Raw genomic sequence first — 56319 nt, forward strand, 5'->3', positions numbered from 1 at the left:
GGCGGAAGGTGCTGATCACCGGGGCTTCCGTCGCGGCCGGAGCCGGTGTCGCCGCGCTGACCGGCCAGCTCGTCGGGACCCGGAAGAACGCCGACGAGTCGCGTGCCGCCGTCGGCAGGCTCGTCGCGGCCCGGAACGCTCCGCCGATCCCGCCGGACGCGGACTTCGTGAAGTTCGGCACCCCGCCGTATCTCACTCCTTCGAAGGATTTCTATCGGATCGACACGGCACTCGTCGTGCCGCAGGTCCGCACCGAGGACTGGCGTCTGCGGATCCACGGGATGGTCGACCGCGAAGTCACCTATACGTATGACGACATCCGCTCTCGGCCGTTGATCGAACGTGACGTCACGCTGTGCTGCGTTTCCAACGAGGTCGGCGGCCCGTACATCTCCAACGCGCGCTGGATCGGTGTCGACCTCCGTGACCTGCTGAACGAGGCGGGGGTGAAGCCCGGCGCCGAGCAGATGTTCGCGACCAGCGTCGACGGCTGGACCTGCGGAACTCCTGTCGAAGCCGCCATGGACGCTCAGCGGGGCGCGATGCTCGCCATCGGCATGGACGGTGAACCGCTGCCGATCGAACACGGCTTCCCCGCGCGGATCGTGATCCCCGGGCTGTACGGCTACGTGTCCGCCACGAAATGGGTGACCGACCTGGAGATCACCACCTGGCAGGCGCGCGAGGCGTACTGGCTCGGCCGCGGCTGGGGCCGCGAAGGGCCGGTGAAGACGCAGTCGCGGATCGATGCCCCCGGTTCGGCGGTGAACGCGGGCAAGGTCGTCGTGTCCGGGATCGCGTGGGCGCAGCACACCGGCGTCGCGAAGGTCGAGATCCGGGTCGATCAGGGGCCGTGGCGGGAGACCGTGCTGTCGGCCGAGACATCGAAGGACACCTGGCGCATGTGGTGGACCGAGGTCGACATCGCCGCTGGTCCCCATCGAATCGCCGTCAGGGCGACGGATCAGTCGGGCTACACGCAGACGGAAACGCGCGCCGGAACCGTGCCGGACGGCGCCACCGGCTGGCACACGGTGTCGGTCAACGCGCGTTGACGCGCGTGGAGGCCCCCTTCCCTCGGCTGAGCCGCGTGAAGGGGGCTTCACGCGGAACCGCTGGTGTGGGGTGAGGAACTCCATGTCGGCGGCGGAGCTGTTCGGGCGAGTTTGGGCAGGTCGCGATGCTTTGTCAGGATGCCGGCGGGCCTTCAGTGTCCACAAGGGACACCGCCGGTCGGTTGAGTGTCCGATTGATGTCGCTATGTACGGTTCTGCGCGGGGTCGTGAGTGCTAATGAGGGTTAGAACGACCCAAATCACTCACGACCCACTCGCGAAACCGCACAAGTCTCCCAAATCGGGCACATTTGTCTGGAAAAGTGTCCCTTATGGACACTGGCTACTCCTGACGTCGCCGCTTAAGTGCCCGGCATCGCGGCTGAGCCGCGTGAAGGGGCTTCACGAGGAACCGCTGGTGTGGGGTGCGTCATCCTCCCTACCAGTGACTTTGTGCCTGCGTTCACAAGTGGCTACCGTAGAGCCATCGCCGCCGATGGGCGCCCGGCATCGAACCGGACTCAGTGCCTCGGGTCAAGAGCCGATTTCCTGGTTCGGGCGACTCATGTACTCGGCAGGACCAGAGGGAGCGGACAAGCGTGGTGTCGCAACGAGGCCGGCGCACCCGGGTGACACCGGACGCCGACAACGCGCCCACCGCGGAGATGCCCGCCGTCGAGGCCGCCGCCGAACCGGAAGCGGTCCGCGCGAAGTCGATCCCCGAGGCCGCGGTCGCCCGTCTCGCCGTCTACCTGCGAGTCCTCTCCGGACTGGCCGAGCAGGGCGCGACCACGATCTCCAGCGAGGAACTCTCGCAGGCAGCGGGCGTCAACTCCGCGAAACTGCGCAAGGACCTCTCCTACCTCGGTTCCTACGGCACCCGCGGTGTCGGCTACGAGGTCGGCGTCCTGGTCAGCCAGATCGAACGCATCCTCGGCCTGACCCGCAAGCACAAGGTCGCCGTGGTCGGCATCGGTAACCTCGGCCACGCGCTGGCCAACTACGGCGGGTTCCCCGGCCGCGGTTTCCCGGTCGAGGCGCTGTTCGACCTCGACCCGGACCTGGTCGGCGTGCCGGTCGGCGGCCTCCCGGTCTCGCATCTCGACGAGATCCCCAAAGTCTGCGCCGAACGGCAGATCTCCATCGGCGTCATCGCCACTCCGCCCACCGCCGCGCAGTCGGTCTGCGACCGTCTTGTCGCAGGTGGCGTGCAGTGCATCCTGAATTTCGCCCCGGTGGTGCTGCAGGTGCCGCCGCATATCGAGGTTCGCAAGGTCGATCTCGCCGTCGAGCTGCAGATCCTGTCGTTCCATGTCGCCCGCCGCGCGGATCTGGCCGCTCATGGCAACGGTGGAGGGGACGCCGGCCCCGCGACGGCCGAGAATGGCAGCGTGAACGGCCACGGCAACGGAATGGTGGTGCGCTGAAATGAGCGTGTTGGCGGTCGGGCTCTCGCACCGCAGTGCCGAGCTGAGCACCCTGGAGCGCGTCGCGGTCCCCGCGACCGACGTGACCAAGGTGCTCCACGAACTGCAGCAGGCCGAGCACGTCAGTGAGGCGATACTCGTCTCCACCTGCAACCGCATCGAGGTCTACGCCGTCGTCGAGACCTTCCACGGCGGGCTGAACGACGTTTCCGACGTCCTCGCCCGCCAGGCCGGGATGCAGCCCGCGGACCTCTACGACTCGCTGTACGTGCACTACGCGGGCGCGGCGATCGAGCATCTGTTCTCGGTCACTTCGGGCCTGGATTCGATGGTCGTCGGCGAGACGCAGATCCTCGGCCAGATCCGGTCCTCGTACGCCACCGCGCGTGACGCCGGCACCGTCGGCCGCACCCTGCACGAGCTGATCCAGACCACACTGCGCGTCGGCAAACGGGTCCACAGCGAGACCGGTCTCGACCAGCTGGGCGCCTCGGTCGTTTCCGAGGCGCTGGCCGCGGCCGGGGACATCGAGGGCAAGCACGCGCTGATCGTCGGCGCCGGTTCGATGGGCGCGCTGACCGCGTCCCACCTGCGCAAGTCCGGCATCGGCGAGATCACCATCGCCAACCGCACCGAGGCCAGGGCGGCCCGGCTCGCCGCCTCGAGCGTCGAGCAGGGTGTACCCGCGAAGGCCGTGCAGATGAGCGGAATCGCGGCCGCGGTCGCCGAGGCGGACGTCGTCGTCTGCTGCACCGGCGCGCAGGCCGCGGTCTTCACCGCCGAGCACGTCCCGGCCCGCGACGGCCGTCCGCTGGTGGTGTGCGACCTCGGTCTCCCGCGCGATGTCGAGCACGACGTCGCCGAACTGGCCGACGTCACCGTGGTCGACCTCGAGACCATCCAGCGCCGCATGCGTGAGGCAGGCACCCCGACCACCGAACGCCAGACCGCGAAGGCCACCGGCATCGTGCTCGACGAGGTGCGCGAGTACCTCGCCGGACAGCGCAGCGCCGAGGTCACCCCGACGGTGACCGCGCTGCGGCGCCGGGCGGCCGAGGTGGTCGACGCCGAACTGCTGCGGCTGGACAACCGCCTGCCGGACCTCGAAGCCGGGGTCCGCGAGGAGGTCGGCCGCACGGTCCGCCGGGTGGTCGACAAGCTGCTGCACGCGCCGACGGTGCGCGTGAAGCAGCTGGCCGCCGAGACGGCCGACACCGACTACGCCAACGCGCTGCGCGAGCTGTTCTGCCTCGACCCGCAGGCGCCCGCCGCCGTGGCGAGTCCCACCGCTACGAAAGACAGTGATCATCAGTGAGCAGAGTCATCCGGATCGGGACGCGCGGCAGCAAACTCGCCCTCGCGCAGACCGGCACCATCGCCGACGCCCTGCGCGCCACCGGGGCCGAGGTCGAGCTCGTCACCGTGACGACCCCCGGCGACAAGTCGTCCGCGCCGATCCCCACGATCGGGGTCGGCGTCTTCACTTCCGCGTTGCGCGAAGCGTTGCTGCGCGAGGAAGTCGACGTCATCGTGCACTCGTACAAGGATCTGCCGACGAAACCGGAACCGGGCATCGTGCTCGCCGCCGTGCCGCGCCGCGAGGACCCGCGTGACGCGCTGATCGCCCGTGACGGGCTGACTCTCGGCGAACTTCCGCCCGGTTCGACCGTCGGTACCGGCTCGCCGCGACGCACCGCGCAACTGCGCGCGCTCGGTCTCGGTTTGGAAATCGTGCCGATCCGAGGCAATATCGACACCCGCATGCGCAAGGTGACCGACGGAGAGCTCGACGCCGTCGTCCTGGCGCGTGCCGGACTGGCCAGGATCGGCCGGGCGGAGGAGATCACCGAGACCCTCGACCCGATCCAGATGCTGCCCGCCCCCGCGCAGGGTGCGCTGGCGGTGGAGTGCCGGGCCGGAGACGTGGACATCGAGCACCTGCTCGGATCCACAGTGGACGATGAAGGCACCCGTGCCGTGGCGACCGCCGAACGGGCGTTGCTCGCGGCGCTGGAAGCCGGGTGCAGCGCACCGGTCGGAGCGCTGGCGGAGATCGTCGAGGACCTGGACGCCGAAGGACGGGTCGTCGAGCGGATCTCGTTGCGGGGCACCGCCGCCGTCGAAGCCGACGGGGAAGCGGTCGACATGGTGCGCGCTTCGGCGCTCGCCGAAAAGCACGAAGCCGAACAGCTTGGCCGGACAGTGGCCGCCGAGCTGCTCGACCTGGGGGCCGGCGCGCTGTCCGGCCCCGCCCAGTGAGCTGAGAGTGACAGTTACGGCCGCGATCGATTGCGGCCGCCTAAGAGGAGAACGCACAGATGACCCCCGCGCGTAAGACCACCGGGCGTGTCGCCTTCGTGGGCTCGGGCCCCGGTGACGCCGGTCTGCTGACCGTCCGCGCTCAGGAGCTGCTCGCCAAGGCCGAGGTCGTGGTGACCGACCCGGACGTCCCTTCGGGCGTCCTGGCCTTCACCGCGGAGGGCGCCGAAGTGCGCCCCGCCGTCGGCGAGGCCACCGAGGTCGCCAAGGACCTGGTGAACGAGGCCAAGGCCGGACGACTGGTGCTCCGGCTGATCGCCGGTGACCCGCTGACCCAGCCCGCCGTGGTCGCCGAGGTGCAGGCCGTTTCCCGGACCAGCGCCGTCTTCGACATCATCCCCGGCGTCTCGCCCGGCGCCGCCGTCCCGGCGTACGCCGGTGTCGCGCTCGGTGGCACGCACACCGAGGTCGACGTCCGCGGTGACGTCGACTGGGCCGCGCTGGCCGCGACCCCCGGCCCGATCGTGCTGCACGCGACCTCGGCGCACCTCGCCGAAGCCGCGTCCGCGCTGACCGAGCACGGCCTGGCGGCGACCACGCCGGTCGCCGTCACGTCGAACGGCACCATCAACACCCAGCGCACCCTGGACACCACGCTGGCCACCGTCGCGAACGAGGCAGGCGAGCTCGTCGGCCCGCTGATCGTGACCATCGGCCAGGCCGTCGGCCAGCGCTCGAAGCTGTCGTGGTGGGAGTCGCGCGCGCTGTACGGCTGGAAGGTCCTGGTGCCGCGCACCAAGGAGCAGGCCGGTGAGATGGCGGAGCGGCTTCGCGGCCACGGCGCCACCTCGCACGAGGTCCCGACCATCTCGGTCGAGCCGCCGCGCAGCCCCGCGCAGATGGAGCGTTCGGTCAAGGGTCTCGTCGACGGCCGCTACCAGTGGATCGTCTTCACCTCGACCAACGCCGTCCGCGCGGTGTGGGAGAAGTTCGAGGAGTTCGGCCTCGACGCCCGCGCGTTCTCCGGCGTGAAGATCGCCTGCGTCGGCGAATCGACCGCCGCGAAGGTGCGTTCCTTCGGCATCATCCCGGAGCTGGTCCCGGAGGGCGAGCAGTCCTCGGAGGGCCTGCTGGCCGAGTTCCCGCCGTACGACGACGTCCTCGACCCGGTCGACCGCGTCCTGCTGCCGCGGGCGGACATCGCCACCGAGACCCTGTCGGCCGGCCTCCGCGACCGCGGTTGGGAGATCGACGACGTGACCGCGTACCGCACCGTGCGTGCCGCGCCGCCGCCGGCCGAGACCCGCGAGATGATCAAGACCGGCGGTTTCGACGCGGTCTGCTTCACCTCGTCCTCGACCGTGCGGAACCTCGTCGGCATCGCCGGCAAGCCGCACACCCGCACGCTGGTCGCGTGCATCGGCCCGAAGACCGCGGAAACCGCCGTGGAGTTCGGGCTGCGGGTCGACGTCCAGCCCGAGAAGGCCGACGTCCCGCACCTGGTGGACGCGCTCGCCGAGCACGCCGCCCGGCTCCGCGCCGAAGGTGCGCTGCCGCCGCCGCGTAAGGCGAAGCGGGCCCGCCGCTCCTGATTTCGTGACGAAAACCCCCTTCTCCGCCTGATGCGGGAAGGGGGTTTTCTTCGTTAGCGAAACCTTGGCGAGCGCCAAGCGGTGCGGCTTAGCCTCGGTGATCCGACAATCGCTGGGGAGTGACCATGAAATCTCTTGTTCACGCAGGTACCGCTTTCAGTGTGCTGGCGCTCGGTTTCGCCGGGTTCGCGGGCACCGCCTCCGCCGCGGCGGTCCCGTTCGAGGTCTGTACTCCGCTCGGGTGCGCGGTGCAGAGCGTGCGGGGCAGCATCGAGCACTTAGGCGGCCAGACCCGGGTGTCGGTCACCGTCGCCGACAGTTCGCCCACCTCGAAACTCACCGCACGATTCGCCGTGTCCCCGCAGTCCACGGTGACCCAGGCCATCGCCGACAACGAGGTGAAACGGCTCGTGCTCACTTTGCCGAGCACGTCCACCATGCTGACCGTGACCGCCTGCGGCGGCGGGGGCTGCAACACGAAGTCCATTCCGCTGTAGCGCCTCGTGGTTGCCAAGTCCGTGAAGGCCTCAGGCCTTCACGGACTTGCCACTCACGAGCTGGTCAGCTGAAGAACTTCACGACCTCCGTGTAGGCGAGGTAGGCGAACATCGCGAGACAGATCCCGAGAAGCCCGTTGGAAAGCCACCGCGAGCGTCCTTCCCGTGGCACTCGCGACGTGTTCAGCAGCACCAGCAAGGTCGCGGCCAGGAACGGCATGAACAGCGCGCCCAGCACGCCGTAGATCACCGTGAGCTGGAAAGGCTGATCGAGGAACAGCAACGCCATCGGCGGAAAAGTCAGCCACAGCACGTAACCCCGGTACGCCCGACTGCGTTCGCCGGCCTTCTTCTCATACGCCTCAACGGTTTCGGTCGTGTTCGCGGGCAGCCGCAGAATGCGCCACCAGTCCGCGAAAAGCAGGCTCACGCCGTGCCAGACCCCGATCACCGAGGTGAACGAAACCGCGAAAAAGCCGATGAGGAACGGGATCCGTGCCCAGTGCCCGTAATCCGCGGCGAGCGTGTCGCCGAGGAACAGCAGGCCCTTGTCACCCGAGATGATCTTCTGGCCCAGCAGCAGTTCCGCGCCCACGATGAGCATCGCGATCACGAAGATCCCGGTCATGAGGTAGCCGACGGCGTTGTCGGTCCGCATCATCGGCAGCCACTTCGACGAGCGCCAGCCCTTCGCGAGCGTCCAGTAACCGTAGGCCGCCATGGTGATCGTGCCGCCGACGCCGCCGACCAGACCGAGGACGTAGACGAGCGAGCCGTCGGGCAGCGTGGGGACGGCGCCCTCGAACAGGGCGGTGAAGTTCGGCATGACGAGGATCGCGGTCCCGACCACGGTCACGAACATCACGCCGGTGAGCACCGTCATCAGCTTCTCGATGATCGCGTAGCGCCCGAACCACACCAGCGCGAAGCCGAGCAGGCCGCAGATCATCGCCCAGTACCGCACCGAGAGCGCGGGGAAGAGCGCGTTCAACGGCAGCCCCGACGCCGACATCGCGGTCGCGCCGTAGACGAACCCCCAGATCACCGCGTAGATCCCGAAGTAGATCAGCGCCCAGATCCCCAGCGTCCGCCAGCCGGACAGGATCGTCCGGCCCGACGTCAGATGCCAGCGGCCGACGGCCTCGGCCAGCGCGAGTTTGAAGATCGTCCCGACGAGCACCGCCCACAGCAGCGTGTACCCGAAGCGCGATCCCGCCACCATCGTCGCGACGAGGTCGCCCGCGCCGACGCCGGTCGCCGCGGCCATGATCCCCGGTCCGACCTGGCGCAGCCGGGCGCGCCAGCCGACGGGCGGTTCTTCCAGTTGGTCGGTCACCGTTGAACTCGACATGACTGGGAAGGTAACCCACGTCACACGGGGTACGAATCGGGCAAAGGTGACTCTTTACCGTTTCTTAGGGAAGGTCCGCCCGGCTGGACCAATGAGCCGTTCACCGCGCCTGCGGACCGCTTCTCGAGCGGGCGGGAGTACCGTCTATGGGGTGTTTCCCGAACATCGTCCCCGCAGGCTCCGTACCACTCCGGCGATGCGCAGGCTGGTCGGTGAGACGACGCTGCGCCCACGCCAGCTGATCCTCCCGATGTTCGTGGCCGAGGGCATCGACACGCCCCGCCCGATCTCGAGCATGCCCGGGGTCGTCCAGCACACCCGCGACACGCTGCGCAAGGCCGCCGTCGACGCGGTCAACGCCGGCGTCGGCGGCCTGATGCTGTTCGGCATCCCGAAGACCCGTGACGCCGAAGGCTCCGGCGCGATCGACCCGGACGGCATCCTCAACGTCGCCCTGCGGGACCTGAGGGCGGAACTCGGTGACGCGACGGTCCTGATGGCCGACACCTGCCTCGACGAGTTCACCGACCACGGTCACTGCGGCGTCCTCGACGCCGACGGCGCGGTCGACAACGACGCGACGCTGCGCGTGTACGCGGAAATGGGCTTGGCGCAGGCGGAAGCGGGTGCGCATCTGCTCGGGCCGAGCGGGATGATGGACGGCCAGGTCGGCGTCATCCGCGCCGCCCTCGACCGGGCCGGACGCACCGACACCGGCATCCTCGCCTACTCGGCGAAGTTCGCGAGCGCGTTCTACGGACCCTTCCGCGAGGCCGTCGATTCGCAGCTGAAGGGCGACCGGAAGACCTACCAGCAGGACCCCGGCAACGTGCGCGAAGCGCTGCGCGAGATCGAGCTGGACATCGCCGAGGGCGCGGACATGATCATGGTCAAGCCCGCACTGTCCTATTTGGACGTCATCAGGGCGGCGGCCGAGGCGTCGCCGGTTCCCGTCGCGGCGTACAACATCTCGGGCGAGTACGCGATGGTCGAGGCCGCCGCGGCGAACGGCTGGCTCGACCGTGAGCGCACGATTCTCGAGGTGCTGACGTCGATCCGCCGTGCCGGCGCGGACATGATCCTCACCTACTGGGCCGCCGAAGCCGCCGCTTGGCTGGACTGACCTCGTAAGTGGCTCGTGAGATGCCCTTGATCGACGGAAGATCCGGGACACTCAACGTCCCCGATCTTCCGTTGATCAAGCTCGTGTCCCACCCGGCCACGCCGGCCACCCGCACAAGCTCCACACCAGTGGGTAAACACGCACTACTTGTCCACGGTGAACAGGTCCAGGCTGTACTTCGGGAACCGGCCGGACACCGCGTAAACCCGGTCCTCCGCCCAGTAGTAGCGGTAGTGCCCCGCCGTCGGGCCGAAGTCGTCCCGATCGTCGTTCTTGATCTTGACCTCCGCGTACGGCGTCACGGCGCCATCGCCGACGGCGACCTTCACCACCCGCTGCGGGCCCTTCCTGTCGACCGGCGCGACTTCGGTGAGCACCTGACCGTCCTCGACGGCCATCGGCGTCATCACGGTGCCCTCGGGGATCTTCGCCTCCCATTTCCGTTGCCCGGACTTGAGATCCACGGCGACGAGCGCGTTCACGGTGCTCGCCTGCGGGGTGGTGACGGTGTACATCGTGTCGTCGGTGAAGACCGCGCGGCCGCCGTTGTGTTCGGTGCCCGACGCGTCCACTCCGAAGCCCATGCCGTCGGCGCCCGCGAGGCCGTCGGGCTCGTGGGACGTCCCGCCGTCGATCGTCGAAGTGACCTTCAGCTGGTCGTCGAAGACCTGGTAAATGCCTTTGGTGCTGTCGGAGGAGTACACGACGAGCGGCTTCAGCGACAGAATCCCGATGCCGACCAGCATCTGGGTCGCTCTCGGCAGGCTCTCTTCGAGTTCGACGTTCCCCGTCGCCGGATCCACCGAAAGCATGCTGAGCCCGTAGTCGCCGATGAGGCAGGTCATCACGAGGATGATTTTGCCGTCCTTGGGCGCGAGGTCGGCCGCCGAGCACGGATCCTCGTTGTCCGCCTTGCGGATCAGCGTCTTCGCCCATTTCTGGGTGCCGGTCGCCAGATCGAGCCCGGCGATGCCCTCCTCCTGGCCGACGAAGACGACGTCGCCGACGACCTGCAGCACCGCGACCTCGGGAGGTGAGGTCCCCGCCAGTTTCTGGGGCACCTTCAGCGGCTGCTTCCAGCCGAGTTCGCCGTTCTTCAGGTCGAGCACCGTCGCGTTCTCACAGGTCTTCTCGTCCCCGAAGCCGAGCGCGATCTTCCCGTCGGCCGGCGCGGCGGAGGCGCCGCAGAACCGGTTTTGGCCGTCCGGGACTTCGGTGAGCCAGTTCTGCTTGCCGTTCGCCCTGGCGAAAGAGGCCACGTACTTGTCGCGAACGACGACGATCGCGTCGTCGACCATCCACGACGCGAGGCCGTCGCGATACTCGGGGACGTCCTTCTTGTAGGCCGACAGCCGCCACTTCTCCGTCTTCACGGCGGGCGGGGCCGAGGACGCCGGGGGAGCGGCGGCGGGAGTACCGCCGTCGTCGTCACCGGTGAGCGCGATCGGGACGACCACCGCCGCGGCGACCACCACGACGACCAGCGGGATCAGCCAGTACAGGAACTTCTTGCCCCGCTTGGGCGGCGGTGGCTGCTGCGGCCAGCCGCCCGGGTACGGCTGCTGCTGCGGATAGCCGTGGCCCTGCTGCGGCCAGGGTTGCCGGCCCGGCCACTGCCCGCCGGGATGGTTCGGTGTGGTCATCGCGAAATCCCCAGTGGTCGTGTCGATTCGCGCATAAGCTACCCGGGCGGAAACCCTCTGGCCTGCGGAACCACGTAGGCTGCCTCGCGTGAGCGACAGCACAGCCGACGAAACGGACGACGAGCGCCGCAAGCGGGGGAGGGCACCCGACCCGCTCCTTCCCGGGCAGAAGCCCCCGGCGATCACCGTGCCGACGCCGATCACCATCTCCTTCTGGCTCTGGATCGCCACAGGCGTCGTGCTGGTGGCCGGTCAGATCGCCTTGCTGGTGTTGAAGCAGGAATTGACCGACGGGATCATCAAGCAGATCACCGCCAACCCGGTCCCCGGCCAGCCGGTCGACCCCGCGCAGATCGCCTCCGGGGTGAACACCCTGCTGTGGATGCTGCTCGGCGGCGCGATCACCTTCGCCGTCCTGTTCGCGTTGTTCGCCTACAAGGCCCGCGAGGGAACGCGTTCGGCCAGGACGGTGCTGACCGTGGGCGCCGTCTTCCTGGTGCTGGTGGAGCTGTTCGTCCTGCGCGGCACGCTCAACGTGTTCCTGCTGGTGGCCACGCTGCTGACCGCGATCGCGCTGATCCTGATGTACCTGCCCAGCGTTTCCGACTTCTTCCCGAAGGTCGGGCGCAAGCTGCCATGACGCCCGAGCCGTCCCTCTACGGCGAACCCGGCGTCGGCTGGACGGCGTTGCTCTGGGCACCGCTGTTCGCCCTCGCCGGGTTGCTCGCCGAACTGGCGACCGGCGGACCGGTGCACTGGGCTGCCTGGATCCTGGTCGCGGCGGGACTGGTGCTGATCACCGTGCCGTGGGTGTACGCGCGCCGCCGCTACCTCTCGCTCGAAGTCACCGCCGACGGCTTTCGGCAGGGCAGGGAGACCCTGGCGGCGGCCCGGATCGCCGAGGTACTCGAAGACGAGGAAGCCCCCGTCGGGTCACGGGTCCTCGGCGGCGGCTGGACGATCCCCAAGAAGCACGGCGAGGTCCCGTTGAAGCTCGACGACGGCGTCTTCGTCCGCGCCTGGGCGAAGGATCCCGACGCCCTCCGCGAGGCTCTCGAGGGTTTGGTGCGTGCTCGCACCACAGAGTCATGAGAAGCTGCTCACTGTGATCGACCTTCCCCAGCCGACCGGGGCCGACTTGTGGCCGCCGGAGGACGACCGGCCAGCGGCCCGGCTGCACAAACCCCTGCGCGCTCTGGTGGGGGTCGCCGAACTGATTCTCGCCGCGCTCGCGGTCTGGGGCGTCTTCGCCTGCTGGAAGGCCGGTGTCGTCCCGGTGCGGATCACCTACGGCGAATCGACGACGCTCGAATCGCAACGGTATTTCGGCGGCCCGCTCGCCGGTGCCATCGGGCTGGGCGTGCTGGCCGCGATCCTGGTGGTCGACGCGATCCGCCAGTTCCTGCTCGCGATGAAGACGCGACACCGCGCGCCCAGGGAGCCCCAGAACTGAGAGCCCGGCTCAGTTGAGCCAGACGACCGCGGCGTTGACCGCGGTCGAGAACAGCAGCCACAGCAGATACGGCACGAGCAGCGACGCCGCGAGCTTCGACCGGCGCGCGAACTCCATCATCGTGATGGGTACGACGAAGTCCAGGACGACGACGTCGGCCAGGGCCAGGACGTGGGCGCCGCCCGCGAAGAACAGCGGCGTCCACAGCAGGGTCAGCAGCAGGCAGACGCCGTAGAGGGCGAAGCCGCGCGTTTCGCCATCGGTCCGCCAGTAGCACCAGCCCGCGAAGGCGACCACGAGGAGCAAGGCCGACCACATCGGGCCGTAGAGCCAGCCCGGCGGTGCCCACGACGGGCGGGTCAGCGCGTTGTTCAGCTCGGACCGGGTGGCCACGGCCAGCGCGGCCACCACCCCCACGATCGCCGACATGGCGATGAATCCGGCCAGTGCTTGCCAGCGCAGGCGACGGTGGTGGGTCGGCGGTGGCGGCACCGTGGACACGTGGATTCCTCCGCGAGGGTTTCGGCGGGAGTGGTCCCCACCCTAGTGGGGCCGGTCACCCCGCGCCCGTATCCGCGAGACTCGGCGGCGGCTGTCCTCGGGGATTTGCGAGACTGGGGAGGTGACTACCGGAGTCGATCAGTCCAAGGCATGGTTCGAACGAGCGAAGGCCGTGGTCCCGGGCGGGGTGAACTCCCCGGTGCGGGCCTTCAACTCCGTCGGCGGGACCCCGAGGTTCATGGTCCGCGGCGAGGGGCCGTATCTCTGGGACGCCGACGACAACCGCTACGTCGACCTGGTCTCTTCCTGGGGGCCGATGATCCTCGGGCACGCGCATCCGGCCGTCGTTTCCGCCGCGCGCGAAGCCGCCGTCCACGGACTGTCGTTCGGCACGCCGACCCTCGGTGAGGTCGAACTGGCCGAGGAGATCATCGCGCGGGTCGCGCCGGTCGAGCAGGTCCGCCTGGTCAACTCCGGCACCGAGGCGACGATGAGCGCGATCCGGCTGGCCAGGGGATTCACCGGCCGGGCGAAGATCATCAAGTTCGCGGGCTGCTACCACGGCCACGTCGACGCGCTCCTCGCCGAAGCGGGCTCGGGCGTCGCGACGCTGGGTCTCCCGACCTCACCCGGGGTCACCGGAGCGCAGGCGGCCGACACGATCGTCCTGCCCTACAACGACCTCGACGCGGTTCGTAAGTCCTTTATGGACAATCCGGACTCGATCGCCGCGATCATCACCGAAGCCGCCGCGGGCAACATGGGCGCCGTCGCCCCGGTCGAGGGCTTCAACGCCGGGCTCAAGGAGATCGCGCACGAGCACGGCGCGCTGCTGATCATGGACGAGGTGATGACCGGGTTCCGCGTCTCGAAGGCGGGCTGGTTCGGCCTCGAAGGCGTCGCCGGTGACCTGTACACCTTCGGCAAGGTGATGTCCGGCGGACTGCCCGCCGCGGCCTTCGGCGGCCGCGCCGACGTAATGGCGAAGCTGGCCCCGGGCGGGCCCGTGTACCAGGCCGGGACGCTCTCGGGGAACCCCGTGGCCGTCGCCGCCGGGCTCGCGACGCTGCGCGCGGCCGACGACGCCGTGTACGCGGCCCTCGACACCAACGCGAAGCGGCTCGGCGACCTGTTCGACCGGTCGCTGACCGAGGCCGGTGTCACGCACACCGTGCAGTACGCGGGCAACCTGGTCAGCGTGTTCTTCAGCGACAGCCCGGTGACGAACTACCCGGGCGCGCAGGCCTCGGAGACCTGGCGGTTCCCGGCGTTCTTCCACGCCCTGCTCGACAACGGCGTGTACGCGCCTCCGAGCGCTTACGAGGCGTGGTTCGTCAACGCCGCCATGGGTGACGCCGAGTTCGAGATCATCGAGTCCGCGCTGCGCGTGGCCGCTCGTGCCGCGGCCGAGGCGGTACAGGCGTGAGCGAGACGACGATCGTGCACCTGCTCCGCCACGGTGAGGTGCACAACCCGGACAAGATCCTCTACGGCCGCCTGCCCGGATTCAAACTCTCAGACCGTGGTCAGCGCCAGGCGCTGACGGTCGCCGAAGCCGTCGCGACGCACGACATCACCCACGTCGTCGCTTCGCCGCTTCAGCGCGCGCAGGAGACCGCCGCGCCGATCGCCGCCGCGCACCGGCTCGACGTCGACACCGACGAGCGGCTCATCGAGGCGGACAACCAGTTCGAGGGCGAGCGGGTCGCCGTCGGCGACGGCGCCCTGCGTCAGCCGAAGCATTGGCCGAAGCTGGTCAACCCGTTCCGGCCGTCCTGGGGTGAGCCGTACGTCGAGATCGCGCACCGCATGCTGGGCGCGATCCACCGCGCGCGGCGGGCGGCCGAGGGACACGAGGCGCTGTGCGTCTCGCACCAGCTGCCGATCTGGACCGTGCGGCGGTTCCTGGAGGCCAAGCGGCTCTGGCACGACCCGCGCAACCGGCAGTGCTCGCTCGCGTCGCTGACCAGCCTGGTCTTCGAGGGTGAAGAGCTCGTGCGGATCGTCTACAGCGAGCCCGCCGGCACGACCGATCCGAAGGTGACCGGGGCATGAAGCGGTTCCTGGCGGCCGTCGTCGGGCTGGCGCTCGTCGTCTCGGGCTGCACCACCGGCAAGGACGCCGTCGTCACCGGCGGCTCCTTCAACTTCGTTTCGCCCGGCGGGAAGGTCGACATCACCTACGACGTCGCCGACCGTCAGCAGTCGCCGACGCTGTCCGGCGACGACCTGATGAACGAGGGCAAGCAGCTCTCGATCGCCGACTTCCCCGGCAAGGTCGTCGTGCTGAACCTGTGGGGCCAGTGGTGCGGGCCGTGCCGCGTCGAGGCGCCCGAGATGCAGAAGGTCTACGACCAGACCAAGGCGTCCGGTGTCCAGGTCGTCGGCATCGACCTGCGGGACAACGACCGCGCGCCGGCGCAGGACTTCATGCGGGACCGGAAGCTGACGTACCCGTCGATCTACGACCCGTCCGGGCGGACGTTGCTGCAGCTGTCGGGCTATCCGCGCAACATCATCCCGTCGACGATCGTGCTGGACAAACAGCACCGCGTCGCGGCGGTCTTCCTGCGGGACCTGCTCGCGTCGGACCTGCTCCCCGTCGTTCAACGCTTGGTCGCCGAACCTGTCTGACGGTCTGGTTATCCTCCTCATCTCGGGCCGCGCGGCGGCTCTGAACTGGGGAGAAGGAAATGACGACTGCTTCAGACGTGCCCAGATCCGGGCAGCAGGACGCCGAGGCGATGATCGCCGAGGCCAAGAAGGCCTTCGGGGTGATGGTCGGCGCGCTCGTGGTGATCTGGGCAGTCCAGATCTTCAACGCGCTGGACGGCTACGGTGTTTTCGAGACCGGAGCACGGGCGCGGGACGTCAGCACGCTGCCCGCCATCCTCTGGGCACCGTTCGTCCACACCGGTTGGGACCACATCGAGGCCAATTCGGGCCCGCTGTTCATCTTCGGCTTCCTCGCCGCGTATCGCGGGGTGAAGAAGTTCCTGGGTGTCACGCTGCTGATCGCCATGACAAGTGGCCTCGGCGCCTGGTTCCTGACGCCGTCGGGCCTGATCGGCTTCGGCGCGAGCGGGCTGGTGATGGGCTTCTTCGGGTACGTGCTCGTGCGCGGGATCTTCGATCGGCACAAGCTCGACATCGTCATCGGCCTGGTGATGGCGCTGTGTTTCGCCTACCAGTTCGCCGGCCTGTTCCCGCAGGGTGAGCTGGTGAGCTGGCAGGCGCACCTCTTCGGCTTCCTCGGCGGCCTGATCGGTGGCTGGGTGTTCCGGGACCGCCGTCCCAAGCCCGAGGTCACCGCACCCGCGTTCCCGACCATCCCGCTGACCCCGCCCGACTCTCCCAAGTAGCCCGCATTTCGTCCTCTAAATGCGGTAGTTGCCCCACGCAAGGACCGCATTTAGAGGACGAAACGCGTCGAAGCGGGTAGGACCAACGTCCTGACCGGGTGCGACGTAGGTCCCGTTGGGGACGCCCCGGCGCTTTCACCTCGACCACACTGCCTACGCTCCTTTGCGTGAACGGTGTGACCGAGCTGGCCCTCTCCGGGCCGCTGCTGCTCGCGGCGGGTGTCGCGCTGCTGGCCGGGGCGATCTCCTTCGCGTCACCGTGCGTCGTCCCGCTGGTGCCGGGGTATCTCGCGTACCTGGCGGCGCTGGTCGGCGCGGACGCCCCCGCGGTCAGTGCCGATGAAGAGCGCAAGAAAGGCCGTTACGCCGTCGTCGGCGCGGCCGCGCTGTTCGTGCTCGGGTTCACCGTCGTCTTCGTGGTGACGCTGGGGACGCTGGTGTGGATCGCCGCCGTCGTCCAGATCAACATGGACCTCCTCCAGCGGCTCGGCGGCGTGCTGACGATCGCGATGGCGCTGGTCTTCCTCGGCTGGATCCCCGGGCTGCGCCGCGAGTTCCGTTCGCACCACGTGCCGCGCGGCGGTCTGTGGGGCGCGCCGGTGCTCGGCGCGGTGTTCGGCCTCGGCTGGACGCCGTGCATCGGGCCGACGCTGTCCGCGGTCATCTCCATGGCCAGCGCCACCGGCGGGGCGGCGGCGCGCGGGTACGTGCTGATCCTGGTCTACTGCCTCGGCCTCGGCCTGCCGTTCCTGCTCATCGCGTTCGGTGCCCGCTGGGCCGTCCGCGCCACCGACTGGCTGCGCCGCCACGGTCGTCAGGTGCAGGTCTTCGGCGGCGCCGTGCTGCTGATCGTCGGCGTCCTGCTGGTGACCGGACTGTGGGGCGACATGACCGGCTGGATGCGGAACACCCTCGTAACCGACCTCAGGCTGCCCTTGTGACCACCACCGAAGCACCGCCCAAGAAGGAATACCGCCAGACGCCGCTGAAGCGCGCCCTCGCCTTCCTTCGCAACACCTGGCGTGGTCTGACGTCGATGCGCACCGCGTTGGTGCTGCTGTTCCTCCTCGCGCTCGCCGCGATGCCCGGCGCGCTTCTGCCGCAGCGGAACCTCAACGCCGCCAAGACCGACGAGTACATCGCCGCGCACGGCTGGTGGGGCGAACTGCTCGACCGTACGCAGTTCTTCGAGGTCTACGGCAGCGTCTGGTTCTCGGCGATCTACATCCTGCTGATGGTCTCGCTCATCGGTTGTCTCGCGCCGCGCAGCCTCGAATACGCGAAGGCGATGCGCGCGAAGCCGGTGCTCACGCCGCGCAAGCTCTCGCGGATGCCGCATCACCTGTCCACCACGACCGACCGGCCCCCCGAGACGGTCATGAAGGACACTCACGCACTGCTCAAGGGCTGGCGCCGCGTAGAGCGCGAAGAGGCCGACGGCGGCCGAAGCATCTCCGCCGAACGCGGATACCTCCGCGAGACCGGCAACCTCGTCTTCCACTTCGGCATGCTCGGCCTGATCATCTTCTTCGCGCTCGGCAAGCTCTTCGGCTACGAAGGCCAGGTCATCGTCCAGGCCGACAACAGCCCGTGGTGCAACTCCGGCATCCTCGGCTACGACACCTTCAACGCCGGCTTGCGCGTCGACGGCACCGACCTCAACGCCTTCTGCATCCGGCTGAAGGACTTCGAAGCGCGCTACACCGAGGCCGGGCAGGCGAACTACTACCACTCCAACCTGGAGTACCAGTCCGGCGAAGACCTGAAGACCGGCGCTTGGAAGCCATACGGACTCGAGGTCAACTCGCCGCTGCGCACCGCCGGCGACCGCGTCTACCTGCTGAACTTCGGCTACTCCCCGAAGTTCACGGTGACCTTCCCGGACGGCACCGTGCGCTCCAACATCACGCCGTGGCGTCCCGCCGACGAGCCGACGAAGCTCTCCGAAGGCGCCACGAAGATCGACCAGCCCGGCATCACCGACGCGGTCGAACGCCGCACCCGGCAGCTCGCGATCACCGGCCTGCTCGCCCCGACCGCGTTCATGCACGGCAACGTGCTGACGTCGTCGCGGCCCGAGGCGAACAAACCGGCCGTCGCCGTCGACATCTATCGCGGCGACCTCGGCCTCGACGCCGGACGAGGGCAGTCGATCTTCCAGATCGACCAGTCGCTCGTCGAGGACGGCAGGCTCAAGAAGCTCACCCGGCAGAACCTGAACCAGGGCCAGGAAACCGTGCTGGACGACGGCACGAAGGTCCGCTTCGACGGTGTACAGGAATGGGTGGCGATCCAGGTCTCGCACGATCCCGTGCAGGGCTGGGTGCTGGTCTGCGCGATCGCGATGCTGCTCGGACTGGCGGGATCGTTGCTGGTCAAACGGCGTCGCGTGTGGGTCCGGGTGACACCGGCGCGCGAAGGTGAGACGGGTACCGTGATCGAGGTCGCCGGGCTGGCGCGCACCGATCAGGCGGGCTACGGCGAAGAGTTCCAGCGGATCAGCGACAAGCTGGTCCAGGGGCAGAGAGGCAACTAGAGGTCATGCCGATCAACGAGACGCTGTCCCAGTACAGCGACTACTCCTACACCACCGCGACGGCGATCTACGTCCTCGCGTTGATGTTCACCCTCGTCGAGCAGGGTTTCGGCGCGAAGGGCCGTCTGGCGGCGGAGCGCAGCAAGCAGCGCGTCCGCGAACTGGTCGGCGCCGGCGGTCCGTCGGTGACCTCCGTGACCCCCGCGGAGCCTCCGCGCGAGGTCGGCCGCCCCGAGCGCATCGGCCGCATGGGCGCCGCGCTGCTGGTGCTCGCCGCGCTGCTGCACCTGTCCGCGATCGTGCTGCGCGGGCTCGCCGTGCACCGCGCGCCGTGGGGCAACATGTACGAGTACGGCATGGCCACGACCTTCATCGCGGTCCTCACCTGGCTGGTCATCCTGCGGAAGTTCCCGGTCCGCCACCTCACCGGCTTCCTGCTGCTGCCGGTCGTGATCCTGATGTTCGTCAACGGCACCATGCTGTACACGACGGCGGCGCCGGTGCAGCCCGCCCTGCAGTCGTACTGGCTGATCATCCACGTTTCCGCGGCCATCATCGGTTCCGGCGTCTTCCTGGTGCCCGGCGTCGCGAGCGTGCTCTACCTCTTCCGCGCCGCCCACGACGAGAACCCGGCCAAGTTCGCGCGGTTCGGCCCCAAGCTGCCCACCGCGGACGTCCTCGACCGCATCGCCTACCGCACGACCATCTTCGCCTTCCCGGTCTTCACCTTCGGCGTGCTGTGCGGCGCCGTGTGGGCCGAGGCGGCGTGGGGCCGGTTCTGGGGCTGGGACCCGAAGGAGACCGTCGCGTTCGTCGCGTGGGTCGTCTACGCGGCGTACCTGCACTCCCGCGCCACCGCGGGCTGGCGCGGGAAGCGGGCGGCGATCATCAACATCGTCGGGTTCTCGGCGACGGTGTTCAACCTGTTCTTCGTGAACCTGGTCACGGTCGGTCTGCACTCCTACGCCGGGGGCTGACCGACGCCGCTGCACACGAGCCGACTACCGTCGATACTTGAGGTAGTGGGGGAAGACGTGCGCGGAGGAGGAATTCAGCGGTGACCGGACCCAGCGAAGAATCGGCTCCTGGCCACCCCGAACCCACCGAGAGCGTCCAGCCCTCGGAGCTGTTCTCCGAGGACAGGACGGACTCGGCGCCGCATCCGAACCCGAGCGGCTTCGAAGCCGAGCCGACGCAGGTCGTCCAGCCTCAGTACCCGCAGCAGGCCCAGCAGGCGCAGTACGCGCCGCAGCCCGCCCAGCAGCAGCCGCCGCTGCCGCAGCCCTCGCACGGGCAGTACCAGCAGCCGTACGACCAGAACCTGCCGCCGTTGCAGCCGCAGCCACCCCAGCAGCAGCCTCAACAAGCCCAGTACCCGCCTCAGCAGCAGTACGTGCCCCAGCAGCCGGTCCAGCAGCCCGCCGTGCCGGGGCTGCCGCAGCCGCAGGGGCGGCACGCGCTCCCGGACGAGCTCGCCACCGCGAGCCTGGTCAAGCCGCAGAAGCGCAAGCCGCAATCGGGCTGGCGCAAGGCCGTCTACGTCGGCACCGGCAAGCTCATCAACCCTGGGGAGAGCCCGGCCGACACCCGCAAGCGCGAGCTGATCGCGCAGATCAACCAGCCGCTGCGCGGGTGCTACAAGATCGCGATGCTGAGCCTCAAGGGCGGCGTCGGCAAGACCACCACGACCACCACGCTGGGCTCGACTTTCGCGTCGCTGCGCGGTGACCGCGTCGTCGCCGTCGACGCCAACCCGGACCGCGGGACGCTGTCGCAGAAGATCCCGATCGAGACCACCGCGACCGTGCGGCATCTGCTGCGGGACGCGGACAAGATCACCAGGTACAGCGACGTCCGCTCGTACACCTCGCAGGGCGGAAGCCGGCTGGAGATCCTCGCCAGCGAACAGGATCCGGCGGTTTCGGAGGCGTTCTCCGAGGACGACTACCGGCGCACGGTCAACCTGCTGGAGCACTTCTACAACATCGTGCTCACCGACTGCGGGACCGGTTTGATGCACTCGGCGATGAAGGGCGTCCTGGACGTCGCGGACGCGCTGGTGGTGGTCTCGTCAGGCTCCGTGGACGGCGCGCGCAGTGCTTCGGCGACGCTCGACTGGCTCGAGGCGCACGGCTACGGCGACCTGGTCAAACGGTCTGTCGCGGTGATCAACTCGGTGCGTCCGAAGGGTGGCTCCGTCGATCTCGACAAGCTCTCCGCGCACTTCGGCGCACGCGTCCGGTCGGTCTGCCGGATCCCGTTCGACCCGCACCTGGAAGAGGGCGCCGAGATCGAACTGGACCGGCTCGGCGCCGACACCCGGCTGGCGCTGCTGGAACTGGCCGCCACCGTCGCCGACGGTTTCGGGGGCCAGCAGTACCGCCAGGTCCAGCCTTAAGTCCTACTCTTTGTCCTCGTCTTTACTCTTGCGCTGTTGCTCACCGAGCTTGCGCAGGAAGTCCGGGTCGTCGTCCGGGGCCAGCGTCGGCCGCGACGAGGGCACCCCGACACGCTCGATCCCGAACGCGCGCCACAAGACAACGGCGACGGTGAGCGCTCCGATGGCCGCGAGCAGATAGATCATGCTCGGTCCCTTTCCGCGTGGAGGACGTTGCTCAGTCCCACGAGGCTAGCCTCTTTACCGCGCACGGGGGGACCTACGGATACCCCAATGTGACGAAGGGCCGTTTGGAGCCCTTCGTCACCGGAGTCCTTTATGCGTAAAACGCGAGGTCAGACCTTGCGGGCGGGTTCGCTGGCGTCGGTGGTCAGCTCGGCGAGGAGCTCGTTCACTTCGGCCTCACGGAACCGGCGGTGCCCGCCGGGAGTGCGGATCGAGCCGATCCGGCCCGCGGTCGCCCAGCGGGTCACGGTCTTGGGGTCGACCCGGAACAGGGCCGCCACTTCGCCGGGGGTGAGCAACCTTCCGCCCATCGTCGCGGTCATTTTCCGCCTCCTTCACGGTTCCAGTGCTAAACCGGAGGCGGGCCCAATGCCCGTCGTGCCGGGGTAGCCAACACGGCAATCGTTGCATCTCACCCGTCAGGTACTCGAACGGTTGTCCAATAGTAAAGAGCCCTTAAAGGGCAAAACCGACAAGCGAGACATGCACGCCGGGGCGCACCGGTCTTGTCACAGCGGTACGAAAAACCCGCCCTTGTCATGCGAATCGGCGCATGGCCCCTAGGGTGTAGCGGTGGACCAGGTGGATCGGAAGATCATCGCGGCATTGCGGGAGAACGGGCGGGCTACCTACGCCGACCTCGGCCGATCGGTCGGCCTCTCGGCCTCATCGGTGCACGAGCGGGTCGGCAAACTCGAAGCCGCCGGGGTGATCACCGGCTACCACGCCATGGTCGATCCCAGCACCGTCGGACTCGGGGTGACGGCGCTCGTCGGCATCCACCCCACCGACACGGCGACCGAAGACGACGTCGCGGCCGCGCTCGGGGCTTTGGACGAGGTCGAAAGCTGCTACGCCGTCGCAGGTGACGAGGCGTTCGTCGTCAAGGTGCGGGTGGCGACCGTCGACGACCTGGAGCGGACGCTGGGCAGGCTGCGGCGGATCCCCGGCGTCGGCCGGACGAACACCACCGTCGTGCTTTCCACCCGCTTCGAGGGACGGCCCAACAACGCGGGTCTGGAGGACGGCCGCGACGGCAACGCGTAGCCTGCGTTGATGTGAGCGACACTCCGGAAACCGCCGATCACCTCGCCCGTGACCTGACGCTGTACGTACTGGCCAGGTTCCTCCTGGTCGGGGTCATCGGTGGCGGGTTGCTGCTGGTCAACGTCCCGCTGCTGGTCGCGTTGCTGATCGGCCTGGTCGTCGGGCTGCCGCTGGGGCTGCTGCTGTTCCGCCCGCTGAACGCGCGCGTGACCGCCGGGCTCGCCCGCCGCAACGAAAAGCGCGCCCGCGCCCGTGCCGAACTGCGCTCCCAGCTGCGCGGCGACCGGGTGGACGGGACAGCGTGAGCCGGCTCCACAGCCGCAGCTGGGTCCGCGAAGCCGTCCGCATCATCGAGGCCGACGCGAACCGCAGCGCGGATACGCACCTGCACGTCTTCCCGCTGCCCGCGGAGTGGGGGATCGACCTTTACCTGAAGGACGAGTCCGTCCACCCGACCGGCTCGCTCAAGCACCGGCTCGCGCGTTCCCTGTTCCTGTATGGACTGGTGAACGGCCAGATCGGGCAGAACACCGTGCTCGTCGAGGCCTCCAGCGGCTCGACAGCGGTCTCGGAGGCGTACTTCGCCCGGATGCTCGGGCTGCGGTTCATCACCGTGGTGCCGCGGAGCACCTCGCCGGAGAAGATCGCGCTCATCGAGTTCTACGGCGGCGAGTGCCACTACGTCGACCGTGCGCCGGACATGTACCCGGAGGCCGAGCGGCTCGCTTCGGAGTGCAACGGCCACTACCTCGACCAGTTCACCTACGCCGAACGCGCGACGGACTGGCGCGGGAACAACAACATCGCCGAGTCGGTCTACGCGCAGATGCAGTCCGAGCGGCATCCCGTGCCGACGTGGATCGTGGTCGGCGCCGGAACCGGCGGCACGAGCGCGACCTTCGGCCGCTACGTGCGCTACAAGCGGCACACCACGAAGATCGCCGTCGTCGACCCGGAGAACTCGTCGTTCTACGGCGCCTGGGAGACCGGAGCGCTCGACTACGCGACCGGCATGCCTTCGCGGATCGAGGGAATCGGACGGCCGCGCGTCGAGCCGTCGTTCGTGCCCGGCGTGATCGACGAGATGCTGCAGGTACCGGACGCCGGTTCGCTGGCGGCCATCCGCCTGCTGCGCGAACAGACCGGCCACTGGGCGGGCGGCTCGACCGGCACGAACCTCTTCGGCGCGTTCACCCTGATCTCGCGGATGATCTCGGAAGGCCAGGCCGGCAGCGTCGTCACGCTCCTGTGCGACGGCGGCGAGCGATACGCCAACACGTACTACAACGACGAGTGGCTGGCGCAGAAGAACATCGACATCGCGCCTTATCTGGAGATGTACCAGGAGTTCCTGGTGAGCGGGAAGTTCGCTCCGGAGAGCTAAAGGTCTCGTGAGTGGTAATGACGGTTCTAACCGTCATTACCACTCACGAGGCCTGGCACCTACGGCGGGTGAGCCGGGTAGCGGCCGGTCCGTGAAGGACTCCTTGAGGGACCCTGAGTCCCCTGAAGTTCCCCTCACTCGTCCCGGAAAGCCATCACGAGCCTCAGCAGCACCTCAGTCACTACGGCTGCGCGTGAAGGCCCCCTTCACGCGGCTCAGCAAAGGAAACTCGACCTTCACACCTTCCCCAGTACGTGATGGTCCCCATCACTGCGCCTAGCGCAAGGAAGGGGGCCATCATGTACTTCACGCGAGCAAGCCCGCAGGCTGCAGTAGCGAGTGGGTCGGGTTGGTCGTGAGTGGCGATTCGGGTTATTGAGGGGTAAGGCAAACGTGTCGTGTCGCGGGCTGTGGTCGCTGCTGCCTACGCGTTTCCCTGGTGGTGAAGGCTTCCTTGCCTACGCTGACGGTAGTGAAGGAGCCCTTCACTACCGTCAGGCGTGATCCCTGGTGACAGTGGGACGGCTGTGACATCAACGTCCCGTCTTGAAGTCCGTGAAGGCCTCCTTGAGGGACCCAGAGTCCCTCAAGGAGGCCTTCACGGACTTACCACCCACCACGCCACCTTTGCCTTACCCCTCAATAACCCTCTTTATCACTCACGACCCCCTTCGAAACCGTACATATAGGCATCAATCGGACATGAAGTCGTCCAATGGTGTCCCCTGTGGACAGTCAAGGAGGCCCCACTGTCTCAGTGGGGAGTCCTTGATTGCGACCAGTCCGCGAAGGCCTCCTTCGACCTTCAGGGTAGGGAAGGGGATCTTCACGTCAGCGAGGCGATCACGCCATGTTTGCCTTACCCCTCAATAGAACCCGAATCGCCACTCACGACCACCGCGCCCTACCTCGCCACCGTCGCACACGCGTTTCCCAGTACCTGACCGTCATTACCACTCACGAGGCGTTCTACAGCGCGAGCGCGACCGCCGTCAGGATCGCCCAGCCCAGCATGGCGAACCCGGTGTCCCGCAGCGCCGGGATCAGCGCGCGGCCCTGTTCGCCGCCGCCGACGGCCTTGACCGACTTCAGCAGCAACGGCGCGGTCAGTAGGCCCAACAGCGCCCACGGCGTCACGAAGGCGAGCAGCACGCTGACGACGTACGGCACCGCGACCAGCACCAGGTAGAGCCGCCGGGTGCCCTTGTCGCCGAGCCGGGTGGCGAGCGTGCGCTTGCCGGACTCGATGTCGGTCGGGATGTCGCGGAGGTTGTTGGCGGTCAGCACGCCGGTCGAGAACGAACCGACGGCGACCGCGCAGCCGAACGCCGTCCAGCTGATCTGTCCGGCTTGGACGTACACCGTGCCCAGTACGCCGGCCAGCCCGAAGAAGACGAAGACGGCGATCTCGCCGAAACCGTAGTAGCCGTAAGGCTTCTTGCCGCCGGTGTAGAACCAGGCGCCGAGGATGCAGACCGCGCCCATCGCCAGCAGCCACCACAGCCCGCTGATCGCGACGAGCACGAGTCCGAGGACCCCGGCGAGCCCGAGTGCCACGAGAGCGGCCGCCAGGACCGCCTTCGGCTTCGCGGCACCGGAACCGACCAGCCGCAGCGGGCCGACGCGGTTCTCGTCGGTGCCGCGGATGCCGTCGGAGTAGTCGTTCGCGTAGTTGACGCCGACGATCAGGGCCAGCGAGACCAGGAGCGCGAGAACCGAACGGGGCCAGGAGAAGCCATCGAGCGCGACGGCCGCGCCGACCCCGGCGACCACCGGCGCCACCGCGTTGGGCAGCGTCCGGGGGCGCGCCCCTTCGATCCATTCACCAGCAGTCGCCATGCCGCCATTCTGGCCCTGGCCACTACCGGTCGGTACGTGGGGCTACTCGCATTTCGTCCTCTGCTTGCGGCATCGAGTCACCGCCAGCAGAGGACGAAACGCGCTACTTCACGTCGAGGACGTCTTCGAGCGTCCAGGTGAGCGTGCCGCTGTTCGGAACGGCGATTTCCGGTTCGTCCGCCAGCGCGGGTCCGGCCAAGGCGACCAGACCCATCGTGACGGCGGTGCAGGCCAATACTGTGCGTGTCCAGCGCGTCATGCTTAAGACGTAAACCCGCGGGTAATGACTCTGTCAACAAAGTCCCAGTAATCGGTGGGAAATTCACGACCTTAGTAGGAGATCCCGGACCGCCGCCCTATCGACCTTCCCCGGGCCTCGCAACGGTAGTTCTTCGGTGAATTCGACCCGCTTCGGCGCGGCCGCCGCACCGGCTTCTTCGCGGCACGCCGCGCGCAAGGAATCGACGTCGCAACCAGCGCCGACGACGAGCGCGACGACCGCTTCACCCCACTCGGGATCGGGTACGCCGACCACGCACGCGTCGCGGACTCCGGGCTGTGCGGTCAAAACCCGTTCCACGGCCGCGGCGGCCACCTTCACCCCGCCGGTGTTGATCATGTCGTCGATCCGGCCCAGGATCTCCAGCCGCCCATCGGGCCCGAGCCGTCCGCGGTCGGAGGTGCGGAAGCGGCCCCCGTCGAACGCTTCCGCGGTCAGGTCCGGCCGAAGCCGGTAACCGTGCGCGAGGACGTCCCCGGCGACGCAGACCCGCTCGTCGTCGAGTTCGATCCGGACGCCGTCGAGCGGCACGCCGTCGTACACGCAGCCGCTCGCCGTCTCGCTCATGCCGTACGCGGGCACGATCTTCACGCCCGCTTCGGCCGCGCGCTCCCGCAGGTCCGCGGTGGTCGCCGCGGCACCGATGACGATCGCGTCGAACGCGCGGGCCGCGGCCAGCCCCGGCCCGTCGTCGTCGAGCAGCCGCCCGAGCTGGGTCGGGACGAGCGCGGTGTAGCGCGGTCCGTCCAGCGCGAGGAGCGGCGCGGCGGCCTCGGCGAAGTCGCCGGGCCGGAAACCGGAGGCGTGCAGCACGGCGGGCGTCGTCCCGGCCAGCAGCGAGCGGACCAGCACCTGCAGCCCGCCGATGTACCGCGCCGGAGTGGCGAGCAGCCAGTGCCCCGGCCCGCCGAGCCGCGCGTGGGTCGCGTTCGCCGACGCGGCCAGCGCGGCGGCCGAGAGCAGGACGCCCTTGGGTTCGCCGGTGGACCCCGAGGTGGCGATGATCACCGCCGTCCCGGGCTCGGCCGGGCGCGTCGGCTCCATCGCGTCGCGCAGGGTCTCCGACGCGTAGGGGAGGACGGCGGGACCGCCGCCGAGCGCCTCGGCCAGTGCCGTGGTCAGCTCGGCGATCGACTCCGGACTCCCGTCCACTCCTACCGCACGCATCCCGCCAGCCTACGTCGCGCGTTTAGTCCTCTGAATGCGATCGTTGCGCACGCAACTACCGCATTCAGAGGACTAAACGCGGCGGGCGTCAGTAGTAGTACGGGAAGGCCGACCAGTCGGGGGACCGCTTCTCCAGGAACGCGTCGCGCCCTTCGACGGCTTCGTCCTGCATGTAGGCCAGCCGGGTGGTTTCTCCGGCGAAGAGCTGCTGGCCGACCAGGCCGTCGTCGGTGAGGTTGAACGCGTACTTCAGCATCCGCTGCGCCGTCGGCGACTTGCCGTTGATCGTCCAGGCCCAGTCCAGCGCCTCGGTCTCGAGGTCGGCGTGCGGGACGGCGGCGTTGACCGCGCCCATCGCCTGCATCTGCTCGGCCGTGTACTCGCGACCGAGGAAGAAGATCTCCCGCGCGAACTTCTGCCCGACCTGCTTGGCGAGGTACGCCGAGCCGTAGCCGCCGTCGAACGAGCCGACGTCGGCGTCGGTCTGCTTGAACCGCGCGTGCTCGGCCGAGGCGAGCGTGAGGTCGCACACCACGTGCAGCGAGTGCCCGCCACCGGCGGCCCAGCCCGGGACCACCGCGATGACCACCTTCGGCATGAACCTGATCAGCCGCTGGACCTCGAGAATGTGCAGCCGTCCGGCCCGCGCCGGATCGATCGTGTCAGAGGTCTCCCCATCCGCGTACTGATACCCGGAGCGTCCGCGAATACGCTGGTCACCACCGGAGCAGAACGCCCAGCCACCGTCCTTCGGCGACGGGCCGTTGCCGGTGAGCAGGACGCACCCGACGTCCGAGCTCATCCGCGCGTGGTCGAGCGCGCGGTACAGCTCGTCGACGGTGTGCGGGCGGAAGGCGTTGCGGACCTCGGGACGGTCGAACGCGACACGCACGACGCGTTTGCCTGAACGGCTCTCGGAGGAGCGGTGATAGGTGATGTCGGTGAAGTCGAAGCCTTCGACCTCGGTCCACAAGGCGGGGTCGAACAGCTCGGAAACCTGGGCGTCATCCACGTTTGGGAGAATAGGACGTGTGGCCGTGAGTCGTAGAGTCAAACCCGAGGTCTGCCGGTGAATCCATCCACCGCGCAGGCCAGGGTCATCGTCGACGAGCTCGTCCGCAACACCGTCTCGCACGTCGTCCTCTGCCCTGGCTCACGCAACGCCCCGCTGTCGATCGCGCTTTACGACGCGGCGGCGGCCGGGCGCCTCCAGCTGCACGTCCGCATCGACGAACGCGGCGCCGCCTTCCTCGCCCTCGGTATCGCCGCGCGCACCGGCCGCCCCGTCGCCGTGCTGTGCACCTCGGGCACCGCGGCCGCGAACTTCCACCCCGCCGTGCTGGAGGCCGATCGCGCCGGTGTCCCGCTGATCGTGCTGACCGCCGACCGCCCGCCCGAACTGCGGGCCGCCGGTGCGAGCCAGGTCATCGACCAGCACCAGCTCTACGGCAACGCCATCCGCTACTTCGACGAGCTGGCCGTCGCCGAACGCCGCGCCGGGCAGAACTCGTACTGGCGCAGCCAGATCTGCCGCGCCTGGAACGCCGCCTACGGCGAATGGCGCTGCGGGCCGGTGCACCTCAACATCCCGTTCCGTGAGCCGCTCGTGCCGGATGTCGACGATGACGGCGAGTGGTTCGAGTCACTCGAAGGGCGTCCCGACGGCGCCCGGTGGACCGAACTTCCCGACTTCGGCGCGCTTCCCTCCTTCGTGGTCCCCTCGGCCCGCACCGGCCTGGTCATCGCTTGCGACACCGGCGTGCAGGCCGCCAGCGAATGGGCCGAACTGCACGGCTGGCCGGTCGTCTCCGAGACCGGCGGAATCGGGCTGGCTGGTGCGACGGCGATCTCGTCCGGCGCCTGGCTGCTCGGTGTCGAGGAGTTCATCTCGCGGCACAAGCCGGAGCAGGTGCTGTGCATCGGCCGTCCGACGGTGTTCCGGCAGGTCCAGCGGGTCCTGTCCGATCCCGACGTCGAGGTGCTGCTGGTCCGGCCCGATTCGGACTGGCCCGCGCCCGCGCACAACGTCCGGCAGGTCGGCCAGTGGTTCGACGAGCCGACCAAACCCGCCGACCCGGAGTGGCTCGCCAGCTGGCAGCGCGCGGACAAGGCGGCGTCGACGGCGGTGGCCGAAGCACTGGCCGCCGAACCTTGGCCGAGCGGGCTGCGCCTGGCCACCGAACTGGTCGACGCGGTCCCGGAGGGCTCGCTGCTGGTCGTCGGCTCGTCCAACCCGACCCGTGACGTCGCGCTCGCCGGACGGCTGCGGCCCGACGTCCTCGTACACCGCAACCGCGGCGTCGCCGGGATCGACGGCATGGTGTCGACCGCCATCGGCGCCGCGACCGTCCACAGGGGACACTCGTACGCGCTGCTCGGGGACCTGACCTTCCTGCACGACGCGAGCGGCCTGCTGACCGGGCCCGCGGAGCAGCGCCCCGACCTGACGATCGTGGTGCTCAACGACGACGGTGGCGGCATCTTCTCGCTGCTGGAGCAGGGCGCGCCGGAGCACAACGCGAGCTTCGAACGCGTCTTCGGTACGCCGCACGGCGCCGATCTGGGCGCGCTGTGCGCGGGTTACCGCGTGCCGCACGTCGTCGCGGAGACGCTCACCGAGTTCCGCGCCGCGCTGAAGCCCGCGCCCGGGCTGCGCGTCGTGGAGGTCCGCGTGGACCGAACGCGCCATCGCGAGCTGCACGCGCGCCTCCGTACGGCGGTGTCCTCCGCCGTGCGCGCTGTCTAGCTGTTTCCAGAGGCTGGGAACCCCTCCTTCGGCCGTGTCTCCACGACGATCGGCTGACTACGTTCGAGCGCGCTGACAAATCCTGGGAGGGAATCGCAATGCGCTTGAAGACTCGCGCCGGCTTCGCCGGACTGACCGCGGGCGTCGTCACGGTGCTGCTCGTGGGCACCGCGTCCGCCGCACCCGCGCCCGGTTCGATCGGCGTCGGCGACCCGTACTACCCGCACGCCGGCAACGGCGGCTACGACGTCGCGCACTACGACCTCCGGCTGAGCTACCAGCCGTCCACCGACCTGCTGGCCGGGGCCACGACGATCCTGCTGACCGCGACACAGGACCTCTCGCGGTTCAACCTCGACTTCGGCCTGAAGGTGTCGAGTGTCCGCGTGAACAACAGGCCCGCGCAGTTCGCGACGTCGACCGACGGCACCGGTGAGCTGAGCGTTACCCCGGCGACCCCGCTGAAGAAGGGCCAGACGGCGACCGTCGTCGTGGCCTACGCGGATACGCCGTCGAAGGTGAAGATCGACGGCTTCACCGCCTGGAAGAAGACCCCGGACGGCGCCCTGGCCGTCGACGAACCGCAGAGCGCGGCCTGGTGGTTCCCGTCCAATGACCACCCGACCGACTTGGCCACCTACGACGTCTCGGTCGAGGTCCCAAACGACGTCGCGGCGCTTTCGAACGGCACGCTCGTGCGCAAGACCGCGCAGCGACCGGGCTGGACCCGCTGGAACTGGCGCAGCACCAAACCGCAGGCGACGTATCTCACGTCGCTGGAGGTCGGCAAGTTCGAGGTGAACCAGCAGACCACGCCGAACGGCCAGCCCTTCATCACCGCCTACGGCGCCGACCTCGGCGAATCGCTCGGTGCGGCCAAGGCGAGCATCGAGCGGACACCGGAGATCACCGAGTTCCTCGCCTCGAAGTTCGGCCCATACCCGTTCGAGGCGCAGGGCGGCGTCGCCACCACCGGCATCACCTTCGCGCTGGAGAACCAGACACGGCCGGTGTACGGCGCGCGGGCGTTCCGCTCCGGCTCGAACACCTCGGTCGTCGCGCACGAGCAGGCGCACCAGTGGTTCGGCGACAGCGTCACGCTCGGCAAGTGGAGCGACATCTGGCTCAACGAGGGCTTCGCCTCCTACGCGGAGTTCCTGTGGTCGGAGGAGACCGGCGAGGGCACGGCCGACGAACTCGCCCAGTACATCTACGACTCGGCGCCTGCCGATGACCCGTTCTGGCAGGTCCTGCCCGCCGACCCGGGCGTGGAGAACCAGTTCGACGCGGCCGTCTACGACCGTGGCGCGCTGGCGGTGCACGCGTTGCGCAAGGCTGTGGGCGACGACACCTTCTTCCGGATCCTGCAGACCTGGCAGCAGGTGAAGAAGAGCAAGTCGGCGGTGATCCCGGAGTTCATCGCGCTGGCGGAGAAGATCTCGGGCAAGCCGCTGTACGACCTGTTCCAGACCTGGCTCTACACCAAGGGCAAGCCCGCGGCGGGACCGAACGGTGTGCCTGCCCTCCGGGCCGCTGTGGCGCCGGTCGCACCGAAGTCCTACCCGCGGATCAGGGCGACGCACGAATTCCTCGCCGAGCGACACGCCCACTGACGGGTAGCGCTACGCTCGCGGCGTGACGGCCAAAACGGAGCGGGTGAGGCGCATCGGGTGGTACGCCGCCCTCGGTGTCGCCTCACTCGTCACCGTGCTCTGCTGCTCGCTGCTGTTCGCCGCCATCCGCAACGACAACGCGATCGAAGCGCAACTCGGCCAGGCGACCGCGCAGGTCGAGAAGGTGACGTTCGACCGCACGATCATCAACTACGCCACCCCGGACGGCATCGTGCACAGCCCGGCCAACGGCGTCCTCTACCCGACAGGGCTCGCCGCCGAGCAGCTCGTGAACATCGAGTACGACGTCGGTGACCCGGAACTCGCGCGGGTGGCCGGCCGGTCGGCGGTCAACACGCTGCTGCCGCTGGGCAGCATGGTCTTCTTCACCTGGCTGATCGCGGGGCCGCTGCTGTGGTGGATCCGGCGGCAGAACACCCGGTCACGCGCCGAGTCCTCCGTCTGATCACGCGAGATCTCCGTCTGATCACGCGTGATCGCCGTCCAATCACGCGAGTTCGCCATTTCCGCACGGGTGGTTCGTGTGACCGAGCGGGTGACTCACGTGACCAGGCGGCGAACACACGTGATCAGGCGGCGAACACGCGTGATCAGACGGCGAACTCAGCCGACGGACTCCCGCCACCACCCCAAGACCTCGTCCGCCACCCCCGGCGCCGCGACCAGCAGCCCGTCGGCGGGCAGCGGCACCCCTTCCCCGTGCCGGTCCAGCACCACGGCCCCCGACTCGATGGCCAGCGCGACCGAGCCGGCGACGTCCCATTCGCGGTAGCTGTGCAGCACCGCGGCGGCCGCGTGGCCCAGCGCGACCTGCGCGATGGCCAGTGCCGCCGAACCCAGCACCCGGACGCCGGCGTGCGCGGTGGCGGCGCGTTCGATGAACTGGCCCATCCCCGGCCAGAGGCCCTTGCGCGTCAGTTCCGTGCAGACGATCGCTCCGGCGGTCCCGTAGCGGTCGGTCAGCCGGATCGGCTTGCCGTTCGCGCGGGCGCCGCGGCCGCGGGCGGCGGCGTAGATCTGGGCTCGGTACGGGTCGGCGACCACGCCGACCACCGGCCCCGAAGCGTCGATCAGGGCGAGGCTGTACGCGCACCAGGGGACACCGGCGACGTAGTTCGCGGTGCCGTCGACCGGGTCGACCACCCAGCGGTATTCGGCGACGTCGGCACCGTGGTCGGCGCCGAATTCACCGCCGACGACGGGGATGCCGGGGAATTCCGCGGTCAGCACGCGGCGGGTGTGGCGTTCGAGGATGCGGTCGGTGTCGGTGACCCAGTCGAAGGGCGAGTCCTTCAGATCGGGCTGGGTGCCGCGGCCGGCGGTCGCGGTGATCACGTCGGTCGCGTCGTTGGCCAGCCGCCCGGCCACTTCGAGGGCCCTCGACAGCAACCCGGGCTCGACGGGCTGCGGCGGCCTTGACGACAGGAGGGTCATGCCTGACTAGTGTGGCCGAGCCTGGTTTCCGGAACACGACCACGAGATGACATGTCGTGGTGTTCCGTTTTTGTTGGCATGGGCGTCACAACCGGATGCGACAGTGTGCCTCGTGCGAGTCGCGATAGTCACCGAAAGTTTCCTGCCCCAGGTGAACGGCGTGACCAACTCCGTGCTCCGCGTCGTGGAACACCTCCGCGACCGCGCGCACGACGTGCTGATCATCGCCCCCGGACCGGGTCCCGTGGAGTACCTCGGCGCCCCGGTCGTGCGCATTCCCGCCCTCGACTTCCCCGGCGTGAACTCCCTCCCGGTCGGCGTGCCGACCCGGACGGTGCTCACCGCCCTCGCCGATTTCCGGCCGGACGTGGTGCACCTCGCCTCGCCGTTCGTGGTGGGCGCCCGCGGTCTCGCCGCGGCCAGACGGCTGCGGGTGCCGTGTGTCGCGGTGTACCAGACCGACATCGCCGGTTTCGCCGCCGCGTACGGCTTCGGCATCGCCGCCCGCGCGGCCTGGCGCTGGGTGCGCCGCCTGCACTCGCGGGCCGACCGCACGCTCGCGCCGTCGTCGGATTCGGTGGAGCAGCTGAGACTGCACGGCATCCCCCGGGTGCACCACTGGGCGCGCGGTGTCGACATCGAGCGGTTCTCGCCGGTGCACGCCGATCCCGCGTTGCGCGCCGAACTGGCGCCGAACGGGGAACTGCTGGTCGGTTTCGTCGGCAGGCTCGCGCCCGAAAAGGAGGTCGAGCGGCTGACCGCGCTCGCCGGGATCCCGGGGATCCGGGTGGTCGTCGTCGGGGACGGGCCGGAACTGCCGATGCTGCGCGAGCGGATTCCGGACGCCGCTTTCCTCGGCGCCCGATACGGCGTAGAGCTTTCCGCCGCGTACGCGAGCCTCGACGTCTTTGTCCACACAGGACCACACGAGACGTTCTGCCAGGCCGTCCAGGAGGCGATGGCGTCCGGGCTGCCGGTGCTCGCCCCGGACGCGGGCGGGCCGAAGGATCTGGTCCTGCCCGGCCGCACCGGCTACCTGTTGCCCGCCGACCGGGCCGGATTCGCGACGGCGCTGGTGGACAGGGTGAACGACCTGCGCGACGAAGCGTTGCGCGCCAGGTTGGGGGAGAAGGCGCGCAAGGTGGTGCTGGGCCGGACCTGGCCCGCCGTCTGCCGGGAACTGGTCGGCCACTACGAGGCCGTTCAGGGCAAGATCGCTCGCGCGGCGTAAAAATGCACATAGTCCAGCTGGCCAACTTCTACGGGCCACGCTCGGGCGGGCTGCGGACGGCGTTGCATCACCTCGGCGCGGGTTACGTGGCGAGCGGGCATCAGGTGACCCTCGTGGTGCCAGGGCGGCGCTACGCGGACGAGACACTGCCCTCGGGGGTCCGCCGATTTTCCCTGCCGCGCCCCAGATTCCCGGCACGGACGGGTATCGCGCGGTCGATCCGCACCGGGTGCGCGCGGTACTGAACCGGCTGGAACCGGACAGGCTGGAGGTGTCCGACCGGCTCACGTTGCGCGGCATGGGGGTCTGGGCGCGGCGCAACGGCGTGCCCAGCATGGTGATCTCGCACGAGCGGCTCGACAGGCTGCTGGAGCAGTTCCTGATGCCGGAACCCGTCGCACGACGCGTCGCGGACGTCGCGAACCGGCGGATGGCGCGGCGGTACGACACGGTCGTCTGCACGACGGCGTTCGCCCGCGCGGAATTCGACCGGATCGCCGCGCCGAACGTCCGCCGTGTCCCGCTCGGCGTCGACCTCACGACGTTCACCCCGGCCAGGCGGGACGACGGCTGGCGGCACGCGCTGTCCGGCACCGCGGACGCCCTGTTGGTCCACTGTGGACGCTTGTCGCCGGAGAAGCACGTCGAGCGCAGTGTGGACACCGTCGCCGAGCTGACCGAGTCGGGACATCGAGTGCGGCTCGTGATCGCGGGCGACGGGCCACGGCGGCGGGCACTGGAACGGCGGGCCCGCGGGCTTCCGGTGACGTTCCTCGGCTTCCTGGCCGGACGCGGTGAGGTCGCGCGCCTGCTGGCCAGCGCCGACGTCTCACTCGCGCCGGGGCCGCACGAGACGTTCGGGCTGGCCGCGCTGGAGGCGCTCGCTTCGGGAACGCCGGTAGTGGTCTCGGCGTCGTCGGCGCTGCGGGAGATCGTGCGCCCAGGTTGCGGCGAGGCCGTCGACGATCACGCCCCCGCCTTCGCGGGCGCCGTCACCGAGCTTTTGACGTGGCCGGAGACCACCCGGCGCGCCGCGGCGCGGGCACGGGCGGAGGAATTCGCCTGGCCGCGCTCGGTACAGGGAATGCTCTCCGCACTCACCTGATCACCAGGCTGGGAATTTGTATCTCTTTTGTACAACCGGCATTCATCGTCCCCACACGCCATCGAGCGAGAGGACGGCACGTTGAGGTTCGAAGTACTGGGAACGTTCACCATCTCTTCCGGTTCGCGGTCGGTTCCGCTGGGCGGCCGGATGAGAAGAACGCTGCTGGGCGTGCTGCTGGTCCGGGCGAACACCTTCGTGCCGGTCGACGTGCTGACCGAGGCCCTGTGGGAGAGCCGATGGGAACCGAGGGCGGTGCCGAAGCTGCACTGGCACGTCCACAAGCTGCGGCAGGCCCTCCCCGAAGACGACCGGATCGGCTTCGACAACGGCGGTTACCGGCTGGAGGTCCATCCCGGCGAACTCGACGTCGAGACCTTCGAGACGCTGGGCGGCCAGGCGCTGAAGGCCGCGGATCCCGCGCAGCGCGCCTCGTTGATCCGGCAGGCGCTCACCCACTGGCACGGCGCGCCCTACGACGGGCTCGACGTCCCGCTGCTTTCGGACGAGACCATGCGTCTCTCGGAGTACCGTCTGGTCCTGCTCGAAGAGCTCTACCAGGCGGAACTCGACCTCGGGCGGCACGCGAGCGCGGCCGTCGAGCTGGCCGGTCTGGTGCGGCGGCATCCACTGCGGCAGCGTGCCCAGTACCTCCTGATGGACGCTCTCTGGCGAGCCGGGCGCACGTCCGACGCCCTGTCCGCGTACCGGCGCGCACGCCGGGTCTCGGTCGATCAGCTCGGCCTCGAACCGGGGCCGGAACTGCGGTTGCTGGAGCGGAGGATCCTCGCCGGTGAAGCCGCGGGGGCCGGTGCGCACCGTGCCCCGGCGTTGCTGGACCGGGCAAGGTGAACCTACGGGGCGCCGCTTTGCTCCTGCTTGGCCGACGGCGCCCCTCAGGGTCCGCGAAGTAGTGTTCGAGTATGTCCCGAGCGAGTCTTGACAAGGATCCGCACGAAGTCGCCGCCATGTTCGACGACGTCGCGGACGGCTACGACCGCGCGAATTCGTTCATGACCTTCGGCTTCGACCGCCGCTGGCGCACCACCACCGCGCGGGTGCTGGACGCCAAACGCGGCGAGAAGGTGCTGGACCTCGCGGCGGGCACCGGCGTGTCCACCGTCGAGTACGCGCGCAACGGCGCCTGGTGCCTGGCCGCGGACTTCTCGGTCGGCATGCTCAAGGCCGGCAAGCATCGCGGCGTCCCGATGGTGGCCGCCGACGCGCTGAAGCTGCCGTTCGCGGACGACAGCTTCGACGCGGTGACCATCTCGCTCGCGCTGCGGAACTTCGTCGACACCAAGGCCGCGCTCACCGAGATCGCGCGGGTGGTCAAACCGGGCGGCCGTCTGGTGATCTGCGAGGTGTCGACGCCCACATTCCCGCCGATCCGGTTCCTGCACCGCAAGTTCGTCCTGCGGCTGCTCACCTGGGTCGGCAGCCGGACCTCGACGAACCCCGAGGCCTACTCCTACCTGGCCGAATCCATGCTGGCGTGGCCGGATCAGCGGACGCTCGGGGAGATCATCGCGAGCGCCGGATGGACCGAGGTGGAGTGGCTGAACCTCACGTTCGGCGTCGTCGCGATCCACCGCGCCAAAAAGCCCTCCGTAAACTCGCGGCCATGACACGTCGCAACGCTGACCACGACGCCGAAGTCATCGTCGTCGGTGCCGGACCGGCCGGCTCCACCGCCGCCACGTACCTCGCCCGCGCGGGCGTCGACGTGCTGCTGCTGGAGAAGACCGAGTTCCCGCGCGAGAAGGTGTGCGGCGACGGGCTGACCCCTCGCGGCGTCAAGCAGCTGATCGACCTCGGCATCGACACCAGTGAGGACGCGGGCTGGGTGCACAGCCGCGGTCTGCGGATCCTCACCGGCGAGCTGACCCTCGAACTCGACTGGCCCGACCTGACGAGCTACCCGCCCTACGGCGTTTCGCGGACCCGGCAGGACTTCGACGACCTGCTCGCGAAGACCGCGGTCAAAGCGGGCGCGCGGCTGTACGAGCGCACGACCGTCACCGGCGCGATCACCAGCTCGACCGGTCGTGTGATCGGCGTCGAGGCGAAGGTCGGCCCCGAGAAGACACCGGTGAGCTACCGCGCTCCGCTGGTGCTGGCCTGCGACGGCGTCTCGGCGCGGCTCGCGCTGAGCGTCGGCATCCAGAAGAACGAGAAGCGCCCGATGGGCGTCGCGGTCCGCCAGTACTACAAGAGCCCGCGCCACGACGACCCGTTCATCGAGGGGCACCTGGAGCTTTGGGACCGCAGCGACCCGCGCGACCCGAAGCTGCTGCCCGGCTACGGCTGGGCGTTCCCGCTCGGCGACGGCACGGTGAACGTCGGCCTCGGCATGCTGTCGACGTCGGCGGCGTTCCGCAGCACCGACTACCGCGCGCTGCTGCGCCAGTGGCTCGACGGGACGCCCGAGGAATGGGGCTACCGCGAGGAGAACGCCATCGGCAAGGTCGGCGGCGCCGGTCTCCCGATGGGCTTCAACCGCACCCCGCACTACCGCGACGGCCTGCTGCTGCTCGGCGACGCGGGCGGCATGGTCAGCCCGTTCAACGGCGAGGGCATCTCGGCCGCGATGGAGTCCGCGCAGCTGGCGTCCGAGTTCGTCGTGCAGGCCTTGGCGCGTCGCGAGGGACCGTCGCGCGAGCGGGCGCTGGAGGGCTATCCGCGTGCGGTCGGGGAGCTGATGGGCGGCTACTACCGGCTCGGCAACGTGTTCGCGAAGCTGATCGGGAAGCCGAAGGTCATGCACGCCGCGACGAAGTACGGGCTGCGGATCAACTCGATCCTTCCGCTGGTCTACAAGGGACTCTCGGGCTGCTACGACGCCAAGGGCGGTGACGGCGTCGACCGCCTGATCGCCGCGCTGGCCCGCGCCACCCCCTCCCCGCGCTGACGCCACGCATCCAGAGGACGAAATGCGGTGGGTCGGGGGCCGGGACCACACGTCTGGACCAGTCACGGGTACGCCGGGAAGTGGTATCGGTCACAGGACAAATGTGGTCAAACGGACCCGGGAAGCCGATCTTGAGAACGACGTCGCAGGTCACCGGTACCGCACGTCGGAAGTAACCGTACTGGCCGTGCGGCCAAGTTAGGGCAGCCTTATAGCACGGGGCCTAGGGACAAGAATGTGAGTCGCGTCCTACACTCGCCCCATGCTTTGTGAATCGCTTCACATCCTCGACGGGAGGCTTGTGAACTATTTCACAAGCAAGGGGGTCGTCATGCACGGCCCGTAAGGGTTGCCTAACCCTCGGCGGTGTGACCCAGGTCCCTTAGGGTGCCGACGAGGGAAGCGGTGAACCCCGACTCGAAAACCGCAGCGGCGCGGAAAGGATGGCGAAAACCCCGTGCTGATGTTGCCTGTGCTGGCCCAGGCCGGTACCCCGACGGTCCCCAATCTCGACATGTACCTCCCCCTGGTCCTCCTGTTCGTCCTCGCTCTCGGATTCGCGGTGCTCTCGGTGCTGCTCGGCCCGCTCGTCGGTCCCAGCCGTGCCAACAAGGCGAAGCTCGCGGCCTACGAATGCGGTATCGAACCGTCGCCGCAGCCGGTCGTCGGCGGCGGCCGGATGCCGGTCGCGTACTACATCACCGCGATGCTGTTCATCCTGTTCGACATCGAGATGGTCTTCCTCTACCCGTTCGCGGTCTCCGCGGACGCGCTGGGCATGTTCGGCCTGGTGGAGATCGTGCTGTTCATCGCGACGGTCGGTTTCGCGTACGCCTACGTATGGCGTCGCGGCGGCCTGGATTGGAACTAGAGAAGCATGGGCCTCGAAGAAAAACTCCCCAACGGCATCCTGCTGGCCAGTCTCGAAGGCCTGGTGAACTGGGCCCGCAAGAACTCGATGTGGCCCGCCACCTTCGGCCTCGCCTGCTGCGCGATCGAGATGATGACCGTCGGCGGTTCCCGCTACGACATCGCCCGGTTCGGCATGGAGCGTTTCAGCGCGACGCCGCGCCAGGCGGATCTGATGATCGTCGCCGGCCGCGTCACGCAGAAGATGGCGCCGGTGCTCCGCCAGATCTACGACCAGATGGCCGAGCCCAAGTGGGTGCTGGCGATGGGCGTCTGCGCCTCCTCCGGCGGGATGTTCAACAACTACGCCGTGGTGCAGGGCGTCGACCACATCGTCCCGGTCGACATGTACCTCCCCGGCTGCCCGCCGCGGCCCGAGATGCTGCTCGACGCGATCCTGAAGCTGCACGCCAAGATCCAGGACGAGCCGATCAACGCCCGCCGGGCCGCGATCCGCGCCGCCAGTGGTGAGCGCACCGAGCTGATCGCCTCCTCGATCAAGTACGCGAAGAAGTGAGCGACGTGCCCGAAGAAAACTCCCCAGAAACCCCGGAGACCGGCGGCGAGCAGTCCAGCGCCGACCGCCCCGAAGGCGGCCTCGAACCGCAGGGCGCCCGCCCGGCCGAACCGGTCGTCACCGGTAAAGAGCGCCAGGGCATGTTCGGCGTGCACGGCACCGGTGACACCTCCGGCTACGGCGGCGTCCGCCTCCCCGCGTACAGCCCGCCTCCGGCGGAGCGCCCGTACGGCGGCTGGTTCGACGAGTTCGCCGACGAGTTCTACGCGGCCTTGGCGGACAACAAGATTCCGGCGAACGCGATCCTGCAGACGACGGTCGACCGCGGCGAGATCACCTTCTACGTCGCCCGCGAGCACCTCGTCGAGATCGCCAAGGTCCTGCGCGATGACACCGGTCTCCGCTTCGAACTGCTCAGCTCCGTCTCCGGCGTGGACTACGGCGTCGACGTGCCGCAGCGGCTCCACTCGGTCTACCACTTCACGTCGATGACCTACCGCCGCCGCATCCGGCTCGAGGTCACCCTCGACATCGAAGACCCGCACGTCCCGTCGCTGGTCGGGGTCTACCCGACCGCCGACTGGCAGGAGCGGGAGGCGTACGACATGTTCGGCATCGTCTACGACGGCCACCCGGCGCTGACCCGCATCCTCATGCCGGACGACTGGGACGGCCACCCCCAGCGCAAGGACTACCCGCTCGGCGGGATCCCCGTCGAATACAAGGGCGCGGAAATCCCGCCGCCGGACCAGCGGAGGTCTTACTCGTGAGCACCGAAAACCTCAGCGACGTCACGACCGGCACGGACACTTCGCCTGAGGGCAGCGACAGCGTCCCCGAAGCCGACTCGCGTGACACCACCGAAGGCCGCGTCTACACCGTCTCCGGCGGTGACTGGGAAGACCTCATCGAGGACTCCCGCCACGACGAGCGCATGGTCATCAACATGGGCCCGCAGCACCCGTCGACGCACGGCGTGCTCCGGCTCGTGCTGGAGATGGAGGGCGAGACCGTCACGCAGCTCCGCTCGGTCATCGGCTACCTGCACACCGGGATCGAGAAGAACTGCGAGTACCGCACGTGGACCCAGGGCGTCACCTTCGTGACGCGCATGGACTACCTCGCGCCGCTTTCCACCGAACTCGCGTACTGCCTCGGCGTCGAGAAGCTGCTCGGCATCCAGGCGCCGCGCCGCGCCGAACTGCTGCGCGTGATGCTGCTGGAGATCAACCGCATCGGCTCGCACCTGGTCTACATCGCCACCGGCGGCATGGAACTCGGTGCCACCACGGCGATGACGCTTGGTTTCCGTGAGCGCGAAGAGGTCCTGCATCTGCTGGAGCACCTCACCGGCCTGCGGATGAACCACGCGTTCATCCGGCCCGGCGGGCTCGCGCAGGACATGCCGGACGACTACCAAGAGGTGGTCAGCGCGTTCGTCAAGACGATGGACGAGCGGCTTCCCTTGTACGACAAGCTCTTCACCGGTCAGCCGATCTGGCGCAACCGGCTCAAGGGCGTCGGCTACCTGCCGGTGGACGCGTGCCTCGCGCTCGGCGTCACCGGCCCGGTGCTGCGCAGCGCCGGTCTCCCGTGGGACCTGCGCAAGACCGAGCCGTACTCCCGCTACGACGAGTTCGAGTTCGACATCCCGACCTCGACCGACGCGGACTGCTGGGCGCGCTACCTGATCCGCGTCGAGGAGATGCACCAGAGCCTGCGGATCATCAAGCAGTGCCTCAAGAAGCTCGAGCCGGGCCCGGTCATGGTCGAGGACAAGAAGGTCGCCTGGCCGGCGCAGCTCTCGCTCGGCAGCGACGGCCTCGGCAACTCGCTCGAACACGTCCGCAAGATCATGGGCCAGTCGATGGAATCGCTGATCCACCACTTCAAGCTGGTCACCGAGGGCTTCAAGGTCCCGGCGGGCCAGGTGTACACGACGGTGGAATCGCCGCGCGGCGAACTCGGCGCGCATCTCGTGTCCGACGGCGGCACCAGGCCGCTGCGGGTCCACGTGCGCGAACCGAGTTTCGTGAACCTGCAGTCGATGCCCGCGATGGCCGAAGGCGGCCTGGTGGCGGACGTCATCGCCGCCATCGCCTCGATCGACCCCGTCATGGGGGGAGTGGACCGTTGAGCACCCAGCCCGGAACGACACCGACGCCCGAGCCCGGCACCAGCCTGGCCGAGCAGACCCACATCGCCGCCGGCGGTGACGTCGACGTGATCGCGATCGCGCCGGATCCCGCCGAGGCGGAGGGGATCCTGGAGAACACGAAGCTCGAAGACATCTTCGACGCCGACACCTACGCCAAGGCGCGGAACCTGATCTCGCGGTATCCGCAGTCGAGGTCGGCGCTGCTGCCGATGCTGCACCTGGTGCAGTCGGTGCAGGGGTACGTGAGCCAGGAGGGCATCGCCTTCTGCGCTGCGCAGCTCGACCTGTCCGACGCCGAGGTCAGCGCGGTCGCGACGTTCTACACCATGTACAAGCGCCGTCCCTGCGGCGAGCACTTGGTCAGTGTGTGTACGAATACGCTCTGCGCGGCCATGGGCGGCGACGCGATCTACAAGAGGCTCCAGACGCACCTCGGTTCCGAGGAAAAGCCGTTGGGGCACAACGAGACCGCGGGCACGCCGAACGAGCCCGGTTCGATCACGCTGGAGCACGCCGAATGTCTCGCGGCCTGTGACCTCGCCCCGGTCATCCAGGTCAACTACGAGTACTTCGACAACCAGACCGAGGACAAGGCCGTCGCGCTGGTCGACGCGTTGCAGGCGGGCAAGAAGCCCGCCCCGACGCGCGGCGCGCCGCTGACGAACTTCAAGGGCGCCGAACTGCAGCTCGCCGGGTTCTTCCCGGAGGACGCGCAGCAGTACCGCACGGACGTCGACGGTCCTTCGCAGGCCGTCGAGACCCTGCGGGGCGCGCAGGTCGCGCAGGACCGCGGCTGGACCGCGCCCGCGATGAAGGACGTCCCACTGCCTGAAGTGGAGAAGAAGTAATGGCCGACCCGATCACCCCGGTCCTCACGAAGCGCTGGCTTTCGCCCAATTCCTGGACGATCCAGTCCTACGAAGCCCTCGAGGGCTACACCGCGATCCGCAAGGCGCTCAAGGCCACTCCCGAGCAGATCGTCCAGCTGGTCAAGGACTCCGGCCTTCGCGGCCGGGGCGGCGCGGGCTTCCCGGCCGGCATCAAGTGGTCCTTCATGCCGCCGAACGAGGACAAGCCGCACTACCTCGTCATCAACGCCGACGAGGGCGAACCGGGTACCTGCAAGGACATCCCGCTGATGATGGCGGACCCGCACTCGCTGATCGAGGGCTGCATCATCGCCTCGTACGCGATGCGTTCGCACCACTGCTTCATCTACGTCCGCGGCGAGGCGCTGCACTGCATCCGCCGTCTCAACGCGGCCGTGCGCGAGGCGTACGAGGCGGGCTACCTCGGCAAGAACATCCTCGACTCCGGATTCGATCTCGACATCACCGTGCACGCGGGCGCCGGGGCGTACATCTGCGGCGAGGAGACAGCGCTGCTGGACTCGCTGGAAGGCCGTCGCGGTCAGCCGCGGCTCAAGCCGCCGTTCCCGGCCGCCGCTGGGCTCTACGCCGCGCCGACCACGGTGAACAACGTCGAGACCATCGCCAGCGCGCCGTACATCGTCAATGGTGGCTCGAGCTGGTTCCGCGAGATGGGCCGCGAAAAGTCACCCGGCCCGAAGATCTACTCGATCTCCGGTCACGTCGAGAAGCCCGGCCAGTACGAATGCCCGCTCGGCACCACGCTGCGCGAACTGCTCGACATGGCGGGCGGCATGAAGGACGGCATCCCGCTCAAGTTCTGGACGCCGGGTGGTTCGTCCACACCGATGTTCACCGCGGAACACCTCGATGTTCCGCTGGACTTCGAAGGCGCGGCGGAAGCCGGGTCGATGCTAGGCACGACGGCCGTGCAGGTCTTCAACGAGACCGTTTCCGTGCCGTGGGCCGTGATGAAGTGGACGCAGTTCTACGAACACGAGTCCTGCGGCAAGTGCACGCCGTGCCGCGAGGGCACCTACTGGCTCGCGCAGATCCTGGAGCGCATGGTCGAGGGTCACGGCACCGAAGAGGACATCGACACCCTGCTCGACGTCTGCGACAACATCCTCGGCCGCTCGTTCTGCGCGCTCGGCGACGGCGCGGTCTCGCCGATCCAGAGCGGGATCAAGTACTTCCGCGAGGAATTCCTCGCACTCTGTGAAACCAACAAGCGCGAACTGGTGGGGGCGCAGGCATGACGATCGCACCCGACAAGCCCGAGACGTCCACAGAGGACATTCCGGTACCCGAAGGCCACGTCAAGCTGGTCATCGACGGTGAAACGGTCATCGCGCCCAAGGGCGAGCTGCTGATCCGCACCGCCGAACGGCTCGGCACGGTCATCCCGCGCTTCTGCGACCACCCGCTGCTCGACCCGGCGGGCGCCTGCCGCCAGTGCCTGGTCGAGGTCGAAATGGGTGGCCGTCCGATGCCGAAGCCGCAGGCCTCGTGCACGATGACTGTCGCCGACGGCATGGTCGTCAAGACCCAGCTGACCTCGGCCGTCGCGGACAAGGCCCAGCAGGGTGTGATGGAGCTGCTGCTCATCAACCACCCGCTGGACTGCCCGATCTGCGACAAGGGCGGCGAATGCCCGTTGCAGAACCAGGCGCTCGCGCACGGCCGCGCGGACTCCCGCTTCGTCGACACGAAGCGGACGTTCCCGAAGCCGCTGCCGATCTCCTCGCAGGTGCTGCTGGACCGCGAGCGTTGCGTGCTCTGCCAGCGCTGCACCCGGTTCTCCCGCGAGATCGCCGGTGACCCGTTCATCGAGCTGCTCGAACGCGGCGCACACCAGCAGATCGGCACCGCCGAGACCGCCGACGTGCTGGACCTGGCTTCCCGGACCACCTCCGGCCAGCCGTTCCAGTCGTACTTCTCCGGCAACGTCATCCAGATCTGCCCGGTCGGCGCGCTGACGTCGGCCGCGTACCGGTTCCGTTCGCGACCGTTCGACCTGGTGTCCGCGCCGAGTGTGTGCGAGCACTGCTCGTCCGGCTGCGCCGAGCGGACCGACTTCCGCCGCGGCAAGGTCATGCGGAAGCTCGCGGGCGACGACCCCGAGGTCAACGAAGAGTGGATCTGCGACAAGGGCCGCTTCGCGTTCCGTTACGCCACGGCCGAGGACCGCATCCGCCGTCCGCTGGTCCGCAACGCCGACGGCGTGCTGGAAGAGGCTTCCTGGACCGACGCGCTGCGCGCGGCCGCGACAGGGCTGGCCAAGGCGCGTGACGGCAAGGGCGCCGCGGTGCTGACCGGTGGGCGTCTGACCGTCGAGGACGCCTACGCGTACTCGAAGTTCGCGCGGATCGCCTTGGGCACCAACGACATCGACTTCCGCTCCCGCCCGCACTCGGCCGAGGAACTGAGCTTCCTCGCCGCGCATGTGGTCGGGACGACGCCGGAAAGCGGCGTCACGTTCGGCGAGATCGAGCGGGCGCGCACGGTGCTGTGCGTCGCTTTCGAGCCCGAGGACGAGGCGCCGATCGTCTTCCTGCGGCTGCGCAAGGCGGCTCGCAAGAACCGCACGCGCGTTGTCCACTTGGGACAGTGGACCACCTCGTCGGTCAGCAAGACCTTCGGTGAGCTGCTGGCCTGCGCGCCGGGCGCCGAAGCCGTCGCGATCGACGGCATCGCGCAGCACGCGCAGGACGTCGACCAGGCGCTCATCGCCGAAGGCTCGGTGATCCTGGTCGGCGAGCGGGCCGCCGAGGTCCCTGGCCTGTTCTCGGCCCTGCACCGGCTGGTGGAGCGCACCGGCGCCCGGCTCGCGTGGATCCCGCGACGTGCGGGTGAGCGCGGTGCACTGGCGGCGGGCGCGGCGCCGACGTTGCTGCCCGGTGGCCGTCCGGTCACCGACGCCGCCGCGCGCGCCGAAATCGAAAAGGCCTGGGGCGTCACGCTTCCCGCTACGGAAGGCCGCGACACCACCGCCATCCTGAAGGCCGCTTCCGGCCAGGACCTCGACGGCCTGCTGGTCGGCGGGGTCGACCCGGACGACCTGCCGGACCCGGATCTGGCCCGCCGCGCGCTGGAGAACGCGAAGTTCGTGGTGAGCCTGGAACTGCGGCACAGCGCGGTCACCGAGCACGCGGACGTGGTCCTCCCGATCGCCCCGGCGGTCGAGAAGGCGGGCAGCTATCTGAACTGGGAAGGCCGCCGCCGCGAGTTCGCCGTCACCCTCGAAGGCACCGGCGCGCTGCCGGACTGCCGGGTGCTCGACACCCTCGCCGTCGAGATGGACGCCGACATCTTCACGCAGACCCCGGCCGCTTCGGCCGCCGATCTGGCGAAGCTGCCCGGCAAGACCGAGCCGTCGACCTTCGAGTCGGTGTCGGCCTCCGCCGCCGCGATCGCGAGCGACGGCCAGGTTCTCCTCGCCACCTGGCGCCAGCTGATCGACAACGGTTCGCTGCAGGACGACGAGCCGCACCTCAAGGGCACACAACGCGAGGTCGTCGCCAAGCTCTCGGCGAAGACCGCCGAAGGTCTGGGCAAGACCGTGAACGTCTCCACCGAACGCGGCTCCATCACGCTGCCGGTCGAGGTCGCGGACCTGCCGGACGGCGTCGTGTGGCTCCCGGGCAACTCCGACGGCTCAGCCGTCCGCGCCTCCCTCGGCGCTGGACACGGCTCGGCCGTCACCCTCACCAGGGCGGAGGCGTGAGTTCGATGTTGCTTTGCTCAGGCGACCGAGCACGACGCCGCACTCCGTCGACCCCAGTGCGCGGCTTTGAAGAATGCCGAGGTGAGAAGTGACTCCGTTGCTCAGCCAGATGCCGGACGCCGCCGAGCGGGCGGCGCTGCTGGCCGACGACCCGTTGTGGCTGGTCCTGATCAAGACGGTCGTCATCCTGCTGATCGGCCCGATCCTGACGATCTTCCTGATCGTCTGGGAGCGCAAGGCCGTCGGCCGGATGCAGAACCGTCCCGGCCCCAACCGCGTCGGTCCCGGCGGCTACCTGCAGTCCCTCGCGGACGCGATCAAGCTGCCGTTCAAGGAACAGATCATCCCGGACACCGCCGACCGCAAGGTGTACTTCCTCGCGCCGGTGATCTCCGCGGTGCCGGCGCTGATCGCGCTGGCCGCGATCCCGTTCGGCCCGGTGGTCTCGATCTTCGGTGAGCGGACCGTGCTCCAGCTGGTCGACCTGCCGGTCGGCGTGCTGGTGATCCTGGCCTGCTCCTCGATCGGCGTGTACGGCCTCGTGCTGGCGGGCTGGTCGTCCGGTTCCCCGTATCCGCTCCTCGGTGGCCTGCGAAGCGCGGCTCAGGTGATCTCCTACGAGATCGCGATGGGTCTGTCCATTGTGGGCGTCATCCTCTACGCGGGTTCGATGTCGACCTCGGCGATCGTCGAGTCGCAGCAGAGCGGCTGGTACTTCTACCTGCTGCTGCCGAGTTTCGTGATCTACCTGATCTCCATGGTCGGTGAGACCAACCGTGCCCCGTTCGACCTCCCCGAGGCCGAATCCGAGCTGGTCGGCGGTTTCCACACCGAGTACAGCTCGATGAAGTTCGCGATGTTCTTCCTCGCCGAGTACGTCAACATGGTGATCGTTTCGGCGTTCGCGACGACGTTGTTCCTCGGTGGCTGGAAGTTCCCGTTCGTCGGCGCCGACCACGCGCTGAACCAGGGCTGGCTCCCGCTGATCTGGTTCTCCGCCAAGCTGTTCATCCTGCTGTTCGGCTTCATCTGGCTGCGCGGCACGCTGCCCCGGCTGCGGTACGACCAGTTCATGCGGCTGGGCTGGAAGGTACTGGTCCCGGTCAACCTGGTCTGGATCGTCGTGATCGTCACGGTCCGCGCGATCAAGAACTCGGGTGGGCTGAGTACACCGCAGATCCTCATCGGCGGCGGCGCGCTCATTCTCGTCGTCGTCATCCTGAGCCTGCTGCTGCCGGACAAGAAGGTCCCGGACGACGACTACGTCCCGGTGACCGGTGGCGGGTTCCCGGTACCGCCGCTCGATCTGCAGGTTCCGGAGAAGACTCCGCGTCAGAAGGCCATCGCGAAGGCCGAAGCCCGGGCTGCCAAGCGCAAGCCCGCGGCGGTTTCCAGTGGAAGGGAGGCCGGCGATGGGGATGTTTGATCCCATCAAGGGTTTCGGTGTCACCTTCGGGATGATGTTCAAGAAGGTCGCCACCGAGGAGTACCCGGAGGCAGGCGCCCCCGCCGCTCCGCGCTATCACGGCAGGCACCAGCTGAACCGGCATCCGGACGGGCTGGAGAAATGCGTCGGCTGCGAGCTGTGCGCGTGGGCCTGCCCGGCGGACGCGATCTTCGTCGAAGGCGGCGACAACACCGAAGAGGCGCGTTACTCGCCCGGTGAGCGGTACGGCGCCGACTACCAGATCAACTACCTGCGCTGCATCGGCTGCGGGTTGTGCGTCGAGGCCTGCCCGACCCGGTCACTGACGATGATCAACTTCTACGAGCTGGCCGACGACGACCGGCAGCGGCTGATCTACACCAAGGAAGACCTCCTCGCGCCGCTGTTGCCGGGCATGGAGCAGCCGCCGCACCCGATGCGGCTCGGCGAGAACGAGCAGGACTACTACGTCAACGGTCCCGAGCTGGCGCGCAAGCAGCCCACCGGGGCCACCGAAGCGGAGGCCGTCCAGTGATCACGGCTTTCCTCGCCCAGACGGACGTTTCGGCCGGGATCACCACCGGCGAGACCATCGCCTTCTGGGTGCTCGGTCCGCTCGCGCTGCTCGGCGGGCTCGGCATGATCTTCTCCCGCAACGCCGTGCACTCGGCGCTGTGGCTGGTCCTCACGATGCTGTGCCTCGGCGCGCTGTACATGATCCAGCAGGCGCCGTTCCTCGGCTTCACGCAGATCATCGTCTACACCGGCGCGATCATGATGCTGTTCCTGTTCGTGCTGATGCTGGTCGGCCGGGAGAGTTCCGACTCGGTCGTCGAAGTACTGCGCGGGCAGCGGGTCATGGCGACCCTGCTCGGCATCGGCGTCGGCGGGCTGCTCGCGGCGGGGCTCGCCCGCTCGCTGGCCAACGTCACCCCGGCGATGCCGCTGAACCCGGCGAACCTCGACGGCGGTGGCCCCGGCGGCCTGGGACGGCTCATCTTCACCAAGTACCTCTTCCCGTTCGAGCTGACGTCGGCACTGCTGATCACCGCCGCGCTCGGCGCGATGGTGCTCGCCTTCACCGACCGGCACGCCAAGGGCGGAAAGAAGTCGCAGAAGGAACTCGTCATCGACCGGTTCACCGGCAAGCACGACCGGCCTTCGCCGCTGCCCGGCCCGGGTGTCTTCGCCACCGCCAACTCGATCGCCACCCCGGCGCTGCTGCCGGACGGCTCGATCGCGCCGGAGTCGCTCTCGGACATCATCGAGTCGACTTCGGCCTCGCGGCTGGAAGACGAGCGCAAGCAGGTCGCCGGAACCGAGGACGGCCCGGACGCCCACGCGCTCGTAGGGAAATCTGAAGGGGAGAAGGAATGACCCCGACGTACTACCTGCTCCTGTCCGCGCTGCTGTTCACCATCGGCGCGGTCGGGGTGCTGGTGCGCCGCAACGCGATCGTCGTGTTCATGTGCATCGAGCTGATGCTGAACGCGGCGAACCTGTCGCTGGTCACGTTCGCCCGGATCAACGGGTCGCTCGACGGACAGGTGATGGCGTTCTTCGTGATGGTCGTGGCCGCCGCCGAGGTCGTGGTGGGACTGGCGATCATCATGGCGATCTTCCGCACCCGGCGCTCGGCCTCGGTCGACGACACCAACCTGCTGAAGTACTAAGGGAGCACGGAGTTGACCGCATCATCGTGGCTGCTGGTGGCCTTCCCTGCCCTCGGCGCCCTTATTCTCCTGCTGGCCGGTAAACGGGCCAGGGGCTGGGGACACCTCCTCGGCAGTGCGACCGTCTCACTGTCCTTTGTGTACGGCCTGATCCTCTTCTTCACGGCCGACACGAAGAACGTCGCGGACGTCAAACTGTTCTCGTGGATCCCGGTTTCGGCGCTGCAGGTCGACTTCGGGCTCCGGATCGACGCGCTGTCGCTGACGTTCGTGCTGCTGATCACCGGCGTCGGCATGCTGATCCACTTCTACTCGATCGGCTACATGGCCGAGGACCGCGACCGGTCACGGTTCTTCGCGTACCTCAACCTGTTCGTCGCCGCGATGCTGATCCTGGTGCTGGGCAACAGCTTCGTGACGCTGTACCTCGGCTGGGAGGGCGTCGGTCTCGCGTCGTACCTGCTCATCGGCTGGTACCAGGACCGCCCGTCCGCCGCCACCGCGGCGAAGAAGGCGTTCCTGATGAACCGCGTCGGTGACGTCGGGCTCGCGCTGGCGATCTTCCTGATGTTCAAGTACGTCGGGAGCACCGGTTACGCCGAGGTCTTCGGCGCGATCGACAAGATCCCGACCGGCGCGATCACCGCCATCGCGATCCTCCTGCTGCTGGGCGCCTGCGGTAAGTCCGGTCAGTTCCCGTTGCAGGCCTGGCTTCCCGACGCGATGGAGGGCCCGACCCCGGTCTCGGCCCTCATCCACGCGGCGACGATGGTCACCGCCGGCGTCTACCTGGTCGCCCGCGCGCACGAGATCTTCAACGCCACCCCGGACGGCAGGCTGATCGTCACCCTCGTCGGTACGGTCACGCTCTTGATCGGGTGCATCATCGGTTGCGCCTACGACGACATCAAGAAGGTCCTGGCGTACTCCACGGTCAGCCAGATCGGGTACATGATGCTCGCCGTCGGCCTCGGGCCGATCGCCTACGCGCTCGGCATCATGCACCTGGTCGCGCACGGTTTCTTCAAGGCGGGGCTGTTCCTCGGGGCCGGTTCGGTCATGCACGCCATGAACGACGAGGTCGACATGCGGAAGTACGGCGGGCTGCGCAAGCACCTGCCGGTCACCTTCTGGACCTTCGCGCTCGGCTACCTCGCCCTGATCGGCATCCCACCGCTGTCCGGCTTCTTCACCAAGGACGCGATCATCGAAGCGGCGCTGTCCCAGGGCGGCTGGCGCGGCTGGGTGATGGGCGGCGCGGCACTGCTCGGCGCCGGGCTCACCGCGTTCTACATGACGCGCCTGATGGTGATGACCTTCTTCGGCAAGGAACGCTGGAAGGAGATCAAGTCCAGCGACGGCCGCGACTTCCACCCGCACGAATCGCCGGCGGTGATGAAGTGGCCGATGATCATCCTCGCCGTCGGTTCGGTCGGCGCCGGTGCGTTCTTCGCACTCGGCGACCGGTTCGCCGAATGGCTTTCGCCGGTGGTCGGCCCCCTCGAAGAGGGTGGCCACAGCGTCATCCCGCACGCGCTGGTCCCGATCCTCACCGTGGCGCTGTCCGTTCTCGGCGCGGTGGCCGCGTGGCTCTTCGTCGGCCGTAAGGACGTTCCGGTGGAACGGCCCGAGCGGGTCTCCGCCGTGGTCAAGGCCGCGCGCAACGACCTCTACGGCAACACCCTGAACGAGACGCTGGTCGCCCGTCCGGGCACCTGGCTCGCCCGCGCGCTGGTCTACGTGGACAACCGCGGGGTCGACGGCGCGGTCAACGGCCTCGCCGCCGCGCTCGGCGGCGGATCCGGGCGCCTGCGCCGCCTGCAGACCGGCTTCGTCCGCTCGTACGCACTGTCCATGCTGGGCGGCACATTCCTGCTTCTGGCGGCACTTCTGCTGGTGAGGTTCTCCTGATGACCTGGGTACTCGCAACCATCCTGCTGCCGCTCGTCGGCGCCGCGGTCGTCGCGGGGATGAAGAAGAACGACAGGCTGGCGACGCTCACCGCGCTCGTGGTGTCGCTCCTGACGTTCCTGCTGGTGATCCCGATGTGGGCGAGCTACACGCCCACGGGGGACCGGATCCAGCAGAAGTCCTCAATGGACTGGATTCCGAACTTCGGCATCCACATCTCCTTCGGCATCGACGGCATCGCGCTGGTGATGATCGCGGTCATCGGGCTGCTCGTGCCGATCGTGGTCGGCGCGCTGGGCCTGACCGACAAGCTCCCGGCCGGGCGCTCGGCGGGCGGGTTCCTCTCGCTGATCCTGGTGCAGGAAGCGCTCACCATCGGCGTCTTCGCCGCGACCGACGTCTTCCTGTTCTACGTGCTGTTCGAGATCATGCTGATCCCGATGTACTTCCTCATCGGCGGCTACGGCGGCGCGAACCGGCAGTACGCGGCGGTCAAGTTCTTCCTCTACTCGTTCCTCGGCGGCCTGATCATGCTGGCGTCGGCCATCGGGGCGTACTCGATGGCGTCGGACGAACTCGGCAAGGGCACCTTCGACTGGGAAACGCTCGTCACGGTCGTCCGCGACGCCCCGCTGGGGACGCAGATCTGGCTGTTCATCGGGTTCTTCCTCGCGTTCGCGATCAAGGCCCCTTTGGTGCCGTTCCACACCTGGCTCCCGGACGCCGCGGGCCAGGCGCCCATCGGCGTCGCGGTGCTGCTGGTCGGTGTGCTGGACAAGGTCGGCACGTTCGGCTTCCTGCGCTACTGCCTCCCGATGTTCCCGGAGGCCAGCAAGGAACTCGCGCCGTGGGTGCTGGTGCTCGCCGTCGCGGGTGTCCTTTACGGCTCGATCCTCGCGGCCGGGCAGCGCGACATGAAGCGCTTCATCGCTTACGTGTCGATCGCCCACTTCGGGTTCATCGCTCTGGGCATCTTCACCTTCAACGAGCAGGCGATGGTCGGCTCGGTGTCGTACATGCTCAACCACAGCCTCGCCACCGGCATGCTGATCGTGGTGGTCGGCCTCATCGTGATGCGCGGTGGATCCACCAGGATCTCGGACTACGGCGGCATGGCGAAGGTGACCCCGCTCCTGGGCGGGATGCTGCTGATCGCCGGTCTGTCCACTTTGTCCCTTCCCGGCACCAACTCCTTCATCAGTGAGTTCCTGGTGCTGCTGGGGTCCTTTGTGGACTACCCGGTGTACACGATCATCGCGACGGTCGGCATGGTGCTGGCCGCGGCGTACGTGCTCTGGCTCTACCAGCGCGTCATGCAGGGCCCCGTCCGCGGTGACGCTGTGTTGTTGCCGGCCCCGACGGGGCCTCCCACCCCGACCAGCGTGGGGTCACCTAGCACTGTCAGCACGGCTATCGAACCCGAATTGGGTACGACCAGGGCGACCAAGGCCATCAAGGACCTCGGCGGCAGGGAGATCGCGATCCTGGCGCCGATGGTCGTGTTGATCATCGCGCTCGGTTTCTACCCCAAGCCGGTGCTCGACACGATCACCCCGTCGGTGCAGGCGACGATGTCGTCCGTGCAGGGAGGCAAGTAAACCGTGCTCTTCTTGACTCAGGCGCCACCGGTGCAGGTGCCGTCGATCGACTACTTCGCCGTCACGCCGATCTTGATCATCCTCGGCGCGGCGTGTGTCAGCGTGCTGTTCGAGGCCTTCCTGCCCAAGCACATGCGGTGGCCGTCGCAGGTCTTCCTGTCCCTGCTCGGGATCGGGGCGGCCGGCGTCTTCCTCGCCTGGTACGCCAGTTCGTCCGCCCCGAAGAACGGCATCACGACCTTCAGCGGCGCGATCGCCGTCGACCGGCCGTCGCTGTTCCTGTGGGGCACGCTGCTGGCGCTGGCGCTGGGCGCGGTACTGCTGATCGCCGACCGCTCGGTCGAACCGGGCGGCGCGTTCGTCGCGCAGGCGGGCATCCGCCCCGGCACGCTGCAGGACCGTGCGCAGGTCGGCACCACCGGCATGCAGACCGAGGTCTTCCCGCTGACGTTGTTCGCGCTCGGCGGCATGATGTCGTTCGTCGCGGCCAACGATCTGCTGACCATGTTCATCGCGCTCGAAGTGCTGAGCCTGCCGCTGTACCTGATGTGCGGTCTCGCGCGACGGCGTCGCCTGCTCTCGCAGGAATCCGCGGTCAAGTACTTCCTGCTCGGCGCGTTCTCGTCGGCGTTCTTCCTCTACGGACTCGCGCTGCTGTACGGCTACGCGAACTCCGTGAAGCTGTCGGACATCGCCAACGCCGCCGCCGGTTCGGACCGCTCGGACACCCTGCTGTTCGCCGGGCTCGGGCTGCTCGCGGTCGGCCTGCTGTTCAAGGGTTCGGTCGGTCCGTTCCACACCTGGACCCCGGACGTCTACCAGGGCGCGCCGACCCCGGTCACCGCGTTCATGGGTGCCTGCACCAAGGTCGCCGCGTTCGGCGGGATCCTGCGGGTGTTCTCGGTGGCGTTCGAGTCGACCAGCTGGGAATGGCGCGGCGTGCTCTGGGGCGTCGCGATCATCTCGATGCTGATCGGCGCGGTGCTGGGGCTCACGCAGACCGACGTGAAGCGCATGATCGCCTACTCGTCCATCGCGCACGCCGGGTTCCTGCTCGTGGGTGCGATCGCGATGACCGAGGAAGGCCTGTCGAGCACGCTGTTCTACCTGCTGGCCTACGGTTTCACCACGCTCGCCGCGTTCGGTGTCGTCTCGCTGGTGCGGGACTCGAACGGCGAGGCGACGCACCTGTCCGCGTGGGCGGGCTTGGCGAAGCGGTCACCGGTGCTGGCCGGGGTGTTCACCTTCCTGCTGCTCGCACTGGCCGGTATCCCGCTCACCAGTGGGTTCGTCGGCAAGTTCGTGGTGTTCTCGGCGGCACTGTCCGACGGGATGGCGCCGCTCGTCGTCGTCGCACTGGTCTTCAGCGCCGTCGCCGCGTTCTTCTACCTGCGGGTGATCGTGCTGATGTACTTCTCCGAACCGGCACCCGACGGCCCGACCGTCACCGTGCCCGGCGCGTTCACCACCACCGCGATCACCATCGGCGTCATCGTCACGCTGGTGCTCGGCCTGATCCCGGCGTTCGCCCTCGACTGGGCGGGCTCCGGCGGTTTCGCCCTCAAGTAGTTTTGCTTTGCGCGTGAAGGCCCCTTCCCTCGGCTGAGCTGTGGGGAGGGGCCTTCACGCGCATCGGGTACTGAATTGCCGGGCCGCACCTGGCAAGTTTTCGTCATGCCGAAGCCGAAACCCAGCCCCCAGGCACGGGCACTCGCCGAAGGACTTCGAGTCGCGCGGAAGATCAGCAGACTGGCCATGACCGAAGTGGCCGACAAACTGGTCTGGTCGCAGTCGACGCTCAGCCGTCTCGAAACCGGACTACGCGCCGCGTCCACCGAAGAGGTGTCGGCACTGCTCGCGGTCTATCAGATCACTGGCGAGCAAAGGGAAGTACTGATCGAACTGGCTCGCGACGCCGACCGCCCCAACTGGCTGGAAACTCGTGACGCAGAGGTGCCGTGTCAGGTGAAAACCCTTGTGCAGTACGAACTCGAAGCCACCAAGATCGTCGAATCCAGTACCGCGTTGCTTCCCGTGCTGCTGCAGACACCTTCGTACGCGAGGGCCGCGCTGACCGCGGCCGACGTCTCCGCCGCTGCGCTCGAAGCGCGAATGGACTTACGTCAGGACCGCCAGAAGGTGCTGGACCGGAAGAATCCGCCGAGGCTGGTCGCGTTCCTCGACGAGGGAACCCTGCGGCGGCAGATCGGCGGCGAACGGATCATGGCCAACCAGCTTCGGTACCTCCTCGCGCTGGCGCGGCGGCCGACTGTCGAACTGCGTGTCTTCCCTTTCGATGTCGGCGGCCATCCCGGGATGTGCGGCGGCTACGCTCTGCTCGAGTTCGCGGACGGCCGTCCGCTGGTGCGGCTGGAACACCGGTGCGCCGGGGTGTTCCTGCACCAGCCCGAGGACGTCGAGCCTTACGAGCGGGCGACAGTGCGGTCGACCGCGGTGGCGCTGGACCCGGGGCGGTCAGTGAGCTTGATCGAGAGCCTGGTGCCGCTGGTCTAGTGGTCGAGGCTCGCCCGCAACGCGGCGACCTTCTGGGCCAGCAACGTGGGTTCACCGGGCAGGACGGTGATGTACCGGTTCGTGGACGAGCCGGTCACGTGCATGGCCACCCGCCCTGCGTCGATGTCCAGATACGTCAGACCGTCGGTGGCTTCGACGCGCTTGCCGCCATCGGGCCGCTTGGCCGCGGCGAAAAAGCCGACACCGAAGTACGGCTGATCGAAGACCTCGTCCAGCTGCCGGGCATCGCGGCTCCGTGACTCGGCTTCGTCGTCGTAGAGGCCACTTCCGGCACCGGGCTTGAAATCGTCCTGTGGCAAGGAGAACGGTGCGAACCGCGCGGGCGGGTACTCGGGCAGGTTCAGCACGAGCGCCGCCGCGCGGTCGTCGGTCCGCACACCCTTCAGCCAGACCCGGTTGCCCTGACAGATCGCGGTCACCGCGGCACGACCACGCACGGCGACCAGGATGCTGTACTGCTCCGCTTCCGTCCGCACGGTCGCGTAGTACTCGGAATTCGGCCGGTCGAGGATGTGCAGGACGTCCTCGAAGTCGCTCGTCAACCGCTTGCCCTCGGTGAAGCCGAGCCCGCCCAGCTCCTCGAACGCCGCCCTGTCTTCGCCGTTTCGCGACGACGGCGGGATGTACCGCAGGCCGCCCGCGAAGATCAGATGCGGATCTCCGCAGCCGGCGTGACGGAACGCGGTCAGCAAGGTGTCGAGCGTGATCTCGACCGGGCGCGCGAGCACCACGTTTCTCCCTCCCCTGAGACTGTGGCGCTACTTCTTCTTTTCGCCGATCACCGGCGGCATCGGCTTC

56 protein-coding genes and 1 pseudogene (2 of these 57 cut by a window edge) are annotated in these 56319 nt (G+C 68.6%); 45 read left to right on the forward strand and 12 right to left on the reverse strand.

All coding sequences use genetic code 11. The features are described 5' to 3' along the window. The 6 genes from ACZ7KI_RS02575 to ACZ7KI_RS02600 form a co-directional block, all read left to right on the forward strand. Window positions 1–1055 carry the 3' portion of a molybdopterin-dependent oxidoreductase gene (locus ACZ7KI_RS02575; RefSeq protein WP_470271495.1) on the forward strand. The gene continues 481 nt to the left of window position 1, outside the view, so 1055 of the gene's 1536 nt are visible here — the last part of the coding sequence; its start codon lies beyond the left edge, outside the window; it ends in the stop codon at window positions 1053–1055. A 598-nt stretch (window positions 1056–1653) separates the two neighbouring features. Further along, a complete protein-coding gene (locus ACZ7KI_RS02580; RefSeq protein ID WP_470271496.1) occupies window positions 1654–2481 on the forward strand; it encodes a redox-sensing transcriptional repressor Rex in 828 nt (275 codons plus the stop codon). A 1-nt stretch (window position 2482) separates the two neighbouring features. Next, window positions 2483–3796 carry a glutamyl-tRNA reductase gene (locus ACZ7KI_RS02585; protein WP_470271497.1) on the forward strand — a complete coding sequence of 438 codons (1314 nt, stop codon included), beginning with the start codon at window positions 2483–2485 and terminating at the stop codon, window positions 3794–3796. Then, window positions 3793–4740 (forward strand): hydroxymethylbilane synthase, encoded by a 948-nt coding sequence (gene hemC / locus ACZ7KI_RS02590; RefSeq protein WP_470271498.1) that lies wholly within the window; start codon window positions 3793–3795, stop codon window positions 4738–4740. Before ACZ7KI_RS02585 ends, hemC begins: the two co-directional genes overlap by 4 nt. A gap of 59 nt (window positions 4741–4799) precedes the next feature. Next, window positions 4800–6332, forward strand: a complete 1533-nt coding sequence (locus ACZ7KI_RS02595) for a bifunctional uroporphyrinogen-III C-methyltransferase/uroporphyrinogen-III synthase (RefSeq protein ID WP_470271499.1) — start codon at window positions 4800–4802, stop codon at window positions 6330–6332. A gap of 125 nt (window positions 6333–6457) precedes the next feature. After that, a complete protein-coding gene (locus tag ACZ7KI_RS02600; RefSeq protein WP_470271500.1) occupies window positions 6458–6829 on the forward strand; it encodes a hypothetical protein in 372 nt (123 codons plus the stop codon). Between the two features lie 64 nt (window positions 6830–6893). Here the strand turns inward: ACZ7KI_RS02600 and ACZ7KI_RS02605 are convergent, their stop codons facing one another. Then, window positions 6894–8180, reverse strand: a complete 1287-nt coding sequence (locus tag ACZ7KI_RS02605; protein ID WP_470271501.1) for an Nramp family divalent metal transporter — start codon at window positions 8178–8180, stop codon at window positions 6894–6896. A gap of 151 nt (window positions 8181–8331) precedes the next feature. Here ACZ7KI_RS02605 and hemB point away from each other — a divergent pair, with 151 nt between their 5' ends. Continuing rightward, a complete protein-coding gene (gene hemB / locus ACZ7KI_RS02610) occupies window positions 8332–9303 on the forward strand; it encodes a porphobilinogen synthase (protein WP_470222601.1) in 972 nt (323 codons plus the stop codon). A gap of 143 nt (window positions 9304–9446) precedes the next feature. Here hemB and ACZ7KI_RS02615 read toward each other — a convergent pair whose 3' ends face one another. Then, window positions 9447–10946, reverse strand: coding sequence for an outer membrane protein assembly factor BamB family protein (locus tag ACZ7KI_RS02615; protein WP_470271502.1), 1500 nt, complete (start codon window positions 10944–10946; stop codon window positions 9447–9449). A gap of 88 nt (window positions 10947–11034) precedes the next feature. Here ACZ7KI_RS02615 and ACZ7KI_RS02620 point away from each other — a divergent pair, with 88 nt between their 5' ends. The 3 genes from ACZ7KI_RS02620 to ACZ7KI_RS02630 are packed head-to-tail and all read left to right on the forward strand — an operon-like array spanning window position 11035 to window position 12399. After that, on the forward strand, window positions 11035–11586 hold the full coding sequence (locus tag ACZ7KI_RS02620) for a hypothetical protein (protein ID WP_470271503.1): 552 nt from the start codon (window positions 11035–11037) through the stop codon (window positions 11584–11586). Continuing rightward, the gene (locus ACZ7KI_RS02625) at window positions 11583–12038 is read left to right on the forward strand and encodes a hypothetical protein (protein ID WP_470271504.1); all 456 of its coding nucleotides are present in this window, start codon (window positions 11583–11585) and stop codon (window positions 12036–12038) included. The genes ACZ7KI_RS02620 and ACZ7KI_RS02625 overlap by 4 nt, the downstream gene beginning before the upstream one ends. Beyond that, window positions 12016–12399 carry a hypothetical protein gene (locus ACZ7KI_RS02630; protein WP_470271505.1) on the forward strand — a complete coding sequence of 128 codons (384 nt, stop codon included), beginning with the start codon at window positions 12016–12018 and terminating at the stop codon, window positions 12397–12399. Before ACZ7KI_RS02625 ends, ACZ7KI_RS02630 begins: the two co-directional genes overlap by 23 nt. 9 nt (window positions 12400–12408) lie before the next feature. Here the strand turns inward: ACZ7KI_RS02630 and ACZ7KI_RS02635 are convergent, their stop codons facing one another. Beyond that, window positions 12409–12900 carry a TspO/MBR family protein gene (locus ACZ7KI_RS02635; RefSeq protein WP_470271506.1) on the reverse strand — a complete coding sequence of 164 codons (492 nt, stop codon included), beginning with the start codon at window positions 12898–12900 and terminating at the stop codon, window positions 12409–12411. A 121-nt stretch (window positions 12901–13021) separates the two neighbouring features. On the opposite strand from ACZ7KI_RS02635, the gene hemL reads away from it, so the two are divergent. The 8 genes from hemL to ACZ7KI_RS02675 all read left to right on the forward strand — a co-directional run bounded on the left by hemL (window position 13022) and on the right by ACZ7KI_RS02675 (window position 21195). Continuing rightward, a complete protein-coding gene (gene hemL / locus ACZ7KI_RS02640) occupies window positions 13022–14326 on the forward strand; it encodes a glutamate-1-semialdehyde 2,1-aminomutase (RefSeq protein ID WP_470271507.1) in 1305 nt (434 codons plus the stop codon). Beyond that, on the forward strand, window positions 14323–14955 hold the full coding sequence (locus ACZ7KI_RS02645; protein ID WP_470271508.1) for a histidine phosphatase family protein: 633 nt from the start codon (window positions 14323–14325) through the stop codon (window positions 14953–14955). Before hemL ends, ACZ7KI_RS02645 begins: the two co-directional genes overlap by 4 nt. Next, window positions 14952–15533: a TlpA family protein disulfide reductase gene (locus ACZ7KI_RS02650; RefSeq protein WP_470271509.1), complete on the forward strand. Its 582-nt coding sequence runs from the start codon at window positions 14952–14954 to the stop codon at window positions 15531–15533. Before ACZ7KI_RS02645 ends, ACZ7KI_RS02650 begins: the two co-directional genes overlap by 4 nt. Window positions 15534–15592: 59 nt before the next feature. Then, entirely contained in the window at window positions 15593–16261 is a 669-nt protein-coding gene (locus ACZ7KI_RS02655; RefSeq protein WP_470271510.1) for a rhomboid family intramembrane serine protease, read from the forward strand. A 167-nt stretch (window positions 16262–16428) separates the two neighbouring features. Then, window positions 16429–17202, forward strand: coding sequence for a cytochrome c biogenesis CcdA family protein (locus ACZ7KI_RS02660; RefSeq protein ID WP_465500679.1), 774 nt, complete (start codon window positions 16429–16431; stop codon window positions 17200–17202). Beyond that, window positions 17199–18797 (forward strand): cytochrome c biogenesis protein ResB, encoded by a 1599-nt coding sequence (resB, locus tag ACZ7KI_RS02665; protein WP_470271511.1) that lies wholly within the window; start codon window positions 17199–17201, stop codon window positions 18795–18797. The genes ACZ7KI_RS02660 and resB overlap by 4 nt, the downstream gene beginning before the upstream one ends. Window positions 18798–18802: 5 nt before the next feature. Beyond that, on the forward strand, window positions 18803–19774 hold the full coding sequence (gene ccsB, locus ACZ7KI_RS02670; protein ID WP_470271512.1) for a c-type cytochrome biogenesis protein CcsB: 972 nt from the start codon (window positions 18803–18805) through the stop codon (window positions 19772–19774). An 80-nt stretch (window positions 19775–19854) separates the two neighbouring features. Next, window positions 19855–21195 (forward strand): MinD/ParA family ATP-binding protein, encoded by a 1341-nt coding sequence (locus ACZ7KI_RS02675; RefSeq protein ID WP_470271513.1) that lies wholly within the window; start codon window positions 19855–19857, stop codon window positions 21193–21195. 3 nt (window positions 21196–21198) lie between these two features. Here the strand turns inward: ACZ7KI_RS02675 and ACZ7KI_RS02680 are convergent, their stop codons facing one another. Further along, complete coding sequence (locus ACZ7KI_RS02680) at window positions 21199–21381, reverse strand: hypothetical protein (RefSeq protein ID WP_465500683.1); 183 nt, start codon at window positions 21379–21381, stop codon at window positions 21199–21201. Between the two features lie 149 nt (window positions 21382–21530). Continuing rightward, the gene (locus tag ACZ7KI_RS02685; protein WP_005151795.1) at window positions 21531–21743 is read right to left on the reverse strand and encodes a BldC family transcriptional regulator; all 213 of its coding nucleotides are present in this window, start codon (window positions 21741–21743) and stop codon (window positions 21531–21533) included. Window positions 21744–21993: 250 nt separating this feature from the next. On the opposite strand from ACZ7KI_RS02685, the gene ACZ7KI_RS02690 reads away from it, so the two are divergent. The 3 genes from ACZ7KI_RS02690 to cds1 are packed head-to-tail and all read left to right on the forward strand — an operon-like array spanning window position 21994 to window position 23851. After that, the gene (locus tag ACZ7KI_RS02690; RefSeq protein ID WP_470271514.1) at window positions 21994–22467 is read left to right on the forward strand and encodes an Lrp/AsnC family transcriptional regulator; all 474 of its coding nucleotides are present in this window, start codon (window positions 21994–21996) and stop codon (window positions 22465–22467) included. An 11-nt stretch (window positions 22468–22478) separates the two neighbouring features. Then, entirely contained in the window at window positions 22479–22772 is a 294-nt protein-coding gene (locus ACZ7KI_RS02695) for a DUF4229 domain-containing protein (RefSeq protein ID WP_465460407.1), read from the forward strand. Continuing rightward, on the forward strand, window positions 22769–23851 hold the full coding sequence (cds1, locus tag ACZ7KI_RS02700) for an L-cysteine desulfhydrase Cds1 (protein WP_470271515.1): 1083 nt from the start codon (window positions 22769–22771) through the stop codon (window positions 23849–23851). Before ACZ7KI_RS02695 ends, cds1 begins: the two co-directional genes overlap by 4 nt. A 969-nt stretch (window positions 23852–24820) precedes the next feature. On the opposite strand, the gene ACZ7KI_RS02705 is transcribed toward cds1, so the two are convergent. From ACZ7KI_RS02705 to ACZ7KI_RS02720, 4 genes are all read right to left on the reverse strand, one after another. Continuing rightward, complete coding sequence (locus ACZ7KI_RS02705) at window positions 24821–25690, reverse strand: 1,4-dihydroxy-2-naphthoate polyprenyltransferase (RefSeq protein WP_470271516.1); 870 nt, start codon at window positions 25688–25690, stop codon at window positions 24821–24823. A gap of 103 nt (window positions 25691–25793) precedes the next feature. Next, window positions 25794–25949, reverse strand: coding sequence for a hypothetical protein (locus ACZ7KI_RS02710; protein ID WP_465460410.1), 156 nt, complete (start codon window positions 25947–25949; stop codon window positions 25794–25796). 63 nt (window positions 25950–26012) lie between these two features. Further along, a complete protein-coding gene (gene menE / locus ACZ7KI_RS02715; RefSeq protein WP_470271517.1) occupies window positions 26013–27137 on the reverse strand; it encodes an o-succinylbenzoate--CoA ligase in 1125 nt (374 codons plus the stop codon). Between the two features lie 88 nt (window positions 27138–27225). Next, a complete protein-coding gene (locus ACZ7KI_RS02720) occupies window positions 27226–28149 on the reverse strand; it encodes a 1,4-dihydroxy-2-naphthoyl-CoA synthase (protein WP_061980092.1) in 924 nt (307 codons plus the stop codon). A 57-nt stretch (window positions 28150–28206) separates the two neighbouring features. Between ACZ7KI_RS02720 and menD the strand changes: the two genes are divergently transcribed. From menD to ACZ7KI_RS02735, 3 genes are all read left to right on the forward strand, one after another. Next, window positions 28207–29883, forward strand: a complete 1677-nt coding sequence (menD, locus tag ACZ7KI_RS02725) for a 2-succinyl-5-enolpyruvyl-6-hydroxy-3-cyclohexene-1-carboxylic-acid synthase (protein WP_470271518.1) — start codon at window positions 28207–28209, stop codon at window positions 29881–29883. Between the two features lie 98 nt (window positions 29884–29981). Beyond that, entirely contained in the window at window positions 29982–31496 is a 1515-nt protein-coding gene (locus ACZ7KI_RS02730) for a M1 family metallopeptidase (protein ID WP_470271519.1), read from the forward strand. Window positions 31497–31518: 22 nt separating this feature from the next. Continuing rightward, on the forward strand, window positions 31519–31962 hold the full coding sequence (locus ACZ7KI_RS02735) for a DUF3592 domain-containing protein (RefSeq protein ID WP_470271520.1): 444 nt from the start codon (window positions 31519–31521) through the stop codon (window positions 31960–31962). Window positions 31963–32120: 158 nt separating this feature from the next. On the opposite strand, the gene ACZ7KI_RS02740 is transcribed toward ACZ7KI_RS02735, so the two are convergent. After that, window positions 32121–32951, reverse strand: a complete 831-nt coding sequence (locus ACZ7KI_RS02740; protein ID WP_470271521.1) for an inositol monophosphatase family protein — start codon at window positions 32949–32951, stop codon at window positions 32121–32123. 112 nt (window positions 32952–33063) lie between these two features. Here ACZ7KI_RS02740 and ACZ7KI_RS02745 point away from each other — a divergent pair, with 112 nt between their 5' ends. The 21 genes and pseudogenes from ACZ7KI_RS02745 to ACZ7KI_RS02845 all read left to right on the forward strand — a co-directional run bounded on the left by ACZ7KI_RS02745 (window position 33064) and on the right by ACZ7KI_RS02845 (window position 55500). Then, window positions 33064–34182, forward strand: a complete 1119-nt coding sequence (locus tag ACZ7KI_RS02745) for a glycosyltransferase family 4 protein (protein ID WP_470271522.1) — start codon at window positions 33064–33066, stop codon at window positions 34180–34182. Window positions 34183–34184: 2 nt separating this feature from the next. Then, window positions 34185–34427, forward strand: coding sequence for a hypothetical protein (locus ACZ7KI_RS02750; protein ID WP_470271523.1), 243 nt, complete (start codon window positions 34185–34187; stop codon window positions 34425–34427). Further along, window positions 34340–35287 (forward strand): annotated as a pseudogene (locus ACZ7KI_RS02755) (glycosyltransferase); the annotation flags it as partial. The gene ACZ7KI_RS02750 and the pseudogene ACZ7KI_RS02755, both read left to right, overlap by 88 nt. An 81-nt stretch (window positions 35288–35368) precedes the next feature. Further along, on the forward strand, window positions 35369–36139 hold the full coding sequence (locus tag ACZ7KI_RS02760; RefSeq protein ID WP_470271524.1) for an AfsR/SARP family transcriptional regulator: 771 nt from the start codon (window positions 35369–35371) through the stop codon (window positions 36137–36139). Between the two features lie 71 nt (window positions 36140–36210). Then, window positions 36211–36915: a demethylmenaquinone methyltransferase gene (locus tag ACZ7KI_RS02765; RefSeq protein ID WP_470271525.1), complete on the forward strand. Its 705-nt coding sequence runs from the start codon at window positions 36211–36213 to the stop codon at window positions 36913–36915. Next, window positions 36912–38198 carry a geranylgeranyl reductase family protein gene (locus tag ACZ7KI_RS02770; RefSeq protein ID WP_470271526.1) on the forward strand — a complete coding sequence of 429 codons (1287 nt, stop codon included), beginning with the start codon at window positions 36912–36914 and terminating at the stop codon, window positions 38196–38198. Before ACZ7KI_RS02765 ends, ACZ7KI_RS02770 begins: the two co-directional genes overlap by 4 nt. Before the next feature lie 463 nt (window positions 38199–38661). Beyond that, window positions 38662–39069: an NADH-quinone oxidoreductase subunit A gene (locus tag ACZ7KI_RS02775; RefSeq protein ID WP_037308493.1), complete on the forward strand. Its 408-nt coding sequence runs from the start codon at window positions 38662–38664 to the stop codon at window positions 39067–39069. A 6-nt stretch (window positions 39070–39075) separates the two neighbouring features. After that, on the forward strand, window positions 39076–39624 hold the full coding sequence (locus tag ACZ7KI_RS02780) for a NuoB/complex I 20 kDa subunit family protein (RefSeq protein ID WP_005151847.1): 549 nt from the start codon (window positions 39076–39078) through the stop codon (window positions 39622–39624). Window positions 39625–39629: 5 nt separating this feature from the next. After that, window positions 39630–40394, forward strand: coding sequence for an NADH-quinone oxidoreductase subunit C (locus ACZ7KI_RS02785; RefSeq protein WP_470271527.1), 765 nt, complete (start codon window positions 39630–39632; stop codon window positions 40392–40394). Continuing rightward, complete coding sequence (locus ACZ7KI_RS02790; protein WP_470271528.1) at window positions 40391–41761, forward strand: NADH-quinone oxidoreductase subunit D; 1371 nt, start codon at window positions 40391–40393, stop codon at window positions 41759–41761. Before ACZ7KI_RS02785 ends, ACZ7KI_RS02790 begins: the two co-directional genes overlap by 4 nt. After that, window positions 41758–42630 carry an NADH-quinone oxidoreductase subunit NuoE gene (gene nuoE, locus ACZ7KI_RS02795; protein WP_470271529.1) on the forward strand — a complete coding sequence of 291 codons (873 nt, stop codon included), beginning with the start codon at window positions 41758–41760 and terminating at the stop codon, window positions 42628–42630. Before ACZ7KI_RS02790 ends, nuoE begins: the two co-directional genes overlap by 4 nt. Next, on the forward strand, window positions 42630–43910 hold the full coding sequence (gene nuoF / locus ACZ7KI_RS02800) for an NADH-quinone oxidoreductase subunit NuoF (protein ID WP_470271530.1): 1281 nt from the start codon (window positions 42630–42632) through the stop codon (window positions 43908–43910). Before nuoE ends, nuoF begins: the two co-directional genes overlap by 1 nt. Continuing rightward, window positions 43907–46378 (forward strand): NADH-quinone oxidoreductase subunit G, encoded by a 2472-nt coding sequence (locus tag ACZ7KI_RS02805; RefSeq protein WP_470271531.1) that lies wholly within the window; start codon window positions 43907–43909, stop codon window positions 46376–46378. The genes nuoF and ACZ7KI_RS02805 overlap by 4 nt, the downstream gene beginning before the upstream one ends. A gap of 88 nt (window positions 46379–46466) precedes the next feature. Beyond that, complete coding sequence (gene nuoH, locus ACZ7KI_RS02810; RefSeq protein WP_470271532.1) at window positions 46467–47804, forward strand: NADH-quinone oxidoreductase subunit NuoH; 1338 nt, start codon at window positions 46467–46469, stop codon at window positions 47802–47804. Further along, window positions 47791–48339 carry an NADH-quinone oxidoreductase subunit NuoI gene (gene nuoI / locus ACZ7KI_RS02815; protein ID WP_470271533.1) on the forward strand — a complete coding sequence of 183 codons (549 nt, stop codon included), beginning with the start codon at window positions 47791–47793 and terminating at the stop codon, window positions 48337–48339. Before nuoH ends, nuoI begins: the two co-directional genes overlap by 14 nt. Then, complete coding sequence (locus ACZ7KI_RS02820) at window positions 48336–49181, forward strand: NADH-quinone oxidoreductase subunit J (RefSeq protein WP_470271534.1); 846 nt, start codon at window positions 48336–48338, stop codon at window positions 49179–49181. Before nuoI ends, ACZ7KI_RS02820 begins: the two co-directional genes overlap by 4 nt. Next, window positions 49178–49477 (forward strand): NADH-quinone oxidoreductase subunit NuoK, encoded by a 300-nt coding sequence (nuoK, locus tag ACZ7KI_RS02825; protein ID WP_061980060.1) that lies wholly within the window; start codon window positions 49178–49180, stop codon window positions 49475–49477. The genes ACZ7KI_RS02820 and nuoK overlap by 4 nt, the downstream gene beginning before the upstream one ends. A gap of 12 nt (window positions 49478–49489) precedes the next feature. Further along, a complete protein-coding gene (gene nuoL, locus ACZ7KI_RS02830; protein ID WP_470271535.1) occupies window positions 49490–51388 on the forward strand; it encodes an NADH-quinone oxidoreductase subunit L in 1899 nt (632 codons plus the stop codon). After that, complete coding sequence (locus ACZ7KI_RS02835; protein WP_470271536.1) at window positions 51388–52986, forward strand: NADH-quinone oxidoreductase subunit M; 1599 nt, start codon at window positions 51388–51390, stop codon at window positions 52984–52986. The genes nuoL and ACZ7KI_RS02835 overlap by 1 nt, the downstream gene beginning before the upstream one ends. Window positions 52987–52989: 3 nt before the next feature. Further along, the gene (gene nuoN, locus ACZ7KI_RS02840; RefSeq protein ID WP_465500706.1) at window positions 52990–54555 is read left to right on the forward strand and encodes an NADH-quinone oxidoreductase subunit NuoN; all 1566 of its coding nucleotides are present in this window, start codon (window positions 52990–52992) and stop codon (window positions 54553–54555) included. Between the two features lie 186 nt (window positions 54556–54741). Beyond that, complete coding sequence (locus ACZ7KI_RS02845; RefSeq protein WP_470271838.1) at window positions 54742–55500, forward strand: Scr1 family TA system antitoxin-like transcriptional regulator; 759 nt, start codon at window positions 54742–54744, stop codon at window positions 55498–55500. Here the strand turns inward: ACZ7KI_RS02845 and ACZ7KI_RS02850 are convergent. After that, window positions 55497–56252: an ESX secretion-associated protein EspG gene (locus tag ACZ7KI_RS02850; protein WP_470271537.1), complete on the reverse strand. Its 756-nt coding sequence runs from the start codon at window positions 56250–56252 to the stop codon at window positions 55497–55499. The two genes, ACZ7KI_RS02845 and ACZ7KI_RS02850, sit on opposite strands and share 4 nt — an antisense overlap. A gap of 27 nt (window positions 56253–56279) precedes the next feature. Further along, window positions 56280–56319: the final stretch of a PPE domain-containing protein gene (locus ACZ7KI_RS02855; protein WP_470271538.1), read on the reverse strand. It continues 1283 nt past the right edge of the window; only the last 40 of its 1323 coding nucleotides appear in the window; its start codon lies off the right edge, out of view; it ends in the stop codon at window positions 56280–56282.

The organism is Amycolatopsis sp. NPDC039088 (genome assembly GCF_055598845.1).

What these genes read in the sequence shown, in the direction of transcription:
- ACZ7KI_RS02730 (WP_470271519.1), top strand. Translation starts at nt 29,982, where the DNA reads ATGCGCTTGAAGACTCGCGCCGGCTTCGCCGGACTGACCGCGGGCGTC.
- ACZ7KI_RS02775 (WP_037308493.1), top strand. Translation starts at nt 38,662, where the DNA reads ATGTTGCCTGTGCTGGCCCAGGCCGGTACCCCGACGGTCCCCAATCTC.
- ACZ7KI_RS02765 (WP_470271525.1), top strand. Translation starts at nt 36,211, where the DNA reads ATGTCCCGAGCGAGTCTTGACAAGGATCCGCACGAAGTCGCCGCCATG.
- ACZ7KI_RS02770 (WP_470271526.1), top strand. Translation starts at nt 36,912, where the DNA reads ATGACACGTCGCAACGCTGACCACGACGCCGAAGTCATCGTCGTCGGT.
- ACZ7KI_RS02805 (WP_470271531.1), top strand. Translation starts at nt 43,907, where the DNA reads ATGACGATCGCACCCGACAAGCCCGAGACGTCCACAGAGGACATTCCG.
- nuoI (WP_470271533.1), top strand. Translation starts at nt 47,791, where the DNA reads ATGGGGATGTTTGATCCCATCAAGGGTTTCGGTGTCACCTTCGGGATG.
- ACZ7KI_RS02710 (WP_465460410.1), bottom strand. Translation starts at nt 25,949, where the DNA reads ATGACGCGCTGGACACGCACAGTATTGGCCTGCACCGCCGTCACGATG.
- ACZ7KI_RS02845 (WP_470271838.1), top strand. Translation starts at nt 54,742, where the DNA reads ATGACCGAAGTGGCCGACAAACTGGTCTGGTCGCAGTCGACGCTCAGC.
- ACZ7KI_RS02615 (WP_470271502.1), bottom strand. Translation starts at nt 10,946, where the DNA reads ATGACCACACCGAACCATCCCGGCGGGCAGTGGCCGGGCCGGCAACCC.
- ACZ7KI_RS02705 (WP_470271516.1), bottom strand. Translation starts at nt 25,690, where the DNA reads ATGGCGACTGCTGGTGAATGGATCGAAGGGGCGCGCCCCCGGACGCTG.
- ACZ7KI_RS02835 (WP_470271536.1), top strand. Translation starts at nt 51,388, where the DNA reads ATGACCTGGGTACTCGCAACCATCCTGCTGCCGCTCGTCGGCGCCGCG.
- nuoF (WP_470271530.1), top strand. Translation starts at nt 42,630, where the DNA reads ATGGCCGACCCGATCACCCCGGTCCTCACGAAGCGCTGGCTTTCGCCC.
- ccsB (WP_470271512.1), top strand. Translation starts at nt 18,803, where the DNA reads ATGCCGATCAACGAGACGCTGTCCCAGTACAGCGACTACTCCTACACC.
- ACZ7KI_RS02750 (WP_470271523.1), top strand. Translation starts at nt 34,185, where the DNA reads ATGCACATAGTCCAGCTGGCCAACTTCTACGGGCCACGCTCGGGCGGG.
- ACZ7KI_RS02740 (WP_470271521.1), bottom strand. Translation starts at nt 32,951, where the DNA reads ATGACCCTCCTGTCGTCAAGGCCGCCGCAGCCCGTCGAGCCCGGGTTG.
- ACZ7KI_RS02625 (WP_470271504.1), top strand. Translation starts at nt 11,583, where the DNA reads ATGACGCCCGAGCCGTCCCTCTACGGCGAACCCGGCGTCGGCTGGACG.
- ACZ7KI_RS02685 (WP_005151795.1), bottom strand. Translation starts at nt 21,743, where the DNA reads ATGACCGCGACGATGGGCGGAAGGTTGCTCACCCCCGGCGAAGTGGCG.
- ACZ7KI_RS02780 (WP_005151847.1), top strand. Translation starts at nt 39,076, where the DNA reads ATGGGCCTCGAAGAAAAACTCCCCAACGGCATCCTGCTGGCCAGTCTC.
- ACZ7KI_RS02605 (WP_470271501.1), bottom strand. Translation starts at nt 8,180, where the DNA reads ATGTCGAGTTCAACGGTGACCGACCAACTGGAAGAACCGCCCGTCGGC.
- ACZ7KI_RS02585 (WP_470271497.1), top strand. Translation starts at nt 2,483, where the DNA reads ATGAGCGTGTTGGCGGTCGGGCTCTCGCACCGCAGTGCCGAGCTGAGC.
- menE (WP_470271517.1), bottom strand. Translation starts at nt 27,137, where the DNA reads ATGCGTGCGGTAGGAGTGGACGGGAGTCCGGAGTCGATCGCCGAGCTG.
- ACZ7KI_RS02595 (WP_470271499.1), top strand. Translation starts at nt 4,800, where the DNA reads ATGACCCCCGCGCGTAAGACCACCGGGCGTGTCGCCTTCGTGGGCTCG.
- ACZ7KI_RS02680 (WP_465500683.1), bottom strand. Translation starts at nt 21,381, where the DNA reads ATGATCTATCTGCTCGCGGCCATCGGAGCGCTCACCGTCGCCGTTGTC.
- ACZ7KI_RS02650 (WP_470271509.1), top strand. Translation starts at nt 14,952, where the DNA reads ATGAAGCGGTTCCTGGCGGCCGTCGTCGGGCTGGCGCTCGTCGTCTCG.
- nuoK (WP_061980060.1), top strand. Translation starts at nt 49,178, where the DNA reads ATGACCCCGACGTACTACCTGCTCCTGTCCGCGCTGCTGTTCACCATC.
- ACZ7KI_RS02655 (WP_470271510.1), top strand. Translation starts at nt 15,593, where the DNA reads ATGACGACTGCTTCAGACGTGCCCAGATCCGGGCAGCAGGACGCCGAG.
- ACZ7KI_RS02600 (WP_470271500.1), top strand. Translation starts at nt 6,458, where the DNA reads ATGAAATCTCTTGTTCACGCAGGTACCGCTTTCAGTGTGCTGGCGCTC.